Annotated in this window: 47 protein-coding genes, 9 tRNA genes and 1 rRNA gene (1 of these 57 running past the window's edge); 20 read left to right on the top strand and 37 right to left on the bottom strand. The window is 34.7% G+C overall.

The genetic code is table 11. The features are described 5' to 3' along the window. Nucleotides 1–796, top strand: partial view of a diaminopimelate decarboxylase gene (gene lysA / locus C1Y58_RS23850; protein WP_105619536.1) — the 3' portion only. It extends 455 nt beyond the left edge of the window; the window shows 796 of its 1251 coding nt (coding positions 456–1251); the start codon falls outside the window, past its left edge; the stop codon is at nucleotides 794–796. A gap of 105 nt (nucleotides 797–901) precedes the next feature. Here lysA and C1Y58_RS23845 read toward each other — a convergent pair whose 3' ends face one another. Continuing rightward, nucleotides 902–1693 (bottom strand): GNAT family N-acetyltransferase, encoded by a 792-nt coding sequence (locus C1Y58_RS23845; RefSeq protein ID WP_105619533.1) that lies wholly within the window; start codon nucleotides 1691–1693, stop codon nucleotides 902–904. A gap of 81 nt (nucleotides 1694–1774) precedes the next feature. Further along, nucleotides 1775–2371, bottom strand: a complete 597-nt coding sequence (locus C1Y58_RS23840) for a hypothetical protein (protein WP_105619530.1) — start codon at nucleotides 2369–2371, stop codon at nucleotides 1775–1777. 154 nt (nucleotides 2372–2525) lie between these two features. Here C1Y58_RS23840 and C1Y58_RS23835 point away from each other — a divergent pair, with 154 nt between their 5' ends. Beyond that, nucleotides 2526–3413: a helix-turn-helix domain-containing protein gene (locus C1Y58_RS23835; protein WP_105619528.1), complete on the top strand. Its 888-nt coding sequence runs from the start codon at nucleotides 2526–2528 to the stop codon at nucleotides 3411–3413. 106 nt (nucleotides 3414–3519) lie between these two features. On the opposite strand, the gene C1Y58_RS23830 is transcribed toward C1Y58_RS23835, so the two are convergent. The 5 genes from C1Y58_RS23830 to C1Y58_RS23810 form a co-directional block, all read right to left on the bottom strand. Then, nucleotides 3520–4947, bottom strand: coding sequence for a sensor histidine kinase (locus C1Y58_RS23830; protein WP_105619526.1), 1428 nt, complete (start codon nucleotides 4945–4947; stop codon nucleotides 3520–3522). Nucleotide 4948: 1 nt separating this feature from the next. Further along, on the bottom strand, nucleotides 4949–5623 hold the full coding sequence (locus tag C1Y58_RS23825) for a response regulator transcription factor (protein WP_105619524.1): 675 nt from the start codon (nucleotides 5621–5623) through the stop codon (nucleotides 4949–4951). A 124-nt stretch (nucleotides 5624–5747) separates the two neighbouring features. After that, a complete protein-coding gene (locus C1Y58_RS23820; protein WP_105619522.1) occupies nucleotides 5748–6359 on the bottom strand; it encodes a hypothetical protein in 612 nt (203 codons plus the stop codon). A 117-nt stretch (nucleotides 6360–6476) separates the two neighbouring features. Further along, nucleotides 6477–7142: an ABC transporter ATP-binding protein gene (locus C1Y58_RS23815; protein ID WP_105619520.1), complete on the bottom strand. Its 666-nt coding sequence runs from the start codon at nucleotides 7140–7142 to the stop codon at nucleotides 6477–6479. A gap of 35 nt (nucleotides 7143–7177) precedes the next feature. Next, nucleotides 7178–8359 (bottom strand): ABC transporter permease, encoded by a 1182-nt coding sequence (locus tag C1Y58_RS23810; RefSeq protein ID WP_105619518.1) that lies wholly within the window; start codon nucleotides 8357–8359, stop codon nucleotides 7178–7180. 236 nt (nucleotides 8360–8595) lie between these two features. Between C1Y58_RS23810 and C1Y58_RS23805 the strand changes: the two genes are divergently transcribed. From C1Y58_RS23805 to C1Y58_RS23770, 8 genes are read left to right on the top strand one after another with little or no spacing between them, the layout of a single operon-like run. Continuing rightward, nucleotides 8596–9987, top strand: coding sequence for an efflux RND transporter periplasmic adaptor subunit (locus C1Y58_RS23805; RefSeq protein WP_105619516.1), 1392 nt, complete (start codon nucleotides 8596–8598; stop codon nucleotides 9985–9987). A gap of 22 nt (nucleotides 9988–10009) precedes the next feature. Then, complete coding sequence (locus C1Y58_RS23800; protein ID WP_105619514.1) at nucleotides 10010–11194, top strand: ABC transporter permease; 1185 nt, start codon at nucleotides 10010–10012, stop codon at nucleotides 11192–11194. 13 nt (nucleotides 11195–11207) lie between these two features. Continuing rightward, nucleotides 11208–11744 carry a hypothetical protein gene (locus tag C1Y58_RS23795; RefSeq protein ID WP_105619512.1) on the top strand — a complete coding sequence of 179 codons (537 nt, stop codon included), beginning with the start codon at nucleotides 11208–11210 and terminating at the stop codon, nucleotides 11742–11744. After that, nucleotides 11741–12412, top strand: coding sequence for an ABC transporter ATP-binding protein (locus C1Y58_RS23790; RefSeq protein ID WP_105619509.1), 672 nt, complete (start codon nucleotides 11741–11743; stop codon nucleotides 12410–12412). The genes C1Y58_RS23795 and C1Y58_RS23790 overlap by 4 nt, the downstream gene beginning before the upstream one ends. A gap of 21 nt (nucleotides 12413–12433) precedes the next feature. Continuing rightward, nucleotides 12434–13627 (top strand): TolC family protein, encoded by a 1194-nt coding sequence (locus C1Y58_RS23785; RefSeq protein ID WP_105619508.1) that lies wholly within the window; start codon nucleotides 12434–12436, stop codon nucleotides 13625–13627. Between the two features lie 22 nt (nucleotides 13628–13649). Then, entirely contained in the window at nucleotides 13650–14861 is a 1212-nt protein-coding gene (locus C1Y58_RS23780) for a TolC family protein (protein WP_105619506.1), read from the top strand. A gap of 37 nt (nucleotides 14862–14898) precedes the next feature. Continuing rightward, on the top strand, nucleotides 14899–15597 hold the full coding sequence (locus C1Y58_RS23775) for a response regulator transcription factor (protein ID WP_105619504.1): 699 nt from the start codon (nucleotides 14899–14901) through the stop codon (nucleotides 15595–15597). Beyond that, nucleotides 15575–17035: a sensor histidine kinase gene (locus C1Y58_RS23770; RefSeq protein WP_105619502.1), complete on the top strand. Its 1461-nt coding sequence runs from the start codon at nucleotides 15575–15577 to the stop codon at nucleotides 17033–17035. The genes C1Y58_RS23775 and C1Y58_RS23770 overlap by 23 nt, the downstream gene beginning before the upstream one ends. 38 nt (nucleotides 17036–17073) lie before the next feature. Here the strand turns inward: C1Y58_RS23770 and C1Y58_RS23765 are convergent, their stop codons facing one another. The 3 genes from C1Y58_RS23765 to C1Y58_RS23755 are packed head-to-tail and all read right to left on the bottom strand — an operon-like array spanning nucleotide 17074 to nucleotide 20617. Further along, nucleotides 17074–19101 carry a TRAP transporter permease gene (locus tag C1Y58_RS23765; protein WP_105619500.1) on the bottom strand — a complete coding sequence of 676 codons (2028 nt, stop codon included), beginning with the start codon at nucleotides 19099–19101 and terminating at the stop codon, nucleotides 17074–17076. 2 nt (nucleotides 19102–19103) lie between these two features. Further along, nucleotides 19104–19607 carry a DUF1850 domain-containing protein gene (locus C1Y58_RS23760; RefSeq protein ID WP_105619498.1) on the bottom strand — a complete coding sequence of 168 codons (504 nt, stop codon included), beginning with the start codon at nucleotides 19605–19607 and terminating at the stop codon, nucleotides 19104–19106. Between the two features lie 47 nt (nucleotides 19608–19654). Beyond that, on the bottom strand, nucleotides 19655–20617 hold the full coding sequence (locus C1Y58_RS23755; protein WP_105619496.1) for a TAXI family TRAP transporter solute-binding subunit: 963 nt from the start codon (nucleotides 20615–20617) through the stop codon (nucleotides 19655–19657). 476 nt (nucleotides 20618–21093) lie between these two features. Between C1Y58_RS23755 and C1Y58_RS23750 the strand changes: the two genes are divergently transcribed. Both C1Y58_RS23750 and C1Y58_RS23745 read left to right on the top strand, forming a co-directional pair. Continuing rightward, nucleotides 21094–21930, top strand: coding sequence for an AraC family transcriptional regulator (locus C1Y58_RS23750; RefSeq protein ID WP_170311681.1), 837 nt, complete (start codon nucleotides 21094–21096; stop codon nucleotides 21928–21930). 114 nt (nucleotides 21931–22044) lie between these two features. Beyond that, nucleotides 22045–23166 carry a uroporphyrinogen decarboxylase family protein gene (locus C1Y58_RS23745; RefSeq protein ID WP_105619493.1) on the top strand — a complete coding sequence of 374 codons (1122 nt, stop codon included), beginning with the start codon at nucleotides 22045–22047 and terminating at the stop codon, nucleotides 23164–23166. Nucleotides 23167–23684: 518 nt separating this feature from the next. Here the strand turns inward: C1Y58_RS23745 and C1Y58_RS23740 are convergent. Further along, on the bottom strand, nucleotides 23685–25439 hold the full coding sequence (locus C1Y58_RS23740) for an ABC transporter ATP-binding protein (RefSeq protein ID WP_278286146.1): 1755 nt from the start codon (nucleotides 25437–25439) through the stop codon (nucleotides 23685–23687). Between the two features lie 321 nt (nucleotides 25440–25760). Here C1Y58_RS23740 and C1Y58_RS23735 point away from each other — a divergent pair, with 321 nt between their 5' ends. Together C1Y58_RS23735 and C1Y58_RS23730 are read left to right on the top strand one after the other, a co-directional pair. Beyond that, complete coding sequence (locus C1Y58_RS23735) at nucleotides 25761–26117, top strand: DUF4234 domain-containing protein (RefSeq protein ID WP_105619491.1); 357 nt, start codon at nucleotides 25761–25763, stop codon at nucleotides 26115–26117. Beyond that, nucleotides 26107–26544 carry a DUF2752 domain-containing protein gene (locus tag C1Y58_RS23730; protein WP_157950265.1) on the top strand — a complete coding sequence of 146 codons (438 nt, stop codon included), beginning with the start codon at nucleotides 26107–26109 and terminating at the stop codon, nucleotides 26542–26544. The genes C1Y58_RS23735 and C1Y58_RS23730 overlap by 11 nt, the downstream gene beginning before the upstream one ends. A 69-nt stretch (nucleotides 26545–26613) precedes the next feature. Here the strand turns inward: C1Y58_RS23730 and C1Y58_RS23725 are convergent, their stop codons facing one another. From C1Y58_RS23725 to C1Y58_RS23710, 4 genes are read right to left on the bottom strand one after another with little or no spacing between them, the layout of a single operon-like run. After that, a complete protein-coding gene (locus C1Y58_RS23725) occupies nucleotides 26614–26979 on the bottom strand; it encodes a NifB/NifX family molybdenum-iron cluster-binding protein (RefSeq protein WP_105619487.1) in 366 nt (121 codons plus the stop codon). Next, a complete protein-coding gene (locus tag C1Y58_RS23720; protein ID WP_105619485.1) occupies nucleotides 26976–27830 on the bottom strand; it encodes an ATP-binding protein in 855 nt (284 codons plus the stop codon). The genes C1Y58_RS23725 and C1Y58_RS23720 overlap by 4 nt, the downstream gene beginning before the upstream one ends. After that, nucleotides 27827–28648, bottom strand: coding sequence for a nucleotide-binding protein (locus C1Y58_RS23715; protein WP_105619483.1), 822 nt, complete (start codon nucleotides 28646–28648; stop codon nucleotides 27827–27829). The genes C1Y58_RS23720 and C1Y58_RS23715 overlap by 4 nt, the downstream gene beginning before the upstream one ends. Further along, nucleotides 28645–29034: a NifB/NifX family molybdenum-iron cluster-binding protein gene (locus C1Y58_RS23710; RefSeq protein ID WP_105619482.1), complete on the bottom strand. Its 390-nt coding sequence runs from the start codon at nucleotides 29032–29034 to the stop codon at nucleotides 28645–28647. Before C1Y58_RS23710 ends, C1Y58_RS23715 begins: the two co-directional genes overlap by 4 nt. Before the next feature lie 567 nt (nucleotides 29035–29601). On the opposite strand from C1Y58_RS23710, the gene C1Y58_RS23705 reads away from it, so the two are divergent. From C1Y58_RS23705 to C1Y58_RS23680, 6 genes are all read left to right on the top strand, one after another. Continuing rightward, on the top strand, nucleotides 29602–30618 hold the full coding sequence (locus tag C1Y58_RS23705) for a LacI family DNA-binding transcriptional regulator (protein ID WP_105619480.1): 1017 nt from the start codon (nucleotides 29602–29604) through the stop codon (nucleotides 30616–30618). Nucleotides 30619–30654: 36 nt separating this feature from the next. After that, a complete protein-coding gene (locus C1Y58_RS23700) occupies nucleotides 30655–31995 on the top strand; it encodes an ABC transporter substrate-binding protein (RefSeq protein WP_105619479.1) in 1341 nt (446 codons plus the stop codon). 85 nt (nucleotides 31996–32080) lie between these two features. Beyond that, a complete protein-coding gene (locus C1Y58_RS23695) occupies nucleotides 32081–33028 on the top strand; it encodes a carbohydrate ABC transporter permease (protein WP_105619477.1) in 948 nt (315 codons plus the stop codon). Further along, complete coding sequence (locus tag C1Y58_RS23690; protein ID WP_105619475.1) at nucleotides 33028–33879, top strand: carbohydrate ABC transporter permease; 852 nt, start codon at nucleotides 33028–33030, stop codon at nucleotides 33877–33879. Before C1Y58_RS23695 ends, C1Y58_RS23690 begins: the two co-directional genes overlap by 1 nt. Before the next feature lie 24 nt (nucleotides 33880–33903). After that, a complete protein-coding gene (locus C1Y58_RS23685) occupies nucleotides 33904–35493 on the top strand; it encodes a glycoside hydrolase family 43 protein (RefSeq protein ID WP_105619473.1) in 1590 nt (529 codons plus the stop codon). 70 nt (nucleotides 35494–35563) lie between these two features. Continuing rightward, nucleotides 35564–36925 (top strand): GH1 family beta-glucosidase, encoded by a 1362-nt coding sequence (locus C1Y58_RS23680; RefSeq protein ID WP_105619471.1) that lies wholly within the window; start codon nucleotides 35564–35566, stop codon nucleotides 36923–36925. A gap of 64 nt (nucleotides 36926–36989) precedes the next feature. Here C1Y58_RS23680 and C1Y58_RS23675 read toward each other — a convergent pair whose 3' ends face one another. From C1Y58_RS23675 to C1Y58_RS23570, 22 genes are all read right to left on the bottom strand, one after another. Next, entirely contained in the window at nucleotides 36990–38699 is a 1710-nt protein-coding gene (locus C1Y58_RS23675) for an ABC transporter ATP-binding protein (RefSeq protein WP_105619469.1), read from the bottom strand. A gap of 17 nt (nucleotides 38700–38716) precedes the next feature. After that, nucleotides 38717–39280 carry a TetR/AcrR family transcriptional regulator gene (locus C1Y58_RS23670; protein WP_105619467.1) on the bottom strand — a complete coding sequence of 188 codons (564 nt, stop codon included), beginning with the start codon at nucleotides 39278–39280 and terminating at the stop codon, nucleotides 38717–38719. 147 nt (nucleotides 39281–39427) lie between these two features. Beyond that, nucleotides 39428–40603 (bottom strand): glycoside hydrolase family 130 protein, encoded by a 1176-nt coding sequence (locus tag C1Y58_RS23665; protein WP_105619465.1) that lies wholly within the window; start codon nucleotides 40601–40603, stop codon nucleotides 39428–39430. A 1-nt stretch (nucleotide 40604) separates the two neighbouring features. Beyond that, nucleotides 40605–41774 (bottom strand): AGE family epimerase/isomerase, encoded by a 1170-nt coding sequence (locus C1Y58_RS23660; protein ID WP_207655815.1) that lies wholly within the window; start codon nucleotides 41772–41774, stop codon nucleotides 40605–40607. Between the two features lie 81 nt (nucleotides 41775–41855). Beyond that, entirely contained in the window at nucleotides 41856–42860 is a 1005-nt protein-coding gene (locus C1Y58_RS23655) for a glycoside hydrolase family 130 protein (RefSeq protein ID WP_105619463.1), read from the bottom strand. Between the two features lie 34 nt (nucleotides 42861–42894). Next, nucleotides 42895–43719: a carbohydrate ABC transporter permease gene (locus C1Y58_RS23650; RefSeq protein WP_105619461.1), complete on the bottom strand. Its 825-nt coding sequence runs from the start codon at nucleotides 43717–43719 to the stop codon at nucleotides 42895–42897. A gap of 22 nt (nucleotides 43720–43741) precedes the next feature. Continuing rightward, nucleotides 43742–44629, bottom strand: coding sequence for a carbohydrate ABC transporter permease (locus C1Y58_RS23645; RefSeq protein ID WP_105619459.1), 888 nt, complete (start codon nucleotides 44627–44629; stop codon nucleotides 43742–43744). Between the two features lie 157 nt (nucleotides 44630–44786). Beyond that, nucleotides 44787–46103, bottom strand: coding sequence for an ABC transporter substrate-binding protein (locus C1Y58_RS23640; RefSeq protein ID WP_105619457.1), 1317 nt, complete (start codon nucleotides 46101–46103; stop codon nucleotides 44787–44789). 135 nt (nucleotides 46104–46238) lie between these two features. After that, nucleotides 46239–48818: an S-layer homology domain-containing protein gene (locus C1Y58_RS23635; protein ID WP_105619455.1), complete on the bottom strand. Its 2580-nt coding sequence runs from the start codon at nucleotides 48816–48818 to the stop codon at nucleotides 46239–46241. Nucleotides 48819–48894: 76 nt separating this feature from the next. After that, nucleotides 48895–52425 (bottom strand): fibronectin type III domain-containing protein, encoded by a 3531-nt coding sequence (locus C1Y58_RS23630; RefSeq protein ID WP_105619453.1) that lies wholly within the window; start codon nucleotides 52423–52425, stop codon nucleotides 48895–48897. A 350-nt stretch (nucleotides 52426–52775) separates the two neighbouring features. After that, on the bottom strand, nucleotides 52776–54296 hold the full coding sequence (locus C1Y58_RS23625) for a response regulator (protein ID WP_105619450.1): 1521 nt from the start codon (nucleotides 54294–54296) through the stop codon (nucleotides 52776–52778). Next, entirely contained in the window at nucleotides 54289–56112 is a 1824-nt protein-coding gene (locus tag C1Y58_RS23620) for a cache domain-containing sensor histidine kinase (protein ID WP_105619448.1), read from the bottom strand. Before C1Y58_RS23620 ends, C1Y58_RS23625 begins: the two co-directional genes overlap by 8 nt. A 328-nt stretch (nucleotides 56113–56440) precedes the next feature. Further along, a tRNA-Gln gene (locus C1Y58_RS23615) sits at nucleotides 56441–56512 on the bottom strand. Between the two features lie 122 nt (nucleotides 56513–56634). Further along, nucleotides 56635–56706, bottom strand: a tRNA-Gly gene (locus C1Y58_RS23610). A gap of 6 nt (nucleotides 56707–56712) precedes the next feature. After that, nucleotides 56713–56797, bottom strand: a tRNA-Leu gene (locus C1Y58_RS23605). A 52-nt stretch (nucleotides 56798–56849) separates the two neighbouring features. Then, nucleotides 56850–56922: transfer RNA gene (locus C1Y58_RS23600), tRNA-Lys, on the bottom strand. Nucleotides 56923–56930: 8 nt separating this feature from the next. Beyond that, nucleotides 56931–57004, bottom strand: a tRNA-His gene (locus C1Y58_RS23595). A gap of 20 nt (nucleotides 57005–57024) precedes the next feature. Further along, nucleotides 57025–57101, bottom strand: a tRNA-Arg gene (locus C1Y58_RS23590). 30 nt (nucleotides 57102–57131) lie between these two features. Continuing rightward, nucleotides 57132–57206: transfer RNA gene (locus C1Y58_RS23585), tRNA-Pro, on the bottom strand. 4 nt (nucleotides 57207–57210) lie between these two features. Then, a 5S ribosomal RNA gene (gene rrf / locus C1Y58_RS23580) occupies nucleotides 57211–57328 on the bottom strand. Between the two features lie 29 nt (nucleotides 57329–57357). Continuing rightward, a tRNA-Glu gene (locus tag C1Y58_RS23575) sits at nucleotides 57358–57429 on the bottom strand. A gap of 18 nt (nucleotides 57430–57447) precedes the next feature. Beyond that, nucleotides 57448–57519, bottom strand: a tRNA-Asn gene (locus tag C1Y58_RS23570). Between the last annotated feature and the right edge of the window lie 152 nt (nucleotides 57520–57671).

Here is a 57671-nt window from a genome sequence, read left to right as displayed (position 1 = left end):
TGCTGGTCATCATGAAAAAGTTGTAACCGGTGGTAAAAAGACAAAATTCGGTGTAGATCCAGCGCTTATCCCCAATGTAAAAGCAGTTTTAGAAGAATATGATCTTAAACTTATTGGTATTAACCAACATATCGGCTCTTTATTTATGGACAGTTATAAATACATTGAAGGTATCAAAAGCGTCTTAGCTATTGCAGAAAACTTCGCTGATCTTGAGTTTGTGGACTTTGGTGGCGGATTTGGTATACCTTACCGTAAGCAATACGGCGAGAGACGTTTAGACCTTAATGAACTTGGTACACGTTTAGAAGAAGTGATCAAAGATTGGATGAAACGATACGGTAAAGATATTACTGTTAAAGTTGAACCTGGTCGTTACATTTCTGCTGAGTGTGGTGTTCTTCTCGGTACTGCTCATGCAGTTAAACACAATTATGGTATGAAGTATGTTGGTACAGATCTTGGCTTCAATGTACTGAAACGCCCTGTTATGTACGATTCACATCATGATGTTGAAATCTATCGTGAAGAAGGAGCTGCATCTGGTAAAGAAGAGGTTGTTAATATTGTAGGTAACATTTGTGAGAGCGGCGACATCATCGCTAATCAAAGAAAGCTTCCAGAAATCTTGGAAGGTGACATCATCGGTGTTTTAGATGCTGGTGCCTACGGTTACTGTATGAGTTCTAATTACAATAATCGATTACGCCCTGCAGAGGTTCTTATTGACCTAGAAGGTAATCCAAGACTTATAAGAAAAAGAGATACCCTTGAAGATCTATTGCGAGGATTTTAATCTATATACTGAAAGCCCTCATTAAGTTAAAGTACTGAGGGCTTTTTAACTGATGTAACTCAAATCCAATTCTAATCTCTATAAAAATGCTAATGCATCCTTTCATTATTTAACACTTACCATTATACGTTTACAATACTCTATGAATCCAAGTTTTTTATATAGAGAGATTCCATCTGGTGCAGCTCTCAACGTGGCTGATTTTATCCCCTTTTCTTCTAAATCTTTAAGAGCTGCTTTGAGAATAGTTGTACCCAATCCCTTTTTTCTATATTCTTTCAAAGTTGCAACAAATTCTATTGTTCCTATATCACCATCAGTAATTGTCATGCAAACAGTAGCTGGAATCCCTTTATAGGTAGCTAACGTTAAGCATACATTATCTGCAGAAAAAATATCGTAGAATTGCTCAAAGCTCATGATCTCAATACCAAATAAGGCTACATTAATAATGTCAACCCACTTTTTCAACATCATTTCATCTGTTACTTTCATGACATCCACCCATTGGTCAGCTATCTCTTGAGACTGTTCCTTTAAATCCATCACCATACATAAAGATGCATCATCCAATTTAAATCCATTACTGACAAGATTGTGAGCTAAATTTTCCGGTGCTGAACATGGTGTAATAAGTATATTAGGCGGCAGAGATCCCTCCACCATTTTTTCTATTAAATCATTCACCTTTTTATCCCTGTCATTAGAATCAATCAATATATTAAAGATCATGGCAGGTCCATCTTCATCGTTGGAAGATACCCACTCCACTCCTTCGTTATCGTTATGTAATGTCAGGCCTCTTGCTCTAGCTAATGTTCGCCAATACATGTTAATACCTTTTTGAATAACTGAATAGTAATAATGATTATCCATCCTTTTCATTCCCTTCTTCATTTATAGAACTCCTTATGATTTATGTTGTACCCATATAGAAAACTCAAACTATGATCTTACTGTAAACCGATAATAAATGCATCACATTAACAACTGTATTGCGAAGATACACTCTTGGTGACCAGTTAATACTGTTTTCACAGGCTTAATCATAACGTTGCTACCAAATAGTTCTTTGAATAATGGTTCATAGAATTTGCCAGCACAATAGCAATAATCCATTGTTATGTATTCTTCTGTAGCATATACTAGATCACAATGACATCGTTGAGCTATTACACTGTTCCCCTTATCATAACCTCCCCCACAATCACATGCATATAATTTTGTGATGTAAATGATATGATTATCTTCGTCATACCTTATCTTCTTACCGATAACTCTCTTTTCATTCATTGTTATTACAAAATCTCTTATACTTGAAGAAGACGCTAAAATCTTTTTAGCCTTCTCAATGGTATCTCTTTGAATCTTACAAGGACAATAATCACCAAATATGGTCTTCAAATCACAATCAGACTCATTATTAAGCTTATTTATAAACTGCCTCATCCAATTTTCTGTGCTTTTAGGATTATCTCTGAAGATTATTTCTACCCCCTCCATTAAAGTCTTTCTTTTGTCTACACCATATTTTTCATCCAGTAAAGAAGCTATCTTTTTAAATTTTTGTTTCATTTTCTTCCCCCAATTTTATATACTAAAAAATCCTCAAATCAATTATTCTTTCTTCTCTTATATACAATCTTTTACAAATTAACTTTTTACTATTATACTATAAAATAGAAGCAAATGCTTTAACATAAAATGCTGTTTTTACAGGAGTGAGATAGTGAAGAGTAAGCATATTAAAGAACATGTGAAAAACACCATAGAATTTATAGATGGGAACATAGATAAGCCTCTTTCCATAGATGATATTGCAGCTAATATTTATTTATCAAAATATCACCTTCAAAGGTTATTTAAATCCATAACGGGAAAAGGGTTAATCGAATATACACGATCACGAAAACTTACCGAAAGCCTATACGAACTTGTGAATTCTGATAAGACAGTGGCTCTAGTGTCAAAGAAGTTTGGTTTCAAATATGAACAGTCCTATACAAGAGCATTTAAAACAGAATTTTCCCTATCACCATCTGAATTCAGGCAAAACCCCAAGTCTGTCAATATTACACCCAAAGCAGATATCTCCTTACTTACTGAGCTTGAAAATTCTGTTATTATCAAACCTTTTCATATTTTTAGACCATCTTTTACACTTGGTGGCATACTTAATAAAGTAGAACTAAGGGAAAATGAAAAAAACTATAAAGCTACTAATGTAGCCATTGATTTTTTTTATAATCATCGTCAACATTTAACGAATGCTATAAATCCACACATCTATTATGGTTATACCTACTGGGATACTACTAGCAATGAATATACATATTACTTAACTAGTCTAGAGATAGATAACCAGAAAGAACTACCTAAGGATTTTGAATCTTGTACTGTACCAGCATCCAACTATTCAGTTTTTCGATTGATTGGATTTTTTCCACCAGAAGAATTAACTTGGAGACATCTAGTTGATATCTGGAATTTTAAGGATGATTATTTACTAAAAGAAAAACCTTTAAATAGAAGTACCCATTATCAATTTGAATACATTGATATGAGCATTTGTAGAGATGATTATTGTGAATTAGATTTGTATATTCCCGTAGTATGATTAATTAATATTGTAGTTCATTAATCGTTCACCAATCCTATAATAAGAAGGTAGCACAATGCTACCTTCTTATTATTGCGATTCCTTAAGAGCAATATAGGTTTGACTAATGATTGATGGGCAACATAAATCCAAATTCAACACCTTCAGCCGTATTCCTTGCAAAACATTGACCACCATGTTGCGAAATAATCTCTTTCGTAATGGCCAGTCCTAATCCCAAACCTTTCTTTTTATTATCCTTGCTTTGATAGAAAGCTTCCCAGATCATACCGACTTCTTTTTCTTCAATCTTAGGTCCTGTATTGCCTACAGTTACTTGATAAGCACTTTCTTCTTGCTTTACTCTAATAAATATCTGGTCATTTTCTGTAACGTGCTTCAAGCTATTGCTAAGTAAATTACTTACTGCTTGTTCTAGCCGAATAGGGTCCCCTACCATATGCATTGGTTCTCTAGGTAAGTCAATAGTAAATTGAATAGCTGGATTCATCGTTTCTTTAAATTTGCTATAAATTTGATTAAGCAGTACTCCTAGGTCCATTTCCCTTTTTTTCATGCGAAAACTGCCTGATTGATGACTAGCCAGATCCAATAATTCCTTTACCATGGTACTCATTCGTTGTATTTCCTTTTTAATAATCGTATAGAACCCTTCCAATTCATCTTGTTCAGGTACTCCATCCTCGATAGCTTCTATATACCCACTAGCAATAGTTAAAGGTGTTTTCAACTCATGTGACACTTTGGCTACAAATTGCTTTCGCATCTTATCTAAATTTTTTTCCTTGGCTAATTCTTCTTCCAGTCTAAAAATAGTCTGCTCCAGTTCGCTGGCTAATTGATTGACACTTTTACCAAGTGTACCAATTTCATCTTCTCTACTTCCCATATACTTGAGTTTAAAATTAAGATCAGACATAGCCTCTGTAATGTTGGTCAGTTCTTCAATAGGCTTTGTGATGTTTCGGGCAAGGAAATAAGTTAGTATGATGATGGCTAAAGCCATAATGAGAAATATACCTAGAAGTAAAGGTTGCATAATAGCTACTGTCTGCCCTATAGGTTTCAACGTTTCAGTTATTAGTAAGGAGTAACCATCATTGAAGATTTTATAGTACACTAATAACTGATAATCTTCAAAGTTTAAATCAGCTATTCCCCAAACCCTTCCCTCCTCCTGCTTAAGTTTTGGTTGCTTATTCATATGAGAAGATAAAATTCTATCAACATCAATTCGGGAGAAAATAGAATACCGCCTGGTGGAATAAAGAATTCCATTCCGCTTATTCATGATCATGTAGTTACTCGTATCAAAAGCAGTTGTACGCTCTAAATATTCTATAAAAGCTTCAGTATCTAACTCATCATAATTCTTGGCTAGCTCATCGCCTTTGGCTACTATTTGATTGGTCTTTTGTAGCTCAAAGTAGGTTTGAGATACTAAATCCAAAATAAGGTATCCTCCAAACAAGGTGATACCTAATATGACTAAATAGCCTATAAAGATTCTTTTCCTTAATGTAATTTTCATATTACACCTCTAATTTATAACCGTAACCACGCATGGTTCTTAACTTTTCTTTTAATGAAGGGCACTTCTTACGTAAGCATTTAACATGTGTATCTACAGTTCTTTCTCCTCCTTCGTAGTCTTTGCCCCATACAAGATCTAAAATCTGTTGGCGGCTAAAAACCTTATCTTGGTGATTAATAAAAAATAATAAAAGGTCATACTCTCTTTTAGAAAACTCTAAGTCTTTACTATCATAAAAAACCTGGCGTGCCTTGGTATTGATCGTAAGTCCAGCAACTTCTAGTTGATCTTCTAAAGACTGTTTCTTGATTCGCTTTAGCATGTTTTTGATACGTGCTAAGAGCTCTTTATTACTAAAAGGTTTTGCCATATATTGATCTGCTCCAAGGTCAAATCCCATAACCCTGTCTTCTTCTTCACTACAAGCTGTTAGTAAAAGGATCGGTACATCACTCTCTTCTTTTATTTTCTGACACACTTGCCATCCATTTAATTTAGGTAACATGACATCTAAAATAATGAGATCAATCTCTTCATGGTTTTGCCACAGGTCCATTGCCACCTCACCATCTTCGGCTTCAATAACTTCATAGCCTTCACGTATCATATACCGAGAAATCAATTTTCTAATAGCCAATTCATCTTCAACTACCAGTATTGTAATACCTCTCACACTGCCACCTCTATCCATAACTTAACGTGGTCAATGGACTGCCTCACAAATTTATACAGAGACAGCCCATAAACACTTTTTTCTAAATCTTATCAGGTTAGATACCCTATTTCAAGGGTTCCAATTATCTTTTTATCATCTCTCTAATATCCGCTCTTCTTTCTTGGCGGTTTTCACGACGCTCTTTTATTTTTTCAACTCGCTCTTCAGTAATTTTTCCTTCTGCGATGGCTTCATCAATTTTTTCTTCCATCTTTGCTTCTTTAACTGCATCCCACTCTTCTGGGTTGGCTCGGTAATATTGAACCTTTTCAACCATCTCTTCTGTGATTTTACCCTCTTCGATGGCTTCTTCAATCTTCTCTTGTAGCTTTGCGTCTTTCACAGCTTCCCATTCTTCTGGATTTGCTCGGTAATGCTTAACTTGCTCAACCATCTCTTCTGTAATTTTACCTTCTTCAATAGCTTCTTCTATTCTTTCATCTACTAATACTTGTAATTCGTCTGGGTTTTCTTTGTAGTAAGCAATCTTTTCTCTTAATTGTCCTCTTTCAAAATCATCATGTTCACCATCAGCTAATGCAAACCATCGTAATAGATTTCTATCATTATCTCTTATCCTTTGAACTATACTTATTTGATCCTGTTCTCTCAATTCATTTGCTTCATGAGCACTTACTGTTACTGTCATTAACATTGCACAACCTAATACTAAAGCTAATTTTTTCATTTTCATAGTCATATCCTCCTATATGTCAGGTTTTTACCTGATTCTTTGATTTTTGAACTATTACATCAATGTAGTTATAGTATAAATCATCTATGTGATAGTATTTTGATAACCCTGTTAACATTAAGCAACAATACGACCATCCTTTACATGAATAATTCTCTCTGCTTTTTTTGCCACCTCTAAGTCATGTGTAATCATGACGATGGTATGTCCTTTCCTATGAAGTTGTTGCAATAAACCCATAATAGCATCACTTGACTTCGAATCCAGATTACCTGTTGGTTCATCGGCTAATACAAGTTCCGGCTCATTAATTAAAGCTCTCGCAATGGCAACTCTTTGCTGTTGACCTCCTGACAGTTCCACAGGCTTATGATTGACTCTTTCTGCTAAGCCTACTTTTCCAAGCATTTTATATCCTTGCTCATAAGCATCCTTTCTACCTTTCCCTTGGATAATGGCAGGTAATGCTACATTATAAAGCGCTGAATACTTGGATATAAGATTAAACTTCTGAAATATAAAACCTATATGATCATTTCTCATTTTAGATAGATCTTCTTTCATTTCAACACTTGTGTTGTTGAATTTATATTCTCCTTGATCTAAAGTATCAATTCCACCTAATATATTCATTAAAGTAGATTTACCTGAGCCGGATGGCCCTAGTATAGCAACAAAATCACCTTTATGAATGTCCAATGATACATCTTTAAGGATTTGAACCTCTTGCTTTCCCTGATAATATGACTTATATAATCCTTTAATCTCTATTACTTTTTCCATCCTTTAGCCTCCTAATAATCTTAGTTGTTATTGCTTTACTCCATATTTAGTGCATCAATAGGCTTCATATCTGCTGCCTTCTTCGCTGGATAGAAACCGAAGATTGTCCCAGTTAATAATGCAAAAGCCATTCCTAGTAAAACACCTTCAATACTTGGTGTATATCTTAAGCTTGTTAACATGAGTATAGGGTAGATTAGATAGCTGAATAATGCTCCTATACTCCCCCCTATTAAGCTTATACCTACAGCTTCAATTAAAAATTGCAATAGGATATCTTTCTTACTGGCACCAATACTTTTTAAAATACCTATCTCTTTGGTTCTCTCTTTAACAGATACTAATAAAACATTCATAATGCCGATTCCTCCAACTAGGAGCACAATAATGGATACACCAGTCAACAGGGAAGACATGGTCTTTTGAGATTGTTTTGCAGCTTCTAACTGTCGACCTGCATCATTAATGGCTATGCCTTCAATACTCCCTTTAACTTCTATTAAAGCTTCTTCAATAGCTGAGATCGCTTCTTCAACATCATCGATTGAAAGTGCCTGAGCACTGATCATCATAGTCCCCTTCGTTAATTCCTTAGCATCCATAGTTGTAAAAGGCATAAATATCTTTTGATCGTAGCCCCCCACTCCAGTTAAATCGCTGGATGCTTCAAGTATACCGATTATTGTATATTCTTCTTTCCCTAATACTAAGATAGATCCTATTGCTTCTTCTAAGTTTTCGCCGTAAAGTTCTTCTGCTTTACTAGCTCCAAGTATAATAGCTTGCTCCTCATTAGTAATTTGTTCTTCTTCAAAACCTTCACCCATGTATATTCCCATATCATTAATATCAAAATACTGACTGTCAACACCTATAAGACTTACATTATTAATCTCTTCACCATTTCCTAATGAAGCGCTTCCACTTTGTGATATACCTAAATTTTGTATACTATCGATTTGTTTCAACACTTCTAAATCCTCACTGTTTAAGCTTACTATTTCCTCTCTGCCAAATGTTTTGGATCGAATTAAAATCGTTTCACTACTTAAATCACTAAATTGCTGACTAATTTCATTACTACTTCCTATACCGATACCTACAACCATGATGATCGTACAAGTCCCGATGATAACACCCAAAGAAGTTAAAAATATTCTCGTTTTGTTTTCTTTTATATCCATCCATACTGCAAATAAAATCTCAATTAATTTCATGCTGTCACCTCTCTCAAATTGATGAGTCTATCTTAACAAAGTAATGTGTTCATAGTTTGATGAAACTTTAAATAACTTCTATAACATCATTGTATTTTTTTCCATTTATGTATTTGAGTTTTAAATTTAAGGTTATAAAAAGCTTTTCTAAAAACTGTTCACAATTTATTCATATAACTATCATCTAGTTCTCACAGTGGAAAAGTATAGTAATTCTTAGAGAAAGGAGTTGTCATATGCAAAAAAAAGAAAAGCAATCAAAAAAGGTGTTTAAGAAGAGTTTTATCATTATTTTTATTCTATTAGCTATCACTTTAATAGGTGTTTATAGGTATTACAATACTCAGAGTGCAGAGGCTGATGTCCTGCAAGAATATACCTCACGAATAGGTGATATTAAGATTACATTCTATGGCGACGGGGAGGCAGATCTTCCTATAACTAATGTGGACTTTGTAATTAACGGGGAGGTTAAAGATATTCTCGTTGAAGAAGGTGAAGAAGTAAGCATTGGTGACTTATTAGCTAAACTAGATGCAACAGAATATGAAAAAGAATTACAACTTAAAGATTTATCCTATCAACAAAGTCAACTTAACTATGAGATTGCAACTGGTGATGATCTTCTGGAATTAAAGCAAGATATGGATCAGGCCTATAGAGATTATGAAAGTGCTAAAACAGACTATGAACTGCAAATAAAAGAGTTAGATAAGAATATTAGTGATCTTGAATATGATCTGGCTACATTAGATTCTGAATACAGTCTTATGCTGAAAACTGAAAGTCAATACTCTACAGTTGAAATGGAAGATAAAAAGAAGTTGCTAGATGATACAAAGCTTGAATTAGATGAGACGACTACTAACTATGATTACTATGTGACTCAGTATGAGAATACACTTCTTGAAGCAGAGACAACATATGAGAGTTTAAAAAAATCTTATGATCAGCTTCTCAGCGGCGAGTCACCTGATCTTAAAATGAAAGAAATCGACTTAATCAATGCTGAAATAGCCTTAAATGAAGCCCAGGAAGATGTTGCTCATACGGAACTAACCTCTCCCGTTGATGGTAAAGTACTATACATATCAAAGGATTTAGGTGAAGAAATCATTATAAGCGGTTTCAAAACTGATGAAGCTGAAGCAGGAACAGACCATTTTATAGTTTTACAAAACGCTGAAAATCCTACCATTAATACAGTCATCTCTGAAATCGACTTAGTTAATATTTATCTTGATCAAGTTGTGGATGTAACCTTTGAATCAATCGAAGATGTTATCTTCAAAGCCAAAGTACAAAGCATGTCATCTCTTCCTAATATTGATAATAATGGTATTGTTTCATTTGATGTTACCGTTGAACTGACAGATTCAGAAGCTATGGATTCTTATAGTGAGCTTATTAAAAATGGTATGTCTTGTAGTCTGGATTTTATACTCAAATCTGTAGAACAAGTTATTCAAATACCTGTTGATGCTGTTTACGTTGAAGATGGTATTCAGTATGTTGATGTTAAAGGTGAAAGTGGTACTGAAAAAAAACAGATTAAGACTGGTCTAACAGATGGCAAGTATGTTGAAGTTACTGAGGGACTAGATGTGAAAGAAGTTGTCCTTTATTAAGGATTGACAAGGTGGTGAATGAATGAACATCAATGAACTAATACATGCAGTATTATTGAATATCAAGGAAAATAAATTCAGGGTCTTTTTAACCTCATTAGGCATTATTGTTGGTACCTTTACCATTATCATGGTAGTCGGCATTGGCATGGCAAGTACTGAAGCCATTAATGAGCAATTTGCAGACCTTAGCGCAGAAACAATCATGATCAGAGGGGGCATGAATAGAGGTCAGAGTAGCACCGTCAACTTAACATTGGAAGATGCTGAAGCTCTTAAAGAATTATCAGCCGTTGAAGATATAGCCGTCTCCATTCAAGGAAACTCTACACTATCTTACGGAACTAATCAAGTGACTTCGTCTGTATTAGGTGTCAATGAGTCCTATCTAGATATTAATAATGGGAATTTAATAGCTGGCATTCCATTTACAGATGAAGATAGTGATAAAAGGCAGAAGGTGGTTGTGTTAGGTTATACTGCAGCTGAAGATTTATTCGGAGACAATGTAGTGGATAGCCTTGGACAAAAAATTAAAATAAGTGGTAGAAATTATGAAGTTATCGGTGTTTTGGAGCAATCTGGTGATACTTCTGGTTTTAACAGCAGCGATAGTGCTGCTTTTGTCCCCTATGAAACAGCTGCATCCTATGTGGTTAAATCCGAAAGGGTCAATATCAACGCACAGGCAGTAGATGTTGACTCAGTGGATGCAGCTATGTCAGAAATCGAAGAAATGTTAGAAGAAAGAAAAGGTGATATAAGCAGTATCATCATTACTGATGCTGGGCAGCAATTAGAGGCTGCAAAAGAATCACAAAAGACTATGACATCTTTATTAATTGGTGTATCCGGTATAGTACTCTTAGTTGGTGGTATAGGGATCATGAACGTGTTATTAGTTTCAGTTAAAGAACGAACGAAAGAAATAGGTATTTTGAAAAGTATTGGTGCAACAAAAAAAGATATTATGCTTGAATTCTTATTAGAATCCATAATCATAAGTTTAGCTGGAGGACTAATTGGTGGTCTGATTAGTCTATGTGTCTATCCTATAATGAGCTATACAGATCTTCAGTTTATACCCTCCATACAAGGTGTACTTCTCGGTTTAACTTTTTCAATTGTTACAGGAACCTTCTTCGGTTATTATCCTGCCAAGAAAGCAGCTGAGTTAAAACCAATTGATGCTTTAAATTATGAATAGGAAGTGATTGATCATGAAAAAAATAATGTTTCTAGTTCTGCTAATGAGTTTTCTACTTACAGCATGCAGTTCTGAAAATGCTGAAGATACAGCTAGTACGGCTACCCATCGTTTTACTGGAGAAGTCACCGAAATCATGGGAAATGAAGTTACTGTTGAAGGTATGACTATGAATCTCCAAGAGATGGAGGAGCGAAAAGCTCAATTCCAAGAAGGTGGAGAACAGATCAATAGAGAAAACGCAGAAAATATGGACCAGGAAAATCGGGGTCAAGGCGCTGGACGAAACATCCAGACTGAAACCTTAGTGACTACTATCCCCATTGGCATCAATATAGTCGAACTCCAATATGATGACGAAGGTAATGCTATTGAGGGAGAAGCTAGTCTTTCAGATATAAAGAAAGGAAAACGGATTATAATTTCCTATAACGAATCCATCGATAATATCGTTCATGTCTCCATTATTGACAATGAGAATATGCAACAAGGTATGGGGGGCTTAGGCGGTATGAGAGGCATGATGGGCGGAGGTGGTGGTAAACGATGAGAAAAATTATCGAGATGAAAGACATCCATAAAGCTTATCAGATGGGCACTCAAAGTGTTAAGGTCTTAAAAGGAGTTAGTTTGGATATCTATGAAGGTGAACTTGTGGCCATTTTAGGTCCATCTGGCTCAGGTAAATCCACTTTAATGAATATACTAGGTTGTATTGATACTATGGATTCGGGTAGTTATTATCTTGATGGCGAGGACATAGACGATCAGACAGATGATGACTATTCTTATATAAGAAATCAGAAAATAGGTTTCGTTTTTCAGAAATTTAACTTAATTAATAAATATACAGCTCTTTACAACGTTGCACTGCCACTGATCCTAGGTGGCAGTACAAAGGATGAAGCTCTTGAAAAAGCTGAAGAGACATTGAACTCAGTAGGCTTAGGTGATAGAATGCATCATAAACCTTTAGAGTTATCCGGTGGTCAGCAGCAAAGGGTTGCAGTTGCTAGAGCCTTAGTGAATAATGCTAGTCTGATTTTGGCTGATGAACCAACAGGTAACCTTGATTCCACTACTGGTGAAGAAATTATGAACTTATTTTCAGAACTCAATGCCCAGGGTCATACCATCCTTATCATTACACACGATTTAGAAATTGCCAATCACGCAAAAAGAATTATTCATGTTAAAGATGGCATCGTTCATCTTTGATTTTATATAGGAGGTCTATACATGTCAAAACAAAAAAACAGTGGTATCTTGTTCATAATTAAATACCTACTTATTACCTTCTCTATCATAATCAGTTTTTCCTTGACTTCTTTAGCAGAAGAAGTCAAAACTATATCCGAAGAAGAAGCTATCGCCATCTACTTAGTGAATAGCTATGATGTACAAAAAATCAAGATAGAAAATCAATTGCTATCAATGAGTTATGAGGACTCCAAAGAAAATCTAGGAGATCAATTGAACGAAGTAGAAGCTAGTTTAAAGGATTATGAAGAAGCCAAAGAAGATGATTCTGATGATGAACAGGATTTAAGGGACATTTATTATAAGGAAGCTTTGAACTATGCTAATCAAGAAAAGCAGTTTCAACTATTAGATTTTGATTTAATTACTCTTGATGAGCAGGAAACATATGCTATCAGTCAGGAGATAAATACTCTAAGAGAGGAACTCTATGATTACTATTTACTAGAACAAGATCTAGCACTTCAAGAAAAGCAATTAAGCATTAGCAAGCAAGAACTGGATTTAATCACTGTCCAGTATGAACTAGGTATTGTATCTGAATTAACTGTAATGGAAAACCAATATGCCTATGAAGATCTCATCTTGAAAAGAGATCTTACACAACATCAAATTGATTTAGCAAATGAGGCACTAAAAATAAAATTATCTCTTCCTGTTGAAAATACTTATGAATTTGAAATAGCTCTTCCTACAACTCAATTTGTTGAAGAGCTTTCTCTTGAAAACATGCTAACCTATTACAAAACCAATAATATAACCTATGTAAGACAATTGGAAGTAGTTAATGCAACCAATGATTATATGACTTACCTTCAAGGAGTCTATCCTGATAACAGTATTGATGAAGATTATGTTGAAACCTACTATAACTATCAAATTGACCAAATTAATAATGAAGCAAACTTAACCAATAGCATCAACCAAGTAATCAATACCTATTATAACTATCAGTCCAAAAATAAATCATTACTAAATACTGAAGCTGATGTGGCTTCTGCCTTAAAGGAATATGAAAATGAAATAATTGCTTACGAAAGTGGTCAAATAAGTTTATATCAGTTAGATCAGGCTGAATATTCTTATCTTCAAACAATTAAGACCTATGAGCAATCCGTTATTGATTTAAATAACAGTTTGATGGAATTATTATTATTGATCTACGAAGAGTAAGTCAGCTTTTAGGAGGATTTATATGAAAAAATGGATGACTTCATTGATGATCTTAACAATGGTACTCAGTTTTTCTTCAGGTGTCACAGCAGAAGAAAACAAGCTAACAGTCAAACAATTGATGGACTTATACGACAATCAGAGTATTGATAATTATCAAACAGAATTAAGTTTCTTATTAGATGAAATGCAGGATGAAGCAAATTTAGAGAATTATGAGAGTATCCTAGATTCTCTTTCTATTTATGAAGTAAAGCTTTATATGTATGATATGGAACTTGAGCAACTTATCGAAGAGGAAGATACTTCAAGCTCTGAGTTTAATCAAGTTATTTATCAACTAGCTTTGACTCAAAATCAATATTTAAATTCATTAGAAGGACAACTGAACAATTATATGGATATGGAAGTCTTACAATATGAATTGAATCGTGTTAATCAACTTCTTAGCCAAGAATTATTAACTAATCAGTATAATTTCCAAGCTTACTTATATGATTATGGATTAATGCAATTGGATGTTGAACTACTAGAGTTAGAAAAAGAAATTTTAACTCTAGAAAAAGAAAATGCTCTCTTAGAACTGGAATCAGGTAATGTCACATCAACTGTTATTGAAGACATAAACATGCAACTTATAACCCTTGAAGATCAGTTAAGTACTTCAGAAATTAAATTGAAAGAATGCTATGATACTATACTCTATACACTGAACCTTGATACTTCTATCTCTTACGATTTTCATGTTAACCCAGAAGAAATCCAAATTATTGATATTCAAGAGATGGATGAATTCTTATCACTTGCCGTAAGCACTAACTTTGGCTTGAACCTCATTGAATTCCAACAACAGCAGTATGAAAACTACTTAGTGAAATTAAATCTTGTTTATGATGAAGATGAAGCTTCTTATGAAGAGAAGTATCTTAGTTATCAGTTAGACCTAAAGAAATTGGAGCAAGAAAAACAGTCTATTTATTTAGATATAAAAAAATGTTATTATAACTATGATAATAGTTTAAAAGAACTGGATCTATCTTATAAAAAGTATGAACTCTATAAACAAAACTATGAACATGTACTTTTGGAATATGAACTGGGTAACATCAGTACCTTAGACCAACTAGAAGCAGAATACCAGCTTCGAAAAAACACATATAATTATTACCAACAACTTATAACTTATAATCAGTTTAAAGTTGACTACTTAAAGTATCTATATGGAATCAATTAATCCATTTTGCCTTAGGTAGCCCATGAAGGAGGGTTTTATGAATGGTATAAAAGTTCTTGTGGTAGAAGACGAAGAACGTTTACGGAATATTATTAAGAAATACTTATCCTTTGAGGGATATACAATACTCGAGGCTGAAAACGGAGAGGAAGCCATCCACAATTGGCAGATTCATCATCCTGATATTATCATTTTGGATGCCATGCTTCCACTAATGGACGGATGGGAAGTATGCAGATTCATTAGAAGGGATAGCCACGTCCCCATTATTATGCTGACAGCTTGCTCACAAGAAGACGATAAAATAAGAGGCTTTGAGTACGGTGTTGATCAATATATGACCAAACCCTTTAGCACCAAGGAACTCATTGCTCGCATGAAATCTATCCTTAGGAAAAATGAAAAGATTTCAATTCACAATGAGTATAGCATTAATGGTTTGACGATCTATATAAAGTCGCATAAAGTTGTCAACAAAAACGGTGAAGTTCGATTAACCCCAAAAGAATATGAGCTTTTAATTTATTTAATCAATAATCGCTCCATCGTTCTAAGTAGGGATATTATTCTCAATGCTATTTGGGGCAGAGAGTATGAAGGTGACCTCAGAACCGTCGATACGCATATAAAAATGTTACGCCAAAAGCTGAGCATGATTAAAAATAACATTCAAACAATTAGAGGTACAGGTTATAAATTTGAGGTGTTTAACGATGATCAAGTCACTGAAGGCTAAGTTATTACTCATTTACTCAGGTATTATGTTACTCATATTATTTTCTGCTTGGTTCACCATAACATATTTCTCTCAAACCTACTATGAGTATAGAAAAGAAGAACTGATGAAAGAATATGGTGCCACCATAGAAAACATTATAGCAAATTCTAATAATGCACGTAATGACATGGATGAAGCTCTTTTTGCTGATCTTTCCCTAAGTTTTGAAGGTGAAATCATTATCCTAGATAGCACTTATGCTCTTATCTACACAGATAGTTTTGGGTTTATGCGACGGATAGGTAATACTCCTTTTGATTTCGATAACGTCAATGAGGGAGTAACACGTTATTCTAGAAGTGAATTTATCAACTTACTCAATCCAGATATAAAGATAAAGGGAGTGCCGCCTAACGCTAAAAACGATAATGACTTATTATTATATAACAAAATTGATAGCTATGGCAATCTAATCATAATATATATGCCAATAAAGTCCATACAAGATTCCGTCAATATCATTCAACAACTTTTGTACATGATAACCATTATTGCACTCTTATTAATAAGCATATTGACATTCATCATATCACGGAATATTATTAATCCCGTTATTGAAGTGAAGAATATTGCTATAAAAATGAGCAGTCTGGACTTTTCTCAGAGATGTAACCAGCAAAGAAATGATGAGATTGGTGAGCTAAGTAGCTCAATTAACGTGTTGTCTGATAAATTAGAAGTTACAATTAATCAATTAAAAACAGAACTAAAAAAGGAAAAATCTACGGATCAATTAAGAAAGCAGTTCATTGGGCAAGTTTCTCATGAGTTACAAACACCTCTATCAATCATCAATAGCTATATTGAAGCACTGATGGATGGTGTCATCACCAGTAATGATGAGGTAGATAGTAGTTATCAGATCATTCAAGAAGAGTCTGAAAAAATCAGTAAGATTGTTAGGGATTTATTAGATCTGTCACAATTAGAATCTGGTGTGTTTAAAGTAGAATTTAATGACTTTAATATAGGTTTGTTACTTGATCAACTTTATTACAAATACCATGAGCTTGTAAAAGCTAAGCAATTCACATTTAACGTATCAGGTGTGGAATCAGGCTATATCATTAAAGGTGATTCCATTCGTATCGAACAAGCTATCAGTAACTTAATTCAAAACGCCATTAAATATACAAACCCTGGAGGTCAAATAACACTAAGTATGCGACCACAGAATAACTATATACAGATCTTAGTTGAGAATACAGGTCATAAGATTGCTGAAAAGGATATTGATCTTATATGGGAGAGTTTCTACAAGAATAAAAATTCTAAAAAAGAAGGCATAGGTTTAGGTTTAGCCATAGCTAAACAAATAGTAACCCTCCATGGCGGTGATTACTTTGTTCGTAATACAGATGAAGGTGTTGTATTTGGCATCAATTTAGTACGATAAAAGGAGTAGGAAAGTATATTCTTTCCTACTCCTTAATTTTATACCATATCGATAATAACTTCTTTTTTCTTTTTCATCATCTGGTAAGTAAAAATCAGTAATAATAAGAAAATCCCTGCTAAGTCTGACTTCCAGCCAGGTATAAGTAATAAGAAGGCACTCAAGAAAAGTAATACTCTTTCTATGATACCAGCATTTGTCTTTAGATACCCTACTGCTCCTGCCCCCATAGCTATAATACCAATTACAGCTGTAGTGATAGGAATAATGGCTTCTACCAATACCACATCTTGAAGTAACAAGACTGGGTTATACACAAATATAAATGGTACTACAAAACCCGCTAAGGCTAGTTTTACAGCTGTAAAACCAGTCAAGAATGGATTTGATCCAGCTATCCCAGCACCTGCATAAGCTGCTAGAGCAACAGGAGGTGTTAAGTCAGCAACTACGCCAAAATATAGAACGAAAAGATGAGCTGCTAATGGATTGACACCTAAACTCTCAATAGCTGGTGCAGCGATCATTGCTAAAATGATATACGTTGCAGTTGTTGGTATTCCTGATCCTAATATGGTACATGCGATCATAGTGAATACTAAAGTAAAGAACAGATGTACACTAGGTGTAGCCATAAAGGTTAAACCAATACCTGCAAAAAAGTCAACAATGGTTTGAGCTAAACTGATTGTCTTATTGGCAAAGGTTAACCCCAATCCAGTTAATGTGCAAGTACCAACAATGAAACCAACAGCTGCACATGAAGCTGTTACACCTAATGAAGAGATGGCTCCTTTACTTAAACAATCTCTCATGTCCATCAACCACATCTTTATCCCTTTTATCAAGTCTAATCCTTCTTTTCTACTTACGATCAAAAGCTCGATAAAATAAATAATCATAGCTGATAAGCTTCCATAAAACCCTGCACTTAGTGGTGTAAAGCCGCCAACCAATTGCCAAATAATCACAACTAAAGGCACGAGCAAGTAACCTCTTTCCTTTAGGATATTAAATATGTGAGGAACCCTTTCTAATCCTTTTAAGTCGTGCTTAGCAGCTTCTAAATGAACCATGGTGCCTACAGCTAAATAATAGAGTAATGCAGGTATAATTGCTGCAAAAATAATAGTTGAATAGGATATACCTAAAAACTCAGCCATGATGAAGGCCGCTGCCCCCATTATTGGTGGCATGATTTGTCCACCAGTTGATGCTGCAGCTTCAACTGCTCCAGCGAATCGGGGTTGATAACCCATTTTCTTCATTAAAGGAATGGTAAAAGCCCCGGTTGTAACAGTATTGGCTATGGAGCTACCGTTAATAGAACCCATTAATCCACTTGAGATTACAGAAACCTTGGCAGGTCCACCTGTACTTTTTCCTGCAACGGCCATAGCTATATCAATAAAGAGCTGTCCTAACCCTGTCTTCTCAGCCAGCACACCAAATAGTACGAATAGAAATACATAGGTTGCCGCGACAGCAAGAGGTGTACTGTATATCCCCTCTAATGTTAAATACATGTACTCCGCAATTCGGTTAATGGAATAACCTCTATGAGCTAAAAATGGCAGGTAAGGTCCTAAGTAAGCATAAGCTAAGAAGATAACTCCTAATATAGGCAGATCAATCCCAATCACACGTCTACCTGCCTCTAATACCACTATTACAGCTAACACTGCCATGATGATATCCATGGTGGTAGGTGCACCTGACCGATAAGCTAAACTCTCAAAATTAAAGACAATATAGAGATTAACTACCACTCCAACGATGGCAAATAAAACATCAACTATCGTAAATTTATTTTTTGGTGATTTCTTTGTAGCAGGAAATAGTAAAAATATTAAAGACATGGCAAAGGCTAGATGAATAGATCTTTGTAACCTTGCTTGTAATAATCCAAAGCCGGACGTATAGAGTTGAAATAAAGACATCGCCACACTGATGGATAAAATAACTCCTCCTGCCCATCCTACTAGTTTTCTATAATTTGATTCTTTATCCATTTCTTTAACTTGGTCCAGATCAACTTCCACATCATTGTTTATTTTTTCTTCCATTTTTATCCCCCTTTAAACCTCGTCAACCAAATTTGACCTCTAGGTAGGTCATCAATTTTTATAAGAATTCTTTTGTTATTTTCAATTACATCCGGTAAAAAGACTCTAGAGTCTTCAAAGATAAACTCATTCTCATATTTGTCTTGCACATTAATAACCACTTCCTCGAAGCTTCGATTAAAATTTCTTATGACAAAATAATCCCCCATGTTCTCAAACTCCTCATCACCATATCCGTATTCTGGCATACCAGCCCCACCTTGATCGATATAGCGCACTTCTTGTAAGGCTATTTCTTTGTTTATGGCTACTAAATATTCTTCGATCGGTGTCTTTGAAACAGAATGGATATAACGATAGACAACGATTTCATCTTCAATTATGGGAATGACTTTAACAATATGATTCTTTTCTAGATCCGTTATAACAAAGCATTGAATGGGTATCAAAAGATACATAATGACTATAATTAAACCTATTAATATGAGTAACTTAATCTTTTTCATATAAAAAGGCCGAGAAATACTCGGCCCCTCCTTTTTGAGATGATTTTCTAATCAATAATACCTTGTTCTTTATAGTACTTTTCAGCACCAGGATGCAATGGAATAGCCATACCATCTAAAGCTGTATCAATGGTAATGTCTTTTCCTTTATCATGGGTTTCCTCTAACTTCTGACGGTTTTCCCATAATGCTTTCGTCATTCCATAAACAAGGTCATCATCTGCTTCCGCGTCACAAACCCACATTGCCATTGTTGTAGCAGTATTAACAGGTTCATCTTGTCCATCATATGTTCCTGCTGGGATTGTTGTTTGAGCGTAATAAGGCGACTTTTCTATCATTGCGTTAACCTTTTCTTCTGCTATTGGCACAATAACTATATCTCTTGATTTTGATACATCCATAACACTTGAAGTTGGGTAACCTGCTGTTACAAAGGCGGCATCAATTTGCTTATCTTTTAATTTCTGAGCCGCTTCAGTAAAGCTTAAATAATCGATACTCATATCATCGTATGTAAGTCCATGAACATCTAAGATATTTTTAACATCTACTTCAACACCACTTCCTTGTTCACCTACAGAGACTTTTTTGCCCTTTAAATCTTCAACACTGGTAATTCCAGAACTCTCAAGAGCAACAATTTGAATAGCTTCTGGATAAAGACTTGCGATTCCACGTAAATTATCTACTGCATTCCCCTCAAAAGAAGCTTGTCCTTCATAAGCCCAGAATGCAACATTATTTTGCACAAAAGCTGATTCTGTTTCGTGATTGCTTAATAAGTTAACATTTCCTACAGAAGCATTTCCTGCTTGGGCTGTTACTGTTAGCCCTTCAATGTTACTCGATAGAACATCTGCTAAAGCCCCACCAACAGGATAATATGTACCACCTGTTCCTCCAGTAGTGATGTTAAAAAACTGCTTTTTGGACACGGTACCACATCCAACCAATACTACCATCATCAGGCACACAACACTCAATGTAACTACATTTCTTTTTTTCATTTAAAAACCCCTCTTTCCTATTACTCTATTTTAACCTCTTATAAAGATTGTATACAATAATACGTTAATATATTATCACACGACACAGTGTTTTGCAAGTTCAAATTATTCCAGATTCATTTTAAATATAACTGTAGTTTTATGATTAGGAGAATATAATTATAAAAAATAAACTAACTCAAATAAAATAAGGGTATTACTCATAAATCCCACTCATAGCATTATTACTTTATCAGACTAAATCGTTAAATAAAATGAATAATTATTATAAAATACACCAATTTACTTATTATAAGCAACACTTCATTTTTAAGCATCTGCAAGGTGACCTAACTTAACATTGAAGCTCCTATACGTCATATTTCCATATTATATTAAATTCATATTTGTATAATACGAGAAACATCTATATAATATATCCATATATAGGGTTGTGATTAATAAATGATCTTATGAGTTAGTTTAGGAGACTTATGATGAATGTAATTAATTATAGTAATCTTGAAAATATCATCCCCAATGTTCATACCGTAATTGATAGAACAGGATTTAAAGGTTGGAGTGTACCAACTCGAACCATTAATGACCATGAATTAGTGCTCATCCTTGAGGGAAAAGGTAGTTTTACAATTGAAGAAAAAGAATATTCTGTCCAACCCGGAATGCTTTTTTACTTCTATCCAGACCTTATTCATTCTGGTGAAACACGACTTGATGAACCAATGCACTTTTTAGCTGTTCACTTTTCTTTTGCCTTTGCAAGTTATAGTGGTAATGAATATACGATTGATACCTCCCCATATAAATTACCTTTAAAACCTGTTAATCAATTGCATCATTATTATCAAATCCAACAAGTATTTGAGCATTTATATAAAACTTGGTTAGAAAAAGGTTCAAGCTACCAATGGCAATCAAAAATTCTTTTCCAGGAATTTTTATTCAAGGTCCTATATGACCTAAAAAATCCTCCACAGAACTATACAAATGTAAATAGGATTAAGCACGTCCTCAATTATATCAATAAACATTATACAGAACACATTAACATATCACAGTTATGTTCAATGGTCCAATTAAGTCGTGGTCATTTTACAAAAATATTTAAACATACCACTGGTAAAACCCCAGTTGAACACATCAATCAGGTTCGAATTGAACATGCAAAAGATTTACTCACAAGCACAACCTTACCTATTAAAGACCTGTCGAGACAAATTGGATTTAACGATGAATTTTATTTCACTAGGGTTTTCAAACAATATGAAGGATGTAGTCCCTTAGAATATAGAAACTGCTTTTCAAACTTATGAAATAAATAAGATAATTGTCCATGAAATAATAATTTTATCTATGGATATATAAAGATTTATTCAATATACTTAGATTAATTGAGATTATAATAATTAAGTATATGGAGGTTGTTTATGAAGTGGACACGAGAAGACTATATTGAGTTAATGACTTTTGGAAACGTGGAACGTCAAATGTTTGTGGAATTATTTGGTCCACTAATAGGGCTTGAAGAAGAATGGAAGGGCCAAGGAGCATCACAGGATCAAATGAATATGATTGGGTTTGATTTTGACTATGTACCAAAGATAAATTGTGGTGGTGATACTTTTAGAAGAGGTGGATTAAAACCTACAGTACTTGAAGAAACCCATGAGTATATTATACATATGGATGACCTTGGTCGAACAATGAAGCTATGCAAGGGAAAAGCTACAATCCCTTTACCACTGGACTATCCTGTTAAAGATATGGATAGCTGGCTAAAAGTCAAGTCTATGTATCAATTTAGTGAAGATAGAATCAATTGGGATGCAGTAGAAGCTGCAAAAAATGCTCAGAAAAATGGTGTTTTAGTTAGAGCTGATATTCCTGGTGGATTCGATGAAGCTCGGGAGCTAATGGGAGAGGAAGAGTTATGCCTTAGTTATTACACTCAACCTGAACTTATGTATGATATTATAGATACTATTAGCCAAACTGCCTATCAAGTTTTAGACCGAGTCAGCGATCATGTGGTTATTGATAATTTGTCTGTACACGAAGATATGGCAGGTAAGTCTGGTCCATTAATTGGTCCAAACATCATTACAAAATTTATTAAACCCTACTACAGAAGTGTTTGGGATATGTTATCATCAAAAGGTACCAAAATCTTTAGCCAAGATAGTGATGGTGATATGAACTCCGTCATCGATTCCTTCTTAGATTGTGGTGTAAATGTTATGTATCCTGCTGAACCAGCAGCTGGTATGGATATTGTCAAACTTAGAAAAAAGTATGGAGATCGTCTAGCTTTTAAAGGTGGCATCGATAAGCATATATTGCGCAGTAGTAAGGATGCAATACTAAAAGAACTGGAATATAAGATGCAGCCTCTCATGAAAGGAGGCGGCATGGTCTTTGGATTAGACCATCGTATTCCCAATGGTACTCCTCTTGAAAATTACATCTATTATATTAATACGAGCAGAGAAATTCTTGGGCTTCCCCCTTTAGATGGTCAAAGAAAGGGCTGGGAACGTATGGCTTTTTAACGTCCTGATGCACACCTTTCCAATTATAATAGCAGCTTAAACACTCCTATTATAACTGGGAAAGGTGATTTTTTTGCAGGTGATTTTATGTTTTATTTTAAGAACCTCCTGTTATATGGTCATCAAGATTGTCAGTACTGTTGGTACAAGAAGAACTAAAGATAATAATACATATTGTTTTTTAGATAATTGCTTTCCATCCTTCCTATTTTGTAAGATGTAAAACATAATACAAAATACTGTTATGATTAACTCTATTACAAAAGCTTGCATTGGTGAGTACGATAATTACCTAATCCATAGGCTAGGGTATCAGGTCCCATAATGTGATGTGGATTTCCAGATATAAAATCCAGGACCCCGTGGAAAAATACGATACCAGCACCCCATAAAGCAAAAGATTTCAGTTCTGTTAACGCTTTCTTATACTGCAAAAAAAGATGCTTGACTCTAGATGATTAATCATTTAGAGTCAGACATCTTCTATCCTACATTGTATGTTATTCATTCATCCATTCTTAATTAACTTCATCAGGAATAAATCCTTTAAATTGCGCTTTATAAAGCTTCGCATAAATACCTTCCAACTCTAATAATGTTTCATGATTACCTTTTTCTTCGATGCCATTTGGCGATATAACGACAATCTCATCAGCATCTTTAATAGTTGATAATCGGTGCGCGATAACAAGTGTAGTTCGTCCATGAGATAGCTTCTCCAATGCACGTTGAATCTTAATCTCTGTTTCATTATCAAGTGCTGAGGTAGCTTCATCTAAAATTAAGATAGGTGGATTCTTCAAGAAAACTCTAGCAATAGCGATTCTTTGCTTCTGACCACCTGATAATCGTATACCTCTTTCACCAACTTCAGTGTCATAACCATCTTGTAGTCCCATGATGAAATCATGAATTTCAGCATTTTTTGCCGCTTCCATCATTTCAGACTCAGTAGCATTAATACGACCGTACATGATATTATCACGTATGGTACCAGCAAATAAGAACACATCCTGAGATACCAAACCAATATTTTTACGAAGGGATTCAATGGTCAAGTCTCTAATATCTTTATCATCCACTGTTATGCTACCAGCTCCAATTTCATAAAACCGTGGTATCAAATGACATAATGTCGTCTTACCACCACCAGATGGACCAACCAGCGCCAGTGTTTTTCCAGCTTCGATATCTAAATTAATGTCTTCCAAAACACTTTCACTCTCATTATACGCGAAGGATACGGATTGGAAACCGATATGCCCATTAACCTCTTCTAAAGGTACAGCATCCTTTTTATCTTGAATCGTTGGCTCTTGATCCATGATATCACAGAATCTCTCAAAACCAGTCATACCTGACTCAAACTGCTGAGCAAAGTTGGATAACCTTCTTATAGGTTGCATAAATATATTGATATACAACATAAAGGCTAGCATATCTGGCAGATTCATCTGATCTGTTAATATGAATAAAAATCCCACTACAAGAACTGTCAAGTTTAAAGCATTGGACAAAACATTTATTCCCATCATAAAGATAGCCATGTTTTTATAGGCAATGTCCTTAGAACCTCTAAATTCCATGTTACCTTCCTTAAACTTATCCATTTCATATTCTTCATTGGCAAAGGATTTGGAAACTCTAATACCAGACAAACTGCTTTCTAATTGGGCATTAACTTTTGCCACTTTCTTCTTTACATTTTTAAACCCTTCACGCATTCGGATTCTCTGACGCATAGCAAATAAAATCATAATGGGTACAAAAATATAAACAATGACTGCTAACTTCCACTGTACTGTTAATAGGATGATAAAGGAACCTATTAACATGAATACAGATAAGAATAAATCCTCAGGTCCATGGTGGGCCAGCTCAGTTATTTCAAAGAGGTCATTGATGACACGAGACATGATTTTACCCGTTCTATTCTTATCATAAAAATCAAAGGATTGTTTCTGCAGATGCGTAAATAAATCATTACGCATATCATACTCCATGCGGACGCCTAATATGTGCCCCCAATAATTGACTATGAACTCAAAAAGAGCTCGCACCCCATAGATTACAACCATAGCAAGTATTACCACAAAAAAAAGTCGTACTGCTTTATTAGGTAATAACTCATTCAGAGTATACCGGGTAATAATCGGAAATGCCAGATCAATTAACGCAATGCATAGAGCACAAAACATGTCCAAAGCAAAAAGCTTCCAGTGTGGTTTGTAGTAGGCTACAAAACGCTTTAACAGATGTTTGCTTTTAGTCATCATCATTCCCCCATTCTTTTAATTTTAATTATGTTTGAGACCTATGATTTACTTATGTAGTAACAAACAATATTACTATTATACTAGCCTCTTTCATATTTGTAAATAAGTATCCTATATATCCAAAAAGTAATTGTATTCGTTATATCTTTATCAATAATTAGAACAGTTAAGTGTTAATCAAATTCCTTTTAAGAGAAGACTTTGTCTTTTCTGGAATAAGAAATTATGATATACTAAAACAAGAGATTTCGTGGCATAGACCACGTCAAATGAAATTAGGAATTTCATATTAAATTATCTTTTTGAGGGGGAAATAGAATGTATAAAGACAAAGTACGCTCTATACCAGTTGTTTTAATTTTATCAATTGTTACTTGCGGTATTTATATGTTTTACTGGATTTATTCCATAAGTGAATCCTTAAAACACTATTTAGATGACACTGAAATTAGTCCAGGTGTTGACGTCGTATTATCTATCCTTTGCTTTTACCCATACAGCATTTATTATTCCTATAAATTAGGTCAAAAACAAATGGATGCTCAAAGAAGAGCAGGTGTTCCAGTAACTGATGACACTGTACTTTACGTTGTATTAGCTGTCCTAGGTTTCTTCATTGTCAATCAGCTCATCGTTCAATCAAAATTAAATGAAGTTTGGAATAATGCGGTTTAAAAAACTAACTAAGCAACAACTAAAAGATTTCTTAATTCCAACAGTGGGAATCCTAGTTTTTAGTTGGTACATTATTCATATAGTTGGTAGTAATACACGTTGTCTAATTAGAGGAACTATAGGTATTCCTTGTCCTGGTTGTGGATTAACTAGAGCTTATGATGCTCTGTTACATGGTCACATACTAGAAGCAATCTATTACCATCCTTTGTTCCTATTGCCACCAATTATTATTTTCATTTTGTTATTTAGGAAACATCCTAAAATCAATAACATTTATAACAACGATAAACTTTGGTGGATCATTATTGGGTTATTCTTGTTGGTTTATATTCTTCGGATGGTTTTAATGTTTCCAGATCAGCTACCTATGCAATTTAACCAAGAAGCAATTATTCCAACCATCTATCGGAATTTAATTAAGTAAATTAAGAATATGATTAAGACTCAGTTCAATAAAGGACTGAGTCTTTAAAAAAAAGATTGCTTATACCTCTTATTCATGATGCGAACATTGGTCCTTATAAGCATGTTCATGACATACACTTTCAGTAGATATTATTGACTGGCTCATATAACTATTGATAACCTCTTCTAGCGAGCCTTCTACCCCCACATAAACGTCTATACCGTGAGCCTTGAAAAGTTCTTGCGCTTTACTTCCCATGCCTCCAGCAATAACTATATTAACTTTATTCTTTTTCAAAAACTCTGGTAAAAAACCAGGTACATGTTCTGGATTCTTTAAATAACGATTACCCACTATACTATTCTCTTCTATATAATAAAGCATAAATCCTTCACAGTGCCCAAAATGTGAAGCTACAGTATCTCTTTCTTTTGCAATTGCTACTATTGTCATAGAATATCCTCCTTTTCAAATTCACTTATTAAGCCTAATATTTCTTGTCCTGCTTGACTCTTTGTACAATCTAAAATATTCTTTTCTTCATTGATAGCCTTCGAAACATATTGATCAAAAGCTATCTGCCCTAATACTTTAATACCTAATTTCTCACATAGTCTGATGATATCACAGGTAATCTCTTCATTTAAATCCCACTTATTGATACAAACTTTAACAGGTAAATGAAAGTGATTGCATAAATCTAAAATTCTTTTTAAATCTTCTTTACCTGATAAAGAAGGCTCTGTCACAATGATACCTAGATCACATCCTGTTAATGAAGCCATAACAGCACATCCAATTCCTGGTGAACCGTCCAAGACTACCAACTCATCATTAGTAACTTTGCACTCCATATCACGTCTCAAGGTTGTTATTAATTTTCCTGATCCATCAGCACCACATTGCATTTTTGCATGACTCATGTAAGCTTTTTCATACACCAATTGATCCATATAAATAGTAGCTGTAGTGTCTTCACTATAAGAAATGGCTTGACTTTGACAAACTAAACCACAACTTTTACACCCTTCACAACTGGTTGCATCTACTATAAACTCATGTATAGCGTCAAAATGGCATACTTGCTGACATGCGCCACATTGAACACATAAGCTCTTGTCAATATATGCAGTATATCCAGATTTAAAATCCTTTTGATGTACTGAATCTATCTTAGTCGTCAGATGGAAATTGGGTGCATCCACATCACAGTCAACTACATGACACTTGAAATACTTAGCAAAGGCAGATGCCAGTGTTGTCTTCCCTGTTCCACCCTTTCCACTCAGAAACACGATTTTCATTTCATTAAACTCCTTAACTCTTTGGCTATTGCTTGGTAATCATTCATTATAGGATGATCGTCCTGAATGATGTGCCCTTTGGAAAACTCTTTACTTAGCCCTCTACTAAACGGTATTTTTCCTAGTAGAGGAATAGCTTTGTCAGAGCAATACTCTTCAATAATCTCATCACCTTCTCCGGCCTTATTAATGACCACGCCTATAGGAATTCGTTGTTCCTTCAAGAAACTAACCACTATATGCAAGTTATGTCGACTGAAGAGGGTTGGTTCAGCTACCACAACTGCCAAATCAGTTCTCTTGTTAGCCTTAACAACGTTACAAGAACTCCCTGGTGGACAATCTATGATAGCTTCATCAGGACTAACTTTAATAAGTTCCTCAATAATTGGTCCTCCCATAGGCTCACCTATATTGAGACGTCCTTCATAACATGTTGTTCCTTGACTGTTACCCATATTAATGATACCTATGGATCTGTAATTGGATGTGATAGCATCCTTCGTACAACTTAGTAAACAAGCTTGGCAACTATGGCATAGGTGTTCAAACACAAGCATTTGTCTGCCATTGAACCCAATAGCATTAAATTGACAATTGGCTAAGCAAGCTTTACAAACATCACACTTAGAATGGTCGATGCTAGGTACCCATACTCTGATATCTTGGCTATCTTGTATTTCTGGTTCCATAAATAAGAAACCATTAGGTTCTTCCACATCACAGTCCACGTAAGCATAGCCTAAAAGTTTCGCCAGATGAATAGATACTGTGGTCTTACCCGCACCACCTTTCCCACTTAAAACAGCAATCCTCATCGGTTATTACCTATACCTTGACCATGTCTATGCTGTCCTTTCATTGATGGAGAGTACTCAAAAATCCTGTGAAGGTCACCTCTTTCATAGGATTTTATAGCTTCTTTTACACTTTCACCATCTAGATGATAAACTTCTACGCTATGCTGAAGAACCTCAAATGCATTCTTTCCTACATGGCCTGTTAACAGAACTTTACATCCTTCCTCAACTACCTTTGTGGCAGCTGATATACCTGCACCATTAGCTTGATATACACCTTGATTCTCAATGCTCTCATAGGCCTGCTTCTCTGTATCATAGAACCCCAAAAAGCTAGCTCTACCGAAGCGCTGATCAGTTTTTGAATCAAGATCTTTTCCCTGACTTGAAATACATATTTTCATTGCATCATTCCTTTTCCAACTTACTTATGATATAAACACCAATAATAAGTCTTTAGATTTTTGACTCAATACTTCGATATCCATATCTTATGTTATTATTAGCATATGCCAATTATTATTATACACCCATTTGAGTTTTTGTCAAATGCCAATAACATTTAATGGTTTTTTATATATTTGACTTTAGTTATTTTCTCTTACATGACTATATACAAATTGTTTTGTAATTATTTGGTTAATAGTTTTAATGAAAAGTATAATTTAAAAAGCAAAAAAAATATTCTAAAATTATTACTAATAAAAAGCCTTTAATTTCAGTGTTATTGTGCACTTACTCTATAAAACTCATTAAATGATGATTGACAAATTAATTTGATAATGCTACAATGTATTCGAAAGCGGTTTCGGTTTTCAAATTTAATATTCAAGCAGAGAGTATCCTCTATTTTTTTCAAAATCTTCGAAAGCGGTTTAGATAATTTTATTAAACATCTTGCTAATGCATGTCTAATGATGTATAATTTTTTTAGATAGTTTCGAAATCGGTTTCGAGAAAGAGGGAAAACAATGATTACCATTTATGATATTGCAAAAGAAGTAGGGTGCTCAAGTGCTACTGTGTCAAAAGCACTTAATAATTATCCGGATGTTAATGCTAAGACACGCAAAAAAATATTAGATAAAGCAAAGGAAATGGGCTACTCTCCTAATTCTCAAGCTCAGGCTTTAACGAAGAAAAAAACATGGAATATCGGTGTTTTATTTGAAGTTGAAGGTAAGAGTCGAACTGGTCTTACTCATTACTTCTTTGCACAGATACTTGAGAGCTTTAAAGAATACGCTGAAGAACTGGGTTATGATTTAACATTCGTTTCCGAAAAGATAGGTAATGATCCTGTGTCATTTTTACAACATGTAAGAAGAAGACATTGTGATGGTGTCATTATTGCTAACTTTGATTACGAAAACGAAAAAATCCTTGAACTCATTCACAGTAAAATTCCTGTAGTGGTCATTGATTACAATTATGATACCGTTAGCTCTATATTGTCTGATAACTATGAAGGCCTTAAATTGCTTACGCAATATTTGATGGATCTTAATCACAAAGAAATTGTGTACATTCATGGACAACATAATTATGTAACAGATATCCGACTTAATGCTTTTATTGACACCCTAACTGACAATGGTATAACTGTTACTGAGGATCATTTGCTCGAAGGCATGTACTATGACAAAGATAAAATCTATAACAAAACATTGGAAGTACTTCAACGTGAAGATCCTCCAACAGCTATTATATTTTCTGATGACTATGCAGCAGTATGGGGAGGAAAAGCTATTGAGAAAATGGGACTTCGTATCCCAGAGGATATCTCTATAGCAGGATTCGACGGACTTGAAATCAGTGAAATGATGAAACCAAGGCTTACTACTGTGAAACAGGATACGAATCTCATTGGTAAACAGGCAGCTAAACGTTTGATTGATATTATTGAAACAAAAAATCATTCTAAAGTTGATATTCATGTAGGTGTTGAATTGATTAAAGGGGAATCCTGCAAGAAAATCGGTAATTAAAATTCAAATTTGTGGGGAAAAAAAGGAGAATTCATGATGAAAAGATGGGTAAGTTTATTATTAGTTGTAACAATGTTATTTTCTTTAACAGCTTGTGGTTCATCTGAGGATAAAGACACCGGCACAGGTACAGCCAGTACAACAGAAAAATCTAAAGTAGAAGCACCTGCTGAGAACAAAACCGATAAATTAGTTGTTTGGACATTTACAGATGAAATAAAAGGTATGATTGAAAACTACTACTTAAAAGCTCATCCAGATTTACCTTATGAAGTTGAAATAGTTGTTATTCCTAATGACCAGTACCAAAGCAAATTAGACCCAGCTTTAGCTTCAGGTAAAAGTGCTCCAGATGTATTTGCTCTTGAAGCAGCTTATGTTAACAAATATGTCGACTCTAAATTCACTGCTGACCTTGCTTCAGTTGGTATAGACAAGAATAATGTGGATACGATGCAGTATGTTCTTGACGTTGCTACAGATAGTGAAGGTAAGTTAAAAGGTCTTAGTTGGCAAGCAACTCCAGGTGCTTTCTTCTACAGAAGAAGTATTGCAAAAGAATACCTTGGTACTGACGATCCTGCTGAAGTTCAAGCTATGGTAGCTGACTTTGATAAATTTTATGATACTGCTAAAAAAATCTATGACGGATCAAATGGTGAAGTAAAAGCCATTAGTTCACTTGGAGATTTGGTTCAAGTATTTTATGCAGCTCGTGAAAATGGATGGGTCGTTGATAATAAATTTGTTATCGATCCCAAAGTTGAAGAGTTACTAGATATGGGACGTCAATTAGAATCTGAAGGGTTAACCAACCAAGCTGAACAATGGACTGAAAATTGGTTTGCAAGTATGTCAGGTAATGATGTATTCGGTTACTTCTTACCTACATGGGGATTACATTATGTACTTAAAACTAACGCTGTAAATGCTGAAACAGGTGCTTCTACTGAAGGCGACTGGGCAATGATTCAAGGTCCATCACCTTACTTCTGGGGTGGCACATGGGTAGCTATGCGAGATGGATCAGAGATGGAGCAAGCTGCAGCTGATTTAATTAGATATTTAACATTAGATGAAGACTTCTTAACAACATGGGCTAATGATACAGGTGATTTCTTATCCAACGGAGCAGTTGTTAGCGCTATTAAAGACGACTTTACTGAACCTTTCTTAGGTGGCCAAAATCACTATGCAGCTTTTGCAGAGATGGCACCAGAAATTGATGCTTCTATTCTAACTGGTGCAGATAAAGATATTCAGGATTTATTTACAGAACAACTTACAGCTTATTCAAAGGGTGAAAAAGAAAAAGATGCTGCCATTGCAGACTTTAAAACATCCGTACAGAACCTTTTCCCTAATTTAGAGTATTAATTTTTTGATAAGGGGTGGGAGCGACCGCTTCTATCCCCTTTTCTATTTTTCAATAAAATATTTATGGATTGGAGAATGGTCATTAATGAAAAAAAAGCAAAAACTGGTTAAGTATGATAAGTACGGCTACTTATTTGTAGCTCCCTTTATATTAGCGTTTCTCATTTTCCAACTCTATCCGATAATCTATACTTTTCAGTTAAGTTTTACGGATCTAGCAGGTTGGGAAACTGAATTAAATTATGTGGGTTTTAAAAATTATGTCACTCTCTTAAGTAATGAATTATTTTTAAAAGCCTTTCGTAATACATGGATTATTTGGATATTAAACTTCATACCTCAGATCGGCATGGCCTTAATCTTAGTTAAGTGGTTTACGGATGCAAGACTGAAATTAAAAGGCGCAGGATTTTTTAAAGTTACTTTTTATATGCCCAATATAATAACTGCTGCATCTGTAGCTGTATTGTTTAGTACACTTTTTAGCTATCCCTCTGGTCCTATCAATCTCTTATTAGTTAAATTTGGGGTTTTAGAAGAACCCTTTGAATTCTTTAGAAGTGTCACTGCAACAAGGGGAATCGTAGCCTTTATTCAATTTTGGATGTGGTATGGTAATACATTTATTATTCTAACTGCTGGAGCATTAGGTATTAATCGCTCTTTATATGAAGCAGCCATGGTCGATGGCGCTACTAGTGGCCAAATGTTTAGAAAAATAACCTTACCATTACTAAAACCAATTACACTCTATGTACTTGTAACATCCTTAATCGGTGGTATGCAAATGTTTGATATACCTTTCCTATTAACAACACAAGGTAATCCAGACTATTCCATCGAAACTATGACTATGTTCATTTATCGCCAAGCTTTTCTAGGTGGGCGGAATTATTATTTTGCAGCGACTGCCTCAGTCATACTTTTATGCATTATCTTAATTGTTAGTATTCTATTATTCAAAGTTATGAATTCTAAAACTACTGGCGACAGAAAAGCTCGTAGACGAATAAGAAAGGCAGGTGTCAGGTAATGAAGAAAGGTGGTAGATTAGGTAAGTTTTACGGACTTCGTATTTCATGGATTTACCTGGTTTGTGCAGTGCTTGTTATCCTCAGTATCATTCCTTTCTGGATTCTCATTGTTAATGCTACACGTTCAACTGAACAAATACAACAGAGTTTTTCATTAATCCCAAGTGTTTTTACCGGCTATAACTATGATGTTTTAACAGGTAGAGGATTTAACATTTGGCGTGGTTTCGCTAATAGTTTAACCATTGCTGCTTCATCTACTTTTTTAGCCTTATATTTTAGTGCCTTAACAGCTTACGGCTTAGTCATCTATGATTTTAAGGGAAAGAATACAATCTTTGCAATCATTGCTTTTATATTAATGGTACCGACACAAATCAGTATGATTGGTTTTTACCGTATGATGTTAAATTTAAGTTTGACTGACAGCTATATTCCTTTGATTTTTCCAGCTATTGCAGCTCCAGCTACCGTCTTCTTCCTAAGACAATACTTGCTATCAACGTTTCCAAAAGACCTTGTTAGTGCTGCAAGAATAGATGGTGCCAGTGAACTTGGAATTTTTCATAGAATTGCATTACCTATACTTAAGCCTGGATTAGCTACTATGGGTATTTTTGCATTCGTTGGATCGTGGAATAATTTCCTAATGCCTCTTATGCTGATTTCTAATGAAGATAAATATACACTACCCATGCTGGTTCAATCACTCAAAGCAGATATTTATCGTACGGAATTTGGTGGTATATATCTTGGTATTTCAATGACAATTGTACCTCTTTTAGTTATATATTTAGTATTTTCAAGATATATTATTGCCGGAGTTGCTCTCGGCGGTATAAAAGAATAGATTACGATAAGATTGGAGCGAACCATGGACAGAACTAAAGTAAAAAACCCTGTACTTAAAGGATTTAACCCTGATCCTTCCATATTACGAGTAGGTGATGATTATTACATAGCCAATTCTACCTTTGAATACTTCCCTGGTGTTCAAATCCATCATTCAAAGGATTTAGTCAATTGGGAGCTTATAGCCAGACCTCTTAATACAAGGGAGCATCTAAACTTAATTGGTAATCCAAGATCTGGAGGCATTTGGGCACCATGCTTATCTTATGATCAGGGCAAATTTTATTTAATATTTACAGATGTCAAATCATTGCATCTAGCACCATTCAAAGATTGCCATAATTATATAACTACCGCTGAGTCCATAACAGGACCATGGTCAAAACCTGTATATCTCAATAGTTCAGGCTTCGATCCCTCTCTCTTCCACGATGGTGATAAGAAATGGTATCTTAACATGGAATGGGATCATAGAAAACCACCTATCTCACCTATGTTTAGCGGTATTTTATTACAAGAATTTGATGAATCAACGATGTCCCTTGTTGGCGAAGTAAAAAAAATATTCACTGGCACAGATAGAGGTTTAACAGAAGGTCCTCATATCTTTAAAAGAGGCAAATACTACTATTTGGTTACTGCAGAAGGTGGTACTTCCTATAATCATGCGGTGACAATAGTAAGAAGTCAACACATTGAAGGACCATATGAGGAACACCCTAACAAACATTTAGTAACATCTATGGGGAGAGATGATTTAGTTATACAGAAAGCTGGTCACGGTTCGTTGGTTGAGACAAAAGACGGTAAATGGTACCTCTCATTCCTTTGCGGAAGACCACTACCTGGCACAAAGCGATGTATTCTAGGTCGTGAAACAGCTATACAAGAGGTTGAGTGGATAGATGATTGGCCTTATCTGGTCAATGGATCAATTTTTCCAGATGAGTACTTCTATGTTGATGGTGATATAGAAATTAAGGAAGCTAAAGAAGAACTTTACACCTTTGAAAATGAGGATTTCCTTAAAGATTTTCAAACATTAAGAATACCCTATAGTGAAGATGTATTCTCAATCAAAGATAAAGAAGGCTTCTTAAGAATTAAAGGCTTAGAATCCCCTGTATCCAACTTTAAGCAAGGGCTTCTCTTAAGAAGACAGGAACATTTTAAGTTTGAAGCTGAAACCAAGTTAGTATTTCATCCATCTAGTTTTCAGCATATGGCAGGACTGAGTTATCGTTATGATGAAACTAATCAATACTACCTATACATGTCTTATGATGAGAGCACAAAGATGAATGTATTAAAAGTCTTCAAAATGGATCAAGGTCATTATTCTTTTATTGAAGAAGAGGAAGTCTACTTCAATAATGATACTGCTTATTTAAAAGTTAAGACAGCCTTTGCTAAGGCTCAGTTTTATTATTCTTTTGATGGTGAATCTTTCAATGAAATTGGTCCAATACTGGATACTTCCATCTTATCCGATGATTATACAGATCCTGAAGGTTTTACAGGTGCATTCATAGGTATGGCTTGTCAAGATATAGAGAGACAGTCTGCTAAAGCCTATTTTGAATATTTTAAATACACACCCGAACTCTTGTAGAGAGCTATTTATTCCCACTTTTTTAAGTGGGGGTATTATTTTTCGGTATTAATTGAAGGAGGTAATACAAATGTTTAATAAAGATTTCCTGTGGGGAGCTGCTACTGCTTCTTATCAAGTTGAAGGGGCTGCCTATGATGATGGTAAAGGTTTATCTGTTTGGGATATGTATACCCGCCAAGAAGATAAGGTCTACAACATGGATAACGGAGACTTTGCCTGTGATTCCTACAATAACATAGAAGATGATGTACGTATTTTAAAGGAGCTAGGTGTAAAAGCCTATCGCTTTTCCATATCATGGCCTCGAGTGATACCAAATGGTATCGGTAGAATCAATGAAAAAGGACTTACTTATTATGATCAATTTGTGGATGCATTATTGGAAGCTGATATTGAACCCTATGTAACTCTTTTTCACTGGGACTATCCTTATGAGCTTTATAAAAAGGGACAATGGCTTAACGATGAATCCTCTAACTGGTTTGAAGAGTATGCACGAGTTGTCGTTACCAGACTAGGTGATCGAGTAAAAAATTGGATGACAATAAACGAACCACAATGTTTTATCGGTTTAGGTTATTTTACAGGTATCCATGCACCAGGTCATCAATACAGTAAATTTGATATTATTCGGATGACTCATAATACATTGCTTGCTCATGGAAAGGCTGTGAAAGTTATCCGAGAAATCGTTGGTAAAGAAGCCCGAGTAGGATTTGCATTTGTGGCTACCATTGGTATTCCTAACACCTTATCAGAAGATGATATTGAAGCAGCAAGGGATTTCATGTTCAATCCCTTTGAAAAAACCAAAGATCATAAAGAGTATAATTTCCCCTTTGATAACGACTATTGGTATGATCCTATTTTACTTGGAAAATACCCAGATTGGGTAATGAATGAGTTAAGGGATTATCTCCCGTCTGAAGCTCAATTAGAAGAAGACTTTAAACTTATAACTGAGGAAGTGGACTTTATTGGCCTTAATATCTATCAAGGTCCAAGAGTAGAGAAAGATGGTGAATACATCAAGGTATCCAAACTGCCTTCAGGTCATGCCGTAACAGGTCTTAACTGGTTAGTATCAGAAGAAATCATGTATTGGGGTACTAAGTTCATGTATGAACGCTATAAGAAACCCATCTACATAACTGAAAACGGTCTTTCTAATAAGGACTGGGTTGCACTCGATGGAAAGGTTCACGATGAAGGTAGAATTGATTTCCTTAATCGCTATTTACTACAGTTAGAAAGAGCTCATAAAGAGGGTATTGACATCAGAGGTTACTTCCAATGGTCTCTATTTGATAATTTCGAGTGGGCTGAAGGCTATAAAGATCGCTTTGGCTTGGTTCATGTGGATTTTGAGACGGGTACTAGAACTCCAAAAGAATCTTATTATTGGTATCGAGATCTAATTAAAGAATAGTAATAATCACAGTGGGCTATCTCTAATTTTTATTCATTGAGATAGCCCAGATAACTTTATTATCTTAATAGCTGAATTGAGCTTTATACAAATTACGATATAAATCTGATCTCTGAAAGAGTTCATTATGAGTACCTAATGCTTCTATTCTACCATTATTCAATAAAGCTACCTTACTTGCATCCTTAATGGTTGCTAAACGATGTGCAATAATTAAAGTTGTTCTACCAATAGTTAACTTGGATAGGGCTTCTTGCACTTTTTGTTCTGAATGGCTGTCTAGAGAAGCTGTTGGCTCGTCTAGTAGAATGATTTCAGGTTGTTTGAGAAAAGCTCTGGCTATAGCAATTCTTTGTTTTTGCCCTCCTGAAAGAGAAGAACCACCTTCATGTACGATGGTATCATAGCCATTTTCCATCTCCATGATGAAGTCATGGGCATTGGCTTGCTTAGCTGCTTGAATGATCTCCTCTCCTGTTGCGGAAGTGTTACCACAGCTAATATTTTCACGTACACTTAATCCAAACAGATAAGTTTCTTGTGGTACAATGGCAATTCTATCTCTTAGATGAGCTAATTGAATCTTATTAATATCGTGTCCATCCACTAAAATCTTCCCTTTTGATGCTTGATAAAAGCGTGGAATGAGCTTTAGTAAAGTAGATTTACCTACACCACTAGGTCCTACTAATGCTACAGTATCACCTTTATTGATACGTATATTAATATCTTTAAGTGTATCTTTCTTTTGGTCGTAGGAAAAAGAAACATGGTTAAATTCCAAATTCCCTTGAATTTCTGGACAAGTTTGTTCATCATTTAAATTCTCTTCATTATCCTCTTTGAGGATATCCATGATTCGATGCATGGATGCTAATGCTCTTTGTATTTCGACATAAAGACCTGATAATAATGCAATAGGTCCAATCAACATTTCTGCATAAAGTATAAAGGCAATTAAGCTGCCAGGTGAAAGTAGTTGTTGATGTACACGATAACTCCCTACAGAAATAATGATGGCTAATTGGACAATATTAAGTAAACCTATAATCATCGCTGTCTTTTCTTTTACGCTAACTCTTTTTAAAGATTTATAGAGAACTTTTTTGTTTTGCTCTTCGTACATACCCGTTGCTTCCTCTTCAAGCACAAAAGCTTTAATCACATCCATGCCTAATAAACTTTGATTCAGTATAGTCGTTAATGTTCCTAACCTTCGCTGTACGTCCTTAGATAATTTTTGTATCTTATCCCCAAGTATCTTGGCCATTAGACTGATTATTGGTATGATGGCTAAACATAATACTGTTAAGATAGGATCAAGTCGTATGAGTAAGAAAAGAACAATGATTAACGTCAATAGCTTCTCTATAACAAAAGATAAACCCATTGCGATCGTTTGCTGAATAATGTTCAAATCATTGGTAACTGTAGAAACAATATCACCTGAACTGCGCTTATTGTAATAGGGTAAGGGAATACTCTGAAGTTTATTGAAAATCATATGGCGCATGTCTGCAATTAATTCCTCACCTATTTTCCCTTCTATACACCGCTTTCTATACTTAGCCAATTCACCTATTATTAAAACCAATATCAATAGGAACATGTATTGAAATAACTCTTCCATACTACCTTCAAGAAAAGAAATATCGAACAAATTCTTAACAGTTAACGGAAATGCAGTAGAAACTACAACAGCAACCAGCATAAACAATTGGCTGATAATAAATTGGTTTTTAAAAGGTTTTATGAATTGAAGAAATAATTTCATGAATTCCCCTCCTCATATTAAGTAGTTAAGATCCCTTGAGATATATAACCAATGAGAAATGTTTCCACTTCTTCTACTGTACACTTCTTCTCACTAATGTGATCACTCAAGTGGTATAATGTTGTCATCAACGATATGGCTGCTAATTCACGATTGATTTCTCTAACACAACCTTCTCTATAGCCCTCATCAAGTATTTCTTTGAATATGCCAATGTACTTATATTTAAGTACTTCTACACGTTCCAGTACTTCATCCTCCATACCACTGGATAATTCATTGAAGAGAATATCCGTAAAAGTTTTATATTTAAGGCAAATACTAATAGCCTCTTTAATAAATTCTTTGATTTGTGCCTTTAAAGGTATTTGCTTATTAAAACTCTTCTGTAGTTCATGGGTAATAAAACCTGTTCCACTCTCTAACAACTCGATAAAGAGTTCATCTTTACTTTTAAAGTGATAATATAATGTCCCCTTAGCCACCTTAGCTTCATCTGCAATATCTTGCATAGTTGTTTGATAATAACCTTTTTGAGAGAAAACTCTTTCAGCGGCATCAATAATTTTATTTTTACTCATCTTAGAACTCTCCTTTAACTTTTTATACTGACTGGTCAGTTTAATTTCATTATATCATAGGTTTTTCTTATGTCAAGAAGGATCTGAATTAATGATGCTATACTAACAGAAGAGGTAGCATTATTTAATGCTACCTCTTCTTTGACATTACTGTGCCAGTAACTGATTATTATTTTTTATTAATTCCATACGCTGTTTGACGCAATCCATTGATTGACCTGGATCTTCTGGGGTGTTAAATGTATAATCAATTAATTTTTCCACCGTTGAGGTAGCTACATGAACCCGTGTATCACTGGAAGCATAGTAAATAAACACTTCCTCTTCTTCATTAACAACAATACCATTGCAAAATACTACATTGGATACATCTCCAACACGTTCCTCACCATAGGGTGCTATGAAATATCCTCCTGGCTTTGCAATGATTTTAGCAGGATTCTCTAAGCTTGTTGCAAAGGTATATAAGACATAGCGCAGTCCATCAGCAGTATTTCTTACGCCGTGTGCAATATGAATCCATCCTTTTTCTGTTTTAATAGGGGCTGGACCTTGACCATTTTTGACTTCATAAACAGTATGATATTTTCTTTCGTCCATTAATATCTCCTCTGTTATATGAGGATTCATAATATCATCACATAGCCCAAATGCAATCCCTCCTCCAGCTCCAGTAGAAATGAAGCCATCTTGTGGACGGGTATAGAATGCATACTTACCCTCTACAAATTCTGGATGAAGAACCACATTACGTTGCTGAGGCGAAGGTGTAACTATATGAGGTAACCTCTCCCATTGTTTTAAATCTTTTGTTCTCACTAAACCAGCTTGCGCAATTGCACTAGAAGTATCATGTGCAGGTACATCTGGGTCTTTACTCTCAGAACAATAAATACCGTATATAAAACCATCCTCATGCTTGATTAAACGCATATCGTAGATATTGGTCTCATCTTCATCACTATTTTCCCATGTAATAGGATAATCCCAAAAACGAAAATTATCCATTCCATTTTTACTTTCAGCAATGGCAAAAAATGATTTTCTATCTACCCCTTCTACTCTTACCACTAGATAATACTTACCGTCTAAATAAATGGCACCTGGGTTAAATGCTGCATTGATGCCTAATCTTTCTATAAAAAATGGATTAGTTTCTTCACATAAATCATATCTCCAATGAACAGGAATATGATTGCGTGTAATAACAGGATTTTTAAAACGGTTATAAACACCATTATAGAACTCATCTTTTATTAAATTTTTCTTGGTTATAAATTCTTCTTGGTTTTCTAGTAATTCATAGTATTTTTGATGAATCATTTTATTTCACCCTTTCTAATATTTCTAAACAAAATCTTGCATTATGATAGGGAGTTTTCCATGGCTCAGCGATTGCTCTAATGGATGGTTGACCATCATCTTCAATAGACCAGAACCACTCTCCACCCTCTCTAACATCAATTAAATTTTGTTGAATATAAGCCCATAAATTATGAATGATTATAGAGAATCTTTCATCCTCAGTACGTTCATAAGCATTTAAAAATCCAACTATAGCTTCAGCCTGTCCCCACCAAATCCTTGAATAATCTTCTATATTATTTTCTTTTTCATTAATGATGGAGCCATCATTTTGAATAGCATAATTGGCTATATTATAGGCTATATCAACAACCATTTGATCATATTTATCATTCTTTAACCGAAGTAGTTTAATGGCATCATCTAGTAACCAACTTGCTTCAATATCGTGACCATATGATTTTAAATCAATTAATTCATTCCAACTGTTATCAAAAAAAACCTTTAAGAATTTAGTTTTATTATCAAAAATTTTATTATAAAATATATCAATGATGTTCATTAACTTTTTCTTAAGTTCATTATTGGGCCATACACGATAAAGGTTTGTGTACGCTTCGAGCACATGTAGATGTGTATTGGTTGTTATGTCAGCGATAATGCCATTCTCACTCAACATCTCATTATCTTGTTTGATCCACTGACGATTAAACTCTTCTAAATAAGCATTTTTTTCTTTATCATAACCTCTAGTCTCAATAATACTGTATAGTTTTTTTGCTAACTTCAATGCTTCAGTCCGTTGGCTTACTCTGTAATATTCACTTAAAGCGTAAATACCAAAAGCCTGAGCATAAATATGTTTCCTCGTATCTATAGGATTGCCTTCATGATCTAACAACCAAAATAGACCTTCTTGTACTGTATCATAAACATTGTTAACTAAAAAATCATAGGCATGATGAGCACATACCAAATTCTTTTCTTCTTTTGTAACTCTATATGCTGCCGAGAAAGACCATAGTAATCTGGAGCTAGCTATACCACCCTTTACTCCTTTTTTATCCACCTTCAAATCATAGTCTACATTGCCATAGAATCCACCATTTTCTTCATCTTTTAGATTTATCCAGAAAGGCATAATGTGTTTACTTAATTCTTTTGCTACTTCTTCTCTTAGTTTTATCACACTAGTAGCTCCTTTCTCCACTTGCTGTTTCAATATCCTTTATAGTGAAAAGGCTTTGACAATATAGCCAAAGCCTTTAGGTTATTTAAACTTTTGAACATAGTCAAGTAATTCTGAAACGCTACATGTGGCAACACAACAATATTTATCTGCACCACCGTAATAAACGTATAATGTATCATTAACAATTACATTACCTGTCGGGAATACACAGCCGTTATAAAACCCTTTAGTTTCATACTCAAATTCAGGTTCCATGATGAAATCAGAAGCACGAGCAATAACTTTTGTTGGATCATCTAAGTCTAGGAGCATAACGCCAACACGATAGATTCCTTCATCATCTACACCATGATATAATGTTAACCAACCTTGATCTGTCTTTAATGGTGGTGTACTTCCACCAATTTTTTTCTCCCAATCATGCTCCCCTTTGATAAGTAACTGACATTCATTCCATTCCATCATATCTTCTGAGAAACTTATCCATATAGCAGGATGTTCACAACCGTATGCTTCACCTATCCATTCTTTAGGACGATTAAGTCTAACATATTTGCCATTAACTTTTTCAGGAAATAGAATTACATCTCGATCATCTAAATCTGTACGAGTAATTCTTCCTAGCTTGGTAAAGCTCTTTAGATCTTTTGATATAGCTAATCCAGTGTTCGCGATATTCTTTTTTAAACATAGCGGTGAACTGTCAGGTACATCAAAGGTGCGCACTTCATCAGGTGCAAATTCCCAATAGCGTCCTGGTGGAAATGGTCGATAAGCATATGTAACATAATACGTATCATCCAATTTTATGATTCTTGGATCTTCTACACATCCTGCATCTGCTCCATCTTTACTTGGTGATAAGACTGGTTGATCCGATACACGCTTGAAATTAAAACCATCTTTACTTTCAGCTAATCCTAAATAGATATAATGCTCTTCATCATCTCCAGCAGCTCTATATAAAAGATAGAACTTACCATCCTCATACCATGCTCCTGGATTACAAGCCACTAGACTTTCCCAAGCATTATCTTCAATTGGTGCTATAATTGGATTATTTTCATATTTTTTTAGTTTCATTTTTTTCACTCCTCATCTTTACTTATATGCTAAGCTACCCTTTAACTGCTCCCTTAGCTAAACTCTCAGTAATTTGTTTTTGCATGGTTACATAGAATATTGTTATTGGTATAGCCATAATAACCACAGCTGCTGCAAAAACCGTTAATTCATTAGAATATTCTCCTAAAAACATGTATAAGCCTGTGGCAAGAGTACGCATGTTTTTCTTTGTTATGAATAGATAGGGATAAACAAAATCATTCCACACATTAAGAGCATTCAACATAATCACTGTTGCTATGGAGGATTTGGATAGTGGAAAAACAATTTTTAGTATATATCTAAAATAACCACATCCATCTATTTCTGCAGCTTCATCCAATTCCTTGGGTATTAGTTTCACAAAACCTGTCAGCACAAATACAGAAAAAGCTATACCAGTTCCCATATAAAACATGATCATCCCTTGATAGGTGTTGGTAAGATTAAGAGTCTGCATAATCTTATATAAGGGCACTAATGATGGGGGCATAATTAAGCTAGCAGTGAATAAACCATATAGTGCGTTATGATACTTTACTCGCTTACGAGCTAGAGGATAAGCAATAAATAGTGATAAGATAGCTCCTAATCCACAAGAAACAAATGTATAAACAATACTATTAAAAAAGTTAACCAGCATGTTTGATCTCTGGAATGCTTCTTTAAAGTTTTCAAGATACAGCACTGTTGGAATACCTAAGGGATCAGTATAATAATCACTCGTTGATTTTAGGGCTACGGTTACTATTCCATAAATGGGATACAAAATGATGAATGCTAATATGCAAAAAAAGAACCATATAATTACCTTAGCTAACTTATTATTTATTTCCATATAAACACCTCCTTTAATTGGTTTAGTATTCGACTTCTCTTCTTCTCAATAGCAGCATAATAACAACTGATATACCTAAAATCATGAAGAACTGTATAACATTCAATGCTGCAGCATAACCGTGTTTTCCAAATGAGAAAGCCTCATTGAAAATTAATACGGGTAAGTTCTCACTGCTACGTGCAGGTCCTCCTGTTGTCATAATAAAAATCAACTCGAATAATTTTAAAGATCCAATTAACGATAAAAGAATATTGATCGTAAAGGATGGCATTAGTAAAGGCAAAATGATATGCTTAATTTTTTGCAAAGTATTGGCACCATCTATATCTGACGCTTCTAAGCTGTCACTGGGAATAGACTTTACATTCGTGTAATAGATGATCATTGCATACCCCATGGAAGCCCAAACCTGAACAAAGATAACTGCGTAAATCGATAGGTTAGGATTGCCTAAGAGATTTACCTTCATGCCTACTAATTCAAATAACTTACTCACTGGTCCAAAATTAGGATTCATAAGTAAACTCCATATACTTGCGATGATAAATGCACCTAGCACATTTGGAAAGAAATATAGTCCCCTAAAAAAGTTACTATTTTTAATTTTAAAAGTTAACATAATAGCAATGACAACTGCTACTATATTTTGTATAGATGTAATCAAAGTTGCATATATTAGCGAATTTTTTAATGCATTCATGGTTATGTCTTTATTAATCGTAAAAGCATCAATAAAATTCTTAAAGCCTATGACGTTGACTTCAGAATTCGGAAATCCGTTGTAATCTGTCAAAGCAAAATAGAAATTATAAAATGTAGGTATGATTACGAATATTATGAATAATGCGACACCTGGTAAAATACCAATGTGAGGACTCCAATTATTTTTCTGAGTTGTACGAATCACTTTTATACCTCCCTCCTCTTAAGAATTAATGGCTATTTCATGATTATTTCCAACAAACAAAAGTAGCTCCGTTGCGTCTTCTTTAAAAAGTTTGTGCGGTTAGGAAACAAAAGTGTATTGGCACAGAATAGCTCTGTGCCAATTACTGCTTAAAGAATTATTGCATACTATCAACTTTATCTTGCATTTCTTTAGCTACTTCTTCTGGTGTTTTAGCACCAATGATCATAGCTTGTAGAGATTGCCATGGATCAATATTACTTCCTGGAGGATAAACTTGGTCTACAAATTCTATATTATTTCCAAGTAATCCTGCAACTTCTGTTAATAATGGATCTGTAAAAGTGATACCGTCTTGAGTTGGCATTTGATTAACAGATGTTATATAATCTGCATAAACATCTGGTCGTGATAAGAATTCAAGATATTTTAATGCCGCTTCTTTATTTTCAGATTCATTACTAATAGCCCAACATAGACCGTATTTGACAGGTACATAGTTAGCTGGATCAACATTATCAGATCCTGGGAATAAGAATACACCTACTTCAAAATCTGTTCCTAACATTTGAATGTTTGCTGCACTCCATGATCCATCAAGAATCATAGCCACTTTCTTTTGCGAGAATAATACAGGTACATCATCATAGGCAACTCCCATTGAATCCTCTTCAAAGTACTTGGAGATCTCTTTCAGCTTAGATAATACCTCAACAAACAGTGGATCAGTGAATTTCGTTTCTCCAGTTGCTAATTGCTTATAGAAGTCTGGATTCTCACTTCTAACGATGGCACCTTCTACACCGATCATATCAACATTGACTGGCCATCCGTCTTTTCCACCAAAGCCTATAGGGTCAATTCCTTCTGCTTTAATTACTTCGCATGCTTCAATGAACTCAGCATAAGTCTTTGGAATCTCTAAATTTAACTCCTTAAAGAGATCCTTGTTATAGAATACAACTACTGTATTCAACGATGTAGGTACCGCAAGTACTTTACCTTCATAGACAGCATTATCCCCCCAGATAGATGGGTTATAGTTATCTAAAAACTCTTGACCAGTTAAATCATATAAGGCATTTCCTTTAAGGATTGCTGGTATCTTATTAATTAACTGACCAAGTGGATCAACACCAACAATATCTGCTTCACCTGATGCTAGTCTTACTGTAACTGCATTTGCGTAGTTTTTAGTTGGGACAGGGTCCATTTCAATTTTTACATTAGGATATTCTTGATTAAATTGTTCATTTAACCGATCAAATACCTCAGCATCCTCAACTCTCCAATGCATCACGTTTAGAGTCACATCTTTTTGATCGTCATCTTGTGTTCCTTCTTTTTGCCTATCTTGCTGCACTTGTTCTTGCTCATTAGTTTTCACCTCTTCACCTGTACATCCAGCAAAGAGAGCTATATTCATGCTCAATACTAATAAAAGAGCCACTGTTTTCTTAAACTTACTACCCATTAAAAAATTCCCCCTAATCTACTGATTAAAATACTAAGTGTTGCAACACCAAATTACTAGTTTAGTATATCGAAGACTTCTATCTTTAACAATGAAAAAATTTGCTTCATTTATTGCAAATTTTTTGTTTTTATATCAGTCATTCAACATACGATAGACTTTATAAATAATACTTGCTGTTTCTGCTCGTGTTAATGCTTTTAGTGGATCAAGATGCTCACCATCTCCCATAACAATGCCTTCATTGACTAATGGCAGTATATGCTCTAATGCATAGGGTGATATATCCTTCTGGTCTTTAAACTTATTGGAGTCATTGTCGGAGTCATTGTCTAAAGTGATACCAGCTACCTTTAAAGCCCTTGAAGTGAGTACCATCATATCCTGTCTCATTATACTTGCCTCAGGATTAAACTTATTATCTCCAATTCCAGAAGTGATACCCAATTTTTTTGCAATTCCAACAGCCCTATAATAATAATCCGATTGTTTCACATCAGAAAAATTATCGTTCACATCTGCATCCAGTTCCAATGCACTGACAAGCAAACAAATAAAATCTGCTCTTTTAATGTTTTCTGATGGTGCAAATGTCACTTCCGATGTACCATTAATAATACCCCTTGAAGCTAATACTTCTATTTCCCGCTTTACCCATGGATAATCAGATACATCATTAAAAGTCTTCATAACATAAGCCACTGCAAACTTACTTAAATGGTTGGTTTTAAAGGTAACCGTACCTGAAGCATCATCATATTTCCCACTTCTTATAGGCACTTCATTCCCATCTTCAGTGATATAGTAAATAAGAATATGCTCAGGATTTATTAATTCTGTTTCTGTTGGGATGTATGGTATCGCAATCTCAATGGGAGCCTTTTCGTTTTGCCAACTTACCTTATTACCATCCACTTCTACATCAATATTAACAATAGGTCGGTCACCTATTTTACTCATCACTTGGGGGCTGATATTGTCTTTACCTGATTGATCAATAGCTATGGTGATACTATCGGCATGTTTGATAATACCTTCCATCATATTAGTTGGCACTGTAACAGTACCAATATTAGTTTTTAGTTGTAGCACTTCAAAAGATGTCCCTGAAATAAGTTCATCACCTGGTAGCTCTACCAAATATGTTTCAGCCTCACTCACCTTTGGTATTTCTAATTTTATTTTCTTGATACCATACTTATCAGCTTCTGCTGCATCAAATGCATCTTTTATTATTTCTGTACTAACATCTACCTTAGCCACTCCTTTTGAAGCATCAAATGTAGGATGAGGTAAGGTCATTTCTGACTGACCTGATGAAATTTTCTGCTTATCTTTCTTTTCATTCTCATCATCGTCGTCATCTCCAATACTACTGGAGCCTCTTTGAAATTGAAAGGTTGTGGTAATGGGCTTTGATTCTCCATAAGCACTTATTTCAACAGTATAGATAGCACCGTTGTTCATAGCCGGATTCTGATAAGCAAATTCAAAACTACCACCTTCATTTGTCAAGGTTTGATCCAAGTATTCAATACCATCATTGGGATTCAGCACTTTCACTGTGACCATCTGTCCTACCCCAGTTGCTAGTCTTCCTGATATAAGTACTTGTCCATTACTTAATACCTTTGTATTGGTAGATAAGATATTACTTTCTTCTTCTCCAGGTTCTTTTAATAAAAAAGATTCAATAACGGGTGCAAGCTGATTAGCTATTTTAATATGAGCATTATCTGTCGGATGGACATAATCATCTGCTGGAAAATCACTACTATCAAGCCAACCAGTGGTATCAATATAATGCACTTTAAGATCACCTGAGCTTAATCGCGCATTAACTGCTTTTAAAGTAGAATCTTCCATATATCCACCAAAAGGTCTCAACACTAAAATTTCAGCTTTTCCATATTGACGACGGATATTTTCAAGGAAAGTAATGTAAGTACTTTCAAATGTTGATTCTGGTACATTCATAAAATGATCGTTTGTACCAATATTTACGACAACCATCTTAGGTTGATAAAGATTGAAATCCCAGTCTCTTGCGTCTTGATAATAAGCGTTTTCTAGCTTAAAGAATTGCTTACTTAGTCCAATCTTTGATTCCACATAGCTGGCAGACCAATCATCTTCCAGATTAATACCAGAAAAAGCTATTTGAGTATGCTCGTACCCAAGCTGCTCTGCAGTTAACCATGCATAATCGGATATGGCTTGTTGGGAGAGCTTGTATCCAGCAGTAATGGAATCACCTGCAAATTCAATGATCGTGGAGCTAACATCAGAAGCAATAGTAGTTGCATTTGCATCGAGTATTAACCCTTTAAATTCAAAGAGATCATCATGGTATCTTGATGCAACCATTAATGTATGTTCTCCTGATGAAAGAGGTTCAGGGGTTAAGTTGACGGTACCATTGGCATCATCGATATAGGATGCATTCCCATCAATATTGATATATAAATCAACTTCACTTGCTAATTGAATCTGAACTGTTGTGCCAGTAAAATTAACTTTGAAGTAGGCACCACCCCAATAGTTTCTAAAGACTTGCCCATCGCTATAATCCCAACGACCAAAGTATTTAATATTTGTATCACTCAATGTCCCACTCCCCGTAGATGCTTGAATCTCTGTGCTATAAGCTATTAATATACTACATGTTAGTACCAATATTAGAATTTTATTTATATACCTCTTAAAAGTATTCATCTTCAGACCTCTTATCCTTTCTATACAGTAATTTTTGTATGGCAGACCCTCTATATTGTAATAGAGGGCCTTATACTTAGTTATTTGTTATTTCATAGGTATAACTCAATGGCTCCATATTCATTAAACTATCCCATACAAAAGCTTTTACTTTATATCCTTTAGTATTTTGAGGTAAATCGAATCCAGCATTCATTGAAAGTGTCTCTCCAACCTTTAATTCTTTTTCAATGAAAGAAATTCTCTCTAATTGGTTTTTAGTATTATATAAAGCTAATATCGTCGTTGCTGATGTATCATAAAAATTGTTATTCGTTATTTTAATTTCGGCTCGTACAAATTCCAAATGTTCTAGACTGTCCACAATATTTCCTTTGTAATCCATAAATTCTACTTCATCTATAGATACCAAGTTACGCATTGTAACCCTAACTATTTCACTTGCATCAGAGATATTACCAGATGCATCTACAGCTTTGACTGTATAGGCATGTTCAGATTCAGGCTTCAAGTTTTCAATTTTAATAGATGGTTCTGTAGACGTTGCAACTTGCTCATCACCATCGTAAATACGGTATTCTTTTAGTTCAATATTATCAGTTGAAGGATCCCAAGTCAGGTCAACATGTGTGGCTCCATAGGTTGCATTCAGGTTTGTCGGTATTGTTGGTGGTGTATGATCTTCTGTTTCACCTGATATGACTTTTACCTCACCTAATTGAGGTGACCACGCATTACCTTCTTTACTTCCATCTCCATAAAATTCAATCTTTAAGAAATTAGAACCTTCTGGAATAGACTCTGCTGGTGTATAGTTAGTTTTATACCAATTATCACTGGTGCTAGTAGGTTCATCATGGTCAACACCTAATTCTGACCATGTTACAGCATCTGATGAGGTATATATTTTTACGGTATCATCAATACCCACAACATCTGGATCAAAGTATACTCTTGCTTTAAAGCTGGATAGATTAGCTAAATTGTAGATAACTTCTTCCGATCCATCCCAGCCTCTCTTTAACCTTGCTTCATCGTCATCAAAGAGATGTGTATTCTCTTGATCAACTTGCCAGCCATCAGAATAAGCATATAATTGACTTGTATCGTACAATTGATCATTAATCATTCTTGCTGGTATAATCATGACATCGGTCAACTGAGGTTGCCAAGGGTTACCATCTGTTAGAAAAGTTATTTTTAGATAGTTTGTGTCTATTGGCAATGATTCATCAGGTGTAAAAGTTGTACCATACCATATTTCGGCTGCAAATTCTTCTTCTCCATGCTGAGTCTTAAGATCTGTCCATGATTCTCCATCTGAAGACACCTCAAATTTCACTTTCCCGTCAATATAATTCTCATAGTATACCCTTATCTTGAAATCTCCCATATCTTTCATACGATAGATAACACTTTGATCACTATCTTCCGCTCTTTTTATCCTAGTTGTATCTCCATGAAAATAATGAGCATTTGAATCATCAAACATAAAGGACCCATGGTCATACATTTTATCATAATTTTCAATGTCATCCTTCAATACTTCCCTTGTAATATTCACATAAGCTAGCTGTGGTGTCCATGAGTTACTATCATTACCACTATCACCATCTGGAAGGAATAGAATTTTTAAATACCCTGTCCCCTCTGGTACACCTGCAGCTGGTTTAAAATTCACTCGATGCCATCCATCACCTGTATTCAATGGCGTATCCATTGTTATTGCAAGCTCTGACCATGTCATGCCATCTGGTGAAGAATAGAATTTAACTGTGTTATCAAAAGCGATGACACCAGGATCATAATACACTCTTGCTGTAAAGTCGTTGATATCTTCCAGCTTATAGACTACATCTTGCTCAGCATCCCAGGTTCTCTTAATCCTTGTTGAATCACCTTCAAAATATTGTACGTTTCCATTATCAAATGCCCAGCCATCAGAATGAGATTCAACTTTACTCCAATCTGCCAAATCATCTGAAATGCTATAACGATAATCCTTCATGGATGCTTCATCAGGTATGTCAGGAATTTCTGCTGTAGGATCTAGTGAAATAGATGAACCACCTTCCAGTGTTGTGAGAATAACTGTACCTCTGCTAGGCATGGTTATTTCGTAACCATTGGCTAAATCCACGTTTGTGACTGTTTCACTAACAACTGGATAACCTTCTGCATTGGTTTTCATGTCACCATCATAATATTGATAGACATTGAAGGTTACCACCTCTTCTGCTGCCGGAACCATCAAATTGATTTTTCTACTTTCATCTTGGTTGTTAACTACAGCAAAACTTAAATCATATTTTCCATTGCCATCTGCAATTTTCGCTGCAGTAGCTCTTACATAACTATCGCCTGATTTAGTGGTATATAAAATCTCTGATCCTCTTGGAAAATAGTTAGCCATTAAAGATATTGGATAAAACCAAGGCCTTAAATCTTGCTCATTATATTCCGATAGTGAGTTCCAAAACCCCCATACTTTTAATGGTGAGTTTTCATCGTAGGCATCTTTACGGTGCATGGAATCATCTAAATCCCACATAATAATCCCAGCTTGACCACCTCTCATGGTTTGGATGGTATAATCTGACATATGCACACCATAAATGAATTCTCGTACATTAGGTTGCTGATCATTTTCTGTCTTACCATCTGTTAAACCAGCTTCCCCCATAATATATTGTTTGTTTTCACCACCATAAGGGTCCTTTGTTTGATAGTCCTCTTTTTTAGCTGCTACAGCTTCTTCAATACCACCGCTTAACACATCATTAAAAGAAGCGTACTTGTGAACATCATAAGTATCTACTATATGTCCTAAGTTTTGTGCAACTAAATCAATCCAATTATCACCACCAGTGGTATCAGGACCTATGATCTTAACTTGATCACCTAATCCTCTTTCTAGCATTTTGTTATGAAGTTGTGTAACACCTATGGCCCAAATAGACCATTTGTCACTGCCCTCATCATCAGATATACCCCAATCCCAATTAGGTTCATTGATGAAGTTATAGTATTTTATACAAGTATAACCTTTTACATTAATCAGGTAATCTAGACACTCCACTATCATCTCTGCCCACTTTGGATCAGTCGTTGAAGTCATTTCCAGCGGGTATTGATCTGACTTTGCCCATTCGCCAAAGATTACCTCAATATCATTGGCTTGACAATAATCCAAGATAGCATACATTCTCTTCATCTCATTGCTTACTTGACCATCTTCTCCTAACCAGGTTGAGTTATTCCCCTCAGCATCTTCATTCTCCCAGTAGTATTCGATACTGCTGCTTGTAGTTGTAGAAGGTCTTGCATACCACCTAGCTTGAAATATGCTCCTTACGATTGGTGGTTTCATAAAATCAAGCCTTTCAGTAATCATCTGCCACTCTTCAGCGGTATAATCACGGATAGTTGGATCCGATGGATCCCATTGTACCCCTACTCCCCTATAATCACTTTCTAGCACAGTATTTGCATCCACATAAATGATTGCATCTGCATCCTTGTCTAATTCTTCAGCGTATACAGGCATTACCAAACTGGAAAAAGTAAGTACCATTGCTAGAAGATAACTCAAAAATTTCTTATTCATCTTAATACCCCCTATTTGTTTCAACTTAGCTTGATATGATGTTGATTCATACCAATGACTACGTATATGCATTACTGTGAGCTAAATAAATTCAGAATATTCAGCATATTGTCTGCTGAATTTTACACAGCACACTATCCATTTTGATAACTGGCTCTACTTAGCCCAACTAAGCTAAGTATATAAGATAGAGATTACTTATACAATGCAATAATTTTTCTCTTTTATTGTATTTTTTTTGTTCTTACTATAAAGTAATCTCTTAATAGGTATGAATGAATTATACGACTTTCCTTAAGATGAAAAAGAAGTATAAAAGGAAAGTTAACACTTTCCTTTTGATCAATGAATTATTTTGTTATCATCTCTAAATTATATTGCTTAGGAGTCTTACCTGTTACCTTTTTAAATACCTTATAGAAATAAGTATAATCTGAATAACCGACTAAATAAGCTAATTCTTTAATGTTAACACTCGGTGCAGTCAGCATTTTTTTGGCATTTTCTATTCTTATCTTGGTGATGTATTGATTAATATTTTCACCTGTTTCCTTTTTAAATAAATTACTCAAGTATGATGCATTCATATGATAAAGCTCAGATATTTGACTAAGCCCAATATCATTTGAGTAATTTTTATGGATAAATTCTTTTATGTCATCAATGACAGCATCTTTCTTATTATTTTTTTTCATGTACTTTTTTGTTGTGTAATAAAATAAATTCATGAGCATTTGTGTAACCATCTCCATGTGCTCAAAGGAAAGAAAGTAATAAAGATTATTAATTTTAACTAAAAAATCCTGTATCTCCTCTGAAAGCCCGGAATCAACCCTCAAAATAATGTGACATAAGTTTGTTAGAAATAGACGAATACTATCCATTCTTATATCTTTAGTTTCAAACACTCGTTTTATTATCTTTTCTAGTATAGACTTGACATCATTCACATTTCCTGAAGTCATATGAATGAGAAGTTCATCCTCATATTGATCAAGAGGAATATTGAAAGATTGCTTATTGACGATCTCTGAATTCAGAACTATGGTTATCGATTTATCTAATAATGCATACAACATATTCTCACGTGCTGTTTTATAAGATTCTTTAATACCCTCTATCCCCATACAGGGTTGACCAATACCAAAAATAATTCGATGACTTGTACTATTATTTTCTATAACTCTTTCTATGGTGTCATATATTCTAGACTCAAATACTTTTAACTTAAGATCATGTTCTGTATAAAAAATAAATAATGTTTCATTTGTATCCTGTATAAGTAATACATGCAGAAAATTACTATACCCCTTTAATTGCTTGTAGATGTTATTAACATTGATCTCATTATATTTATCATACATAGCAACTGTACTAAATACTAACCTGTCGGGATTATCTTCAAACAGTCCATCTGCATGATAATCAACAGCCTCTCCAGTGTTATGCATTAATTTCATTAAATAATTTGAAGCCTTCCTCTCACTATCAGTATTTTTATCCAGTAGTATACAAGCTTTCTCAATAGATCTATTAAGCTCTGTAGGATTAATTGGCTTTAAAATATAATCTAAACTTCCATTCTTTATTGCTTGCTGAGCATATTGAAAATCATCATAACCACTGATAACTATAGTCTTAATCTCCGGATATAGATGATTGATACTTTTTAATAACTCTATGCCATCGGTCTTAGGCATTCGTATATCAGTAATAACAATATGAGGCTTTTTTTCTTTTATGACCTCCAACGCTTGATTGCCATTTTCAGCTTCACCTATAAGCTCTAAATTCAAATTGTTCCAATCAATCATTTTTTGCAAACCTTTACGAATAAGCGCTTTATCATCAACTAATAGAACTTTATACATGGTTATCCTCCTCAAGATTTAAAGGTAGTAAAATATTAACTTCTGTCATTTCTTTATGATTGTTTATACTTAACCCATATTTTTCTCCATACTGTAACTGCAGTCTTAAATGAATATTATGAATCCCAATAGACTTACCCTTACGATCGTACCTGGAAAGATCCTGTATATTACTATTTAGCTGGTACTGTAGGTCTTGCAATTTATCGCAGCTTAATTTATGACCATTATTAAGAACTCTAATAAGCAAATCTTTATCTACCACTTTTGCCTCAATAATAATAAGACCTTTGTCTTCAAAACCTTCAATACCGTGGTAGATAGCATTCTCGACAATGGGTTGGAGAATGAATTTGATAACTTTAGCTCTAAATAGATTTTCCCCTATAATGTATTCAATATCGAACTTATCCTCATACCGAATAGCCTGTAACAGTATATAGTCCTTCACATGATTTATCTCATCTTCCAATGTTACTAAATCTTTCTCTTGTTTTATACTGTATCGGAACATCCTTCCTAACCCTTGTATCATTTCAGATACATCCTCAGCACCTGAAATAAGAGCTAAGCAATTAATTGATTCTAATGTGTTATATAAAAAATGAGGATTAATTTGTGCCTGTAATGCTTTAAATTCGGAATCCTTTTTCTTCAATTGAGTTTCATAGACTTTTGATATTAATTCTTGAATCTTCTCAATCATTATATTAAAATTTTTAGCTAAGCTACCAATTTCATCTTCATTATTTATATCCACTTTTTGATTAAAATCTAATTCTTGTACTTTTAACATTGTATCTTTTAGTAGCTTAATGGGTTTGGTGATATTACCTGATACAAATATGGATACAACTAAAAAGGCTATGAAGCATATAATACTTGTCCAAATTAAAGGTAAAGCTACTTGATTTGTCTTTTGGATAAGTTCATCTTTTGGAATTAACTTAACATATTTCCATTTCAAATAATCATTGTATTTTGAAATAACGAAGTTATTGTTGTCTTCAATAATATCTGCTTTTTTTTCTTCGATACTATCAATAGGAACATTAGGATAAAGCTGACTAAATCTCTTACCTATGTTTCCATCCTTATGAGTAAATACGATATGATTGAATTCATCTAAAATAAAGATATCATTACCTTCTTCACCGGCTAACAAATTCTCAATCATTTTCAAATTAATATCAATAAAAAAAATACCTGCTATCTCCCCTGTTTCATAACTAGTGATCTTTCTAGCTATGGTGATAACAAAGGGAAATTGTGGCTCCAATTTATAGCCTTGTTGATGACTTCCAATAATAAAAGACTCTTCTTTACTATCAATCATATACTTCATCCATGATTCAGCTGTAATATCATACGCTTTATCAAACACCTGCTTCATTCCGTCATATCTTGAATGATCGAAAAGATAACCATCCATCGTATATAAATAAACGCCTTCTACGTCGTCACGTAGACCTACCAAATTGGAAGCAAATGCATTAAATAAATTGATATTGCTTACTCTTGTGGTGATATTATCGTTATCACTATTCAATATTAATTGAATACTATCCTTTGCTAAATAAGCATTATAGGTTAACCGATTAAAATCATCTAAGTACATTTGCAAACTTGTATCGATTGTACTTAGAATCTGATTTTGATCCTTATAATAATTCTCTTTAATATTATCAACAAGTTTGGAATAGGAAAGAATACTTATAATAGCTATGGGCAATAGAATAATAAAAATAAAGGATATAATTAATTTATTCAAAATGCTTCTATTAATGATATGTATTAATTTTTTAATGAAGTTCATAGAGACCCCTACCTTTAACTACGTTTTATTCAAAAGCGGTTTCAGCTTAATTATAAACATCTACTATATACTTGTCAAAAATAGATTGGAAAAATGACTTATCCACAAGTTATTCAGAAGCTGTGGAAACATTTGTTCGCTTCTTACTTTACTCTCATATTTTATCCACATATGTTCGTATTTATGTTGATAAAAAGCTTTGACTAAGTAGGCGTGTTTTATGTGGATAGGATTTGCTGAGATGATTATGTTCAGACCTTAGAGATGGGTTACTAAAATTACTTATTGGACTAAAAAAACATCTACATGAATGTAGATGTTTAATGAACTGGGTAGGCAGGATTCGAACCTGCGGATGCAGGAGTCAAAGTCCTGTGCCTTACCGCTTGGCGACTACCCATTAGATTTTTAGCATTTAGCGATCCTTACTTTTTATGCTAGGTGATAATCACGTCGCTTTAAAAAGTTAGTAGCGCTTATTGATAAATATCGTAATTAGATTTTTAGTATTTACTACTTAAGAGCGCGAGACGGGATTCGAACCCGCGACCCTCGCCTTGGCAAGGCGATGCTCTACCACTGAGCCACTCACGCTTAGAATGCAGTTGGAGGGACTCGAACCCTCAAGTCCAAAAAGGACACTAGATCCTTAGTCTAGCGCGTATGCCAATTCCGCCACAACTGCGTAGACTAGGCAAATACAAAACTATTTTACTATATGTCTCATATTTTGTTAATGAATCACCCGGGGCTCGAACCCGGGACACCTGGATTAAAAGTCCAGTGCTCTACCAACTGAGCTAGTGATCCATTTAAAGGGTGAGTAATGGGATTCGAACCCACGGCCTCCAGAGCCACAATCTGGCGCTCTAACCAACTGAGCTATACCCACCACAATGTTAAATTTTAAAATGGCGTGCCTGCAGGGATTCGAACCCCGGACACGTGGCTTAGAAGGCCACTGCTCTATCCTGCTGAGCTACAGGCACACATTTATTACTGATTATTATTAATCAGAATCGGGGTGACAGGATTCGAACCTGCGACCTCTTGAACCCAAATCAAGCGCTCTAGCCAAGCTGAGCCACACCCCGATAAATTCAGCAGTCACCTACTCTCCCAGGCAGTCACCCACCAAGTACCATCGGCCGTCTATGTCTTAACCATCGTGTTCGGTATGGGAACGGGTGTGTCCCATAGACGTATCGCCACTGAAAATTATCACTTAATTATATTAAGTTTGAATGACCCGTAGGGGAATCGAACCCCTGTTACCGCCGTGAAAGGGCGGTGTCTTAACCGCTTGACCAACGGGCCTTATAAACTTGTAACCAACTCCCCGAGCTGGACTCGAACCAGCAACCCTTCGGTTAACAGCCGAATGCTCTACCATTGAGCCATCGAGGATTATATTTGAGATTGTACTCTCAAAACTACACATTGAATCGACTTTTATATTCCAATAATAACTCTTACTAAATCTTTTTTAGGTGATTTTCACTACATTCCAAATCACTAGGTCAAGACCTCGACCTATTAGTACTGGTCAGCTGAACGTA

This window comes from Vallitalea okinawensis, assembly GCF_002964605.1.
Taxonomy (GTDB): domain Bacteria; phylum Bacillota; class Clostridia; order Lachnospirales; family PQDH01; genus Vallitalea_A; species Vallitalea_A okinawensis.
This window is presented reverse-complemented; position numbering and strand designations above follow the sequence as displayed.

Coding starts and splice junctions, on each gene's coding strand:
- C1Y58_RS23845 (WP_105619533.1), bottom strand. CDS start 1,693: ATGAAGAAGGGAATGAAAAGGATGGATAATCATTATTACTATTCAGTT.
- C1Y58_RS23840 (WP_105619530.1), bottom strand. CDS start 2,371: ATGAAACAAAAATTTAAAAAGATAGCTTCTTTACTGGATGAAAAATAT.
- C1Y58_RS23830 (WP_105619526.1), bottom strand. CDS start 4,947: ATGAAAATTACATTAAGGAAAAGAATCTTTATAGGCTATTTAGTCATA.
- C1Y58_RS23820 (WP_105619522.1), bottom strand. CDS start 6,359: ATGAAAATGAAAAAATTAGCTTTAGTATTAGGTTGTGCAATGTTAATG.
- C1Y58_RS23815 (WP_105619520.1), bottom strand. CDS start 7,142: ATGGAAAAAGTAATAGAGATTAAAGGATTATATAAGTCATATTATCAG.
- C1Y58_RS23810 (WP_105619518.1), bottom strand. CDS start 8,359: ATGAAATTAATTGAGATTTTATTTGCAGTATGGATGGATATAAAAGAA.
- C1Y58_RS23805 (WP_105619516.1), top strand. CDS start 8,596: ATGCAAAAAAAAGAAAAGCAATCAAAAAAGGTGTTTAAGAAGAGTTTT.
- C1Y58_RS23800 (WP_105619514.1), top strand. CDS start 10,010: ATGAACATCAATGAACTAATACATGCAGTATTATTGAATATCAAGGAA.
- C1Y58_RS23795 (WP_105619512.1), top strand. CDS start 11,208: ATGAAAAAAATAATGTTTCTAGTTCTGCTAATGAGTTTTCTACTTACA.
- C1Y58_RS23790 (WP_105619509.1), top strand. CDS start 11,741: ATGAGAAAAATTATCGAGATGAAAGACATCCATAAAGCTTATCAGATG.
- C1Y58_RS23785 (WP_105619508.1), top strand. CDS start 12,434: ATGTCAAAACAAAAAAACAGTGGTATCTTGTTCATAATTAAATACCTA.
- C1Y58_RS23780 (WP_105619506.1), top strand. CDS start 13,650: ATGAAAAAATGGATGACTTCATTGATGATCTTAACAATGGTACTCAGT.
- C1Y58_RS23775 (WP_105619504.1), top strand. CDS start 14,899: ATGAATGGTATAAAAGTTCTTGTGGTAGAAGACGAAGAACGTTTACGG.
- C1Y58_RS23770 (WP_105619502.1), top strand. CDS start 15,575: ATGATCAAGTCACTGAAGGCTAAGTTATTACTCATTTACTCAGGTATT.
- C1Y58_RS23765 (WP_105619500.1), bottom strand. CDS start 19,101: ATGGAAGAAAAAATAAACAATGATGTGGAAGTTGATCTGGACCAAGTT.
- C1Y58_RS23760 (WP_105619498.1), bottom strand. CDS start 19,607: ATGAAAAAGATTAAGTTACTCATATTAATAGGTTTAATTATAGTCATT.
- C1Y58_RS23755 (WP_105619496.1), bottom strand. CDS start 20,617: ATGAAAAAAAGAAATGTAGTTACATTGAGTGTTGTGTGCCTGATGATG.
- C1Y58_RS23750 (WP_170311681.1), top strand. CDS start 21,094: ATGAATGTAATTAATTATAGTAATCTTGAAAATATCATCCCCAATGTT.
- C1Y58_RS23745 (WP_105619493.1), top strand. CDS start 22,045: ATGAAGTGGACACGAGAAGACTATATTGAGTTAATGACTTTTGGAAAC.
- C1Y58_RS23740 (WP_278286146.1), bottom strand. CDS start 25,439: ATGACTAAAAGCAAACATCTGTTAAAGCGTTTTGTAGCCTACTACAAA.
- C1Y58_RS23735 (WP_105619491.1), top strand. CDS start 25,761: ATGTATAAAGACAAAGTACGCTCTATACCAGTTGTTTTAATTTTATCA.
- C1Y58_RS23730 (WP_157950265.1), top strand. CDS start 26,107: ATGCGGTTTAAAAAACTAACTAAGCAACAACTAAAAGATTTCTTAATT.
- C1Y58_RS23725 (WP_105619487.1), bottom strand. CDS start 26,979: ATGACAATAGTAGCAATTGCAAAAGAAAGAGATACTGTAGCTTCACAT.
- C1Y58_RS23720 (WP_105619485.1), bottom strand. CDS start 27,830: ATGAAAATCGTGTTTCTGAGTGGAAAGGGTGGAACAGGGAAGACAACA.
- C1Y58_RS23715 (WP_105619483.1), bottom strand. CDS start 28,648: ATGAGGATTGCTGTTTTAAGTGGGAAAGGTGGTGCGGGTAAGACCACA.
- C1Y58_RS23710 (WP_105619482.1), bottom strand. CDS start 29,034: ATGAAAATATGTATTTCAAGTCAGGGAAAAGATCTTGATTCAAAAACT.
- C1Y58_RS23705 (WP_105619480.1), top strand. CDS start 29,602: ATGATTACCATTTATGATATTGCAAAAGAAGTAGGGTGCTCAAGTGCT.
- C1Y58_RS23700 (WP_105619479.1), top strand. CDS start 30,655: ATGAAAAGATGGGTAAGTTTATTATTAGTTGTAACAATGTTATTTTCT.
- C1Y58_RS23695 (WP_105619477.1), top strand. CDS start 32,081: ATGAAAAAAAAGCAAAAACTGGTTAAGTATGATAAGTACGGCTACTTA.
- C1Y58_RS23690 (WP_105619475.1), top strand. CDS start 33,028: ATGAAGAAAGGTGGTAGATTAGGTAAGTTTTACGGACTTCGTATTTCA.
- C1Y58_RS23685 (WP_105619473.1), top strand. CDS start 33,904: ATGGACAGAACTAAAGTAAAAAACCCTGTACTTAAAGGATTTAACCCT.
- C1Y58_RS23680 (WP_105619471.1), top strand. CDS start 35,564: ATGTTTAATAAAGATTTCCTGTGGGGAGCTGCTACTGCTTCTTATCAA.
- C1Y58_RS23675 (WP_105619469.1), bottom strand. CDS start 38,699: ATGAAATTATTTCTTCAATTCATAAAACCTTTTAAAAACCAATTTATT.
- C1Y58_RS23670 (WP_105619467.1), bottom strand. CDS start 39,280: ATGAGTAAAAATAAAATTATTGATGCCGCTGAAAGAGTTTTCTCTCAA.
- C1Y58_RS23665 (WP_105619465.1), bottom strand. CDS start 40,603: ATGATTCATCAAAAATACTATGAATTACTAGAAAACCAAGAAGAATTT.
- C1Y58_RS23655 (WP_105619463.1), bottom strand. CDS start 42,860: ATGAAACTAAAAAAATATGAAAATAATCCAATTATAGCACCAATTGAA.
- C1Y58_RS23650 (WP_105619461.1), bottom strand. CDS start 43,719: ATGGAAATAAATAATAAGTTAGCTAAGGTAATTATATGGTTCTTTTTT.
- C1Y58_RS23640 (WP_105619457.1), bottom strand. CDS start 46,103: ATGGGTAGTAAGTTTAAGAAAACAGTGGCTCTTTTATTAGTATTGAGC.
- C1Y58_RS23635 (WP_105619455.1), bottom strand. CDS start 48,818: ATGAATACTTTTAAGAGGTATATAAATAAAATTCTAATATTGGTACTA.
- C1Y58_RS23630 (WP_105619453.1), bottom strand. CDS start 52,425: ATGAATAAGAAATTTTTGAGTTATCTTCTAGCAATGGTACTTACTTTT.
- C1Y58_RS23625 (WP_105619450.1), bottom strand. CDS start 54,296: ATGTATAAAGTTCTATTAGTTGATGATAAAGCGCTTATTCGTAAAGGT.
- C1Y58_RS23620 (WP_105619448.1), bottom strand. CDS start 56,112: ATGAACTTCATTAAAAAATTAATACATATCATTAATAGAAGCATTTTG.